Origin of the sequence: Kocuria sp. PD6 (genome assembly GCF_031844145.1) — a bacterium.
GTDB lineage: Bacteria > Actinomycetota > Actinomycetes > Actinomycetales > Micrococcaceae > Kocuria > Kocuria marina.
Genome location: NZ_JAUZUS010000007.1, coordinates 112023 through 167099, shown reverse-complemented (window position 1 = coordinate 167099; position 55077 = coordinate 112023). Strand labels below are relative to the sequence as shown.

Here is a 55077-nt window from a genome sequence, read left to right as displayed (position 1 = left end):
CAGATCCGGGTTGCCCCCGGCCAGGGACACCACCGAGGGGTCCATGGCCGTCTCGAACACCGCGCGCACCGGGGAGGGCCGGAACTCCCCCGCGCGGGACGCGAACGCGCTCATCACTGGCCCCCGTAACGGGCACCCGACATGCCGTAGGCGGGGCCGTCCGCGGACGCGCCGGCGCCCAGGCTGATGAGCGAGATCAGCTCGTAGACCACGTGGGCCGCGGCGATCCCGGTCAGTTCGGCGTGGTCGTAGGCGGGGGCGACCTCCACGACATCGCACGCGACGACATCCAGCCCGCGCAGACCGCGCAGGATCTCGAGGACCTCGCGGCTCGTGATGCCACCGGCCTCGGGCGTGCCGGTGCCGGGTGCGTGGGCGGGGTCCAGGACGTCGATGTCCAGGGAGACGTACAGCGGGCGGTCCCCCACGCGCTCGCGCAGAGCCGCGACCACGGCGTCCACGCCGGAGCGCATGACGTCCGCGGAGGAGACGATCTCGAAACCGAAGCGGGCGTCGTCGTCCAGGTCTTGGGTGCCGTAGAGGGGCCCGCGGGTGCCCACGTGCATCACGGCGTCCGTGTCGATGATGCCTTCCTCGAACGCCCGGCGGAACGGGGTGCCGTGGGTGTACTCGGCACCGAAGTAGGTGTCCCACGTGTCCAGGTGGGCGTCGAAGTGCAACAGCGCGATCGTGCCGTGGCGTGAGTGGGCGGCGCGCATGAGCGGCAACGCGATCGTGTGGTCCCCGCCGATCGCCACGACCTTGGTGGACTCCCCCATGAGCTCCTTGGCGGCGGTCTCGATGGACGCGATGGCCTCGGGGATGTCGAACGGGTTGCCCACGATGTCCCCGGCGTCCGCGACCTGCAGGTGGGCGAACGGCGAGTGGTTCTGCGCGGGGTTGTAGGGGCGCAGCAACCGGGAGGACTCGCGCACGTGATTCGGACCGAAGCGCGCACCGGAACGGTAGGAGACGCCCGAGTCGAACGGCACGCCCACCACGGCGATGTCCGTGTGCTCCACCTGATCCGTGCGGGGCAACCGCGCGAACGTGGCCGGCCCAGCCCACCGCGGTGTCAGGGCCGCGTTGACGGGGCCCACCCGTTGCTCACCCGCTGCATTGGTTTCGACGACGCGTTCCGGTTCCACTGCTGAACTCCTTACCTCCCGGGGATCACCCGGGGACGTGCACCGCGGTTCTCGGGGCATGGTTCCCACGAACACGGCACCCGCGGCGGCGTGAACCACCACCGCGGTGATACTTTTTGTGACCTGGTGCATAGAACCCTAGTGCCAACCACCCCGCCCACGAGCGCATCCGATCGCGCGCGCGGACACCCCGAGTTCTGTCGAGGAGACCCCCCGTGAACGTCCTGGTCATCGTGCTGTACCTGATCGCCATGGTGGTGATCGGGCTGTGGGCGGCACGCCGCGCCCGCACCGCCACCGATTACCGGGTGGCCGGGCGCCGGCTGGGAACGGGGTTGTACACCTCCACGATGGCCGCCGTGGTCCTGGGCGGCGCCTCCACCGTGGGCGGTGTGGGTCTCGGGTACCAGTACGGGATCTCCGGGATGTGGCTCGTGGTGGCGATCGCCGTGGGCCTGGGGGTCCTGAGTCTGTTCTTCGCCGCGCGCATCCAGTCGCTCAAGGTCTTCACCGTCTCCCAGATGCTGCAGTTGCGCTACGGCGCCAAGGGCGGGGCCACGGCGTCCTCCTTCGTGATGCTCGCGTACACGATCATGATCGCGGTGACCTCCACCGCGGCGTACGCGGCGATCTTCTCCGTCCTGTTCCCGATCTCCCGGCCGTGGGCCATCCTCCTGGGTGGCGCCGTGGTGATCGCATACTCGGTGCTCGGTGGCATGTGGTCCATCACCCTCACGGACCTCATGCAGTTCGTGTTCATGACCGTGGGGATCTTCGCGATCCTCCTGCCGTTCTCGCTGGCCGCCGGGGGTGGGTGGTCCGGGATCCGTGAGCGGCTGGACTCCTCCTTCTTCGACCTGGGCGTCATGGGTCTGCAGGGGATCATCACGCAGTTCGTGATCTACGGATTCGGCATGCTGATCGGCCAGGACATCTGGCAGCGCGTGTTCACCGCCCGCTCCCCCGGGGTCGCCCGCTGGGGCGGGGTGATCTCCGCCGGGTATGTGGCCCTGTACGGCGTGGCTGGCGCCCTGATCGGCACCGCTGCGGCCGCCGTTCTTCCCACCCTCGAGATGCCGGACGAGGCCTTCGCGACCATGGCCCAGCAGCACGTCCCCGTGGGCCTGGGTGGTGTGGTGCTCGCCGCGGGCGTCGCGGCCATGATGTCCACCGCCTCCGGGGCCACGATCGCCGCGGCCACCGTGGCGCGCGTGGACGTGGTCCCCACGCTGCGCGGCCTGTTCGGGGCGTCCGACGCCGACGTCGCCCGCTCCCGCTCCGAGGACGCCTCCGTCCTCAAGGACCGCGTCTACGTGGTGGTCGTGGGCCTGCTCATCACCGTGATGTCCATGCTGGTCAGCTCCACCGTGGTGGCCCTGACCATCGCCTACGACCTGTTGGTGGGCGGACTGCTCGTCGCGATCCTGGGTGGGCTGCTGTGGCCGCGCGCCACCGCGGCCGGCGCCATGTGGTCCATGGGGGTGGGGGTCGTCGCCACAGTGGCGGGCATGATGGTCTTCGGGGTGCTCGCCAACGCACCCATCTACATGGGGCTGATCGCCTCCGCAGTGGTGTTCGTGGCGGTGTCACTCATGAGCAGGCCCACCCCGTCCGACGTCAGTCAGGAATGGAACCGACGGATTCAGGAGTCCAAGGCATGAGCAACGAGAACACGGTCACCGCCGCCCCCGGGGGGTTCGAGAACCCGGCGGGGGCGGCGTCGTCGTACCCCGAGCGCACCACGGCCCGCGCTGTCCTGGAGACGCTGCGCGGCTACGGGATCGACACGGTCTTCGGCATCCCGGGCACGCACTCGCTCGAGTTCTACCGGCCGCTGCGCGAGCTGGGGATCCGCCCGATCACCACGCGCCACGAACAGGGCGCGTCCTACGGCGCGGACGGTTGGTCCCAGGTGCGCGGGCTGCCCGGCGTGGTCATCACGACCTCCGGACCCGGCCTGCTCAACTCGCTGTCCGGCGCGGCCACCGCGTACGCCGAGTCCCGGCCCATGATCCTGCTCTCCCCGGGGCGGCCCGTGGGACACGACTTCCGGGACATCGGCTCGCTGCACGAGACCAAGAACCCGTCCGCCGCGGTCAATGCGATCGTGGGCGTGTCCCGGCGTGTGACCTCCGCCGCCGAGGCCGTGACCATGATCCACGACGCCATGCGCGACTTCGCACACTCCCGGCCGCGGCCCATCCACATCGAGATCCCCCTGGACATCCTCGAGGCCCCCGCGGACGTCCCCGAGTCCGCGACCGCACCCCGCCCCCTGGGCGAGCCCGCGCCGGCACCGGAGGCCGACGTCGCCGCGGCCGTCGAAGCGCTCGCCGCGAGTGAGCGCCCGGTCATCCTGGCCGGCGGTGGTTCCCTGGCCGCCGGGGAGCACCTGCTCGAGCTGGCCGAACTGCTCGAGGCACCCGTGATCACCACGACCAACGGCAAGGGAGCGATCCCCGAAAAACACCGGCTCTCCCTGGGCGCGGACCTGCGGCTGAGCACGGCCCACGAGTTCCTGCGCTCGCGGGACGCCCTGCTCGTGATCGGCTCCAAGGTGGGCGAGGCCGAGCTGTGGGGCGGCGACATCACCCCGCAGGGGCCCGTCGTGCGCGTGGACATCATGCGCGACCAGATGCTGTGCAACCTCACCCCGGACGTCGAGGTCCCGGGCAACTCTGCCGCGGTGGTCCCCCAGTTGCTCGCGGGTCTGCGGGCGCGGGCCGACGCCGGGGGCCCCGGCGACGTCGCCGGCTCGGGCGACGTCGCCGGCTTGGATGCGGCGGGCGACGTCGCGCCCTCCGCGCGGACGGCACCAGACCTGCGCGAGGTCTTCGATGCGATGGACGAGGAGGGCCGCACGTGGGCCCCCGAGCTCGCCGCGCTCAACGAGATCATCATGAACGTGGTCCCGGACGACACGATCCTGGCGGGCGACTCGTCCCAGGTGACCTACATGGGATCCACCACGTTCTTCCGCGCACCCGTTCCTCACTCCCTGCTCTACATGGGGACGTACGCGACGCTGGGTTACGGCCTGCCCGCGGCGATCGGCGCCAAGCTGGCCGCGCCCGAGCGCCCGGTGGTGTGCCTCGTGGGGGACGGCGCCCTGATGTTCTCCATCCAGGAACTGATGACCGCGGTGGAACTGGGCCTGGACCTGCCCGTGATATGCGTGGACAACGGCGGCTACGGGGAGATCCGGCAGAACATGGTGGACCGCTCCATCCAGCCGCTCGGTGTGGACCTCGTGCAGCCGGACTGGGTGCGCTTGGCCGAGGGCTTCGGCGCCACTGGCCTCTCCGCGACCATGGACATCCTCGCGGACACGGTGCGCACGGCGCTGGAGACCAAGGGGACGAGTTTGGTGCACCTCAAGATCTGAGTGTGCCCGCCTGGGGCGCGGCCGGGTGAGGCGTGCGGCCGGACGGAGGCGCATGCTTCACCGGCTCGACCGTCACGTTGCCCTTTCCAGCTCCCTGGGCACTTCTAGTGGAGCGAATGCACGCAGGGCGGCAGAAATCTGCTTCGACGGAGTCAAAGCAAAGGCGCATCCAGCGCTCGCGCCGCAATCACGTGAGTCATCCGTTGGATCCAGGAGTGGGCACCCACTGGCCGTCGCGAGGCCTGAGATCTCCTAGCTGTACAGCTAGGAGATCGCCATCGTGGATGACCACGTGGTGGAGGAGACGCGCCGTCGCGTGGAGAGCGGCGAGCTCACGGACACCGGCCAGATCCATCGCGTCTACAAGAGCGACTCCCCCTGATTCTCACCACCGCAATCTAAGACCCATGACAGGAAGCACCATGACCCCTCCCAACCACACCACCTCGGCCCCGGCCGACGCCTCCGTGCAACGCCACCTCCGCAGCGCGATCGACGTGGCCGTGCGCAACGCCTCCGAGGACGGCGGCCCGTTCGGCGCCGTCGTCGTGACCGTGGACGGGCGCGAGTTCACGGCGGTCAACCGCGTCACCGCGGACAACGATCCCACCGCCCACGCCGAGGTCTCCGCGATCCGCGCCGCGTGCGCAGCCCTGGGCACGTACGACCTCAGCGGCGCAGTGCTCTACTCGAGCTGCGAACCGTGCCCCATGTGCCTGTCGTCCTCGCTGTGGGCGCGCTTGGACGCCGTGTACTTCGCCGCGGACCGCCACGACGCCGCGGACGGCGGCTTCGACGACGCCGCGTTCTACGACTTCTTCACCGCCACCCGGGCCCAGCGGGACGAACTGCTGCCCGTGCACCACGTGGGCATCGACAACTGCACCGCACCCTTCGACACATGGTCGGCCAACACCTCCCGCACCGCGTACTGACCCGAATCCATCCACTGCACCACCGCTTTCGGAGCACAACACGTGCTCACCATGTACGGCGCGATCGTTGCCGCCCCCTCATCATCGGCCAGACCGCGGGGCTGGCACCCGAACGTATCGCGCGGATGATCTCGTCCGGGCGGCGCACGCTCTGGCGATAGTCGGTGTAGTACTCGTCCAGCAGCGGGACCCGGTGATCCAGGGCGCGCTCGTGATCCGCGGCGTGTTCCTCTCCGGTGACCTCCGTGACGACCGCCTGGCCGTCGAACGCCAGGCGGGCAGCAGACACGCGTTGATGGAGGCCCACCGGGTGCGGTCGGTGCCGTCCGGGCGGGCCACGAGCACGGCGCACGCCCCGCACTCGCCCTCCGCGCAGCCTTCCTTGGCCCTGGTCAGTCCGCGTTCCGCAGGAAGTCGAGCAGTCGGGTGTGGGGGCTGACGTCGTTGAACCCACATTGCCGACCGTGGATGGTCAATTGGATCTCGCTCATGGCACTGAAGTCCTCGTGACAAGCCACCGGTCACGACGTGGAGTGTGGATCCTCAGCTGTTCCGGGAGCTCCCTGGTGTCGCACCAGTGCATTTCTTGGTTGCTCGCCCGGTGGATAGTCCGATGCAGGACCCGCCGTAGGCTTCCCTCAAGGAAACCCAGATCACATGTCGGCGCAAGGCGCGGGGTCCGCCCTCAGTCCTTGTTGATGAGCTTTCCGATCCCGCTGGCGGCGCACAACACGAACACGGTGCCGGCCAGGATCAGCAGGAAGAAGGGGATGGCCGGGGACGACAGGGTGGCCTCCGGGAACCAGGAAGCGCTCACGTAGGACACCCAGGCACACAGAATCAAGACTGCGCCACTGACGGCGAGGATGATTTCTCCCTTGAATTTCTTCATGGTCCTATCCCTTGAAATAGGGTGCGCCGAATGCCCTGACCATCCAGTAGTAATAACTGGCGGTGCCGATGCAGCGTTTGTGTTCGATGTCCGTGCTCACGTAGGTGCGTGTGCAGGTGGCATTCATGGCATTGCGGAATTCGCTGTCGCATTGCGCGCGGGAGCGGCCAGCATCGCCCTCGGCCAAGTAGCACACGTCGTGGGCGTTGCAGTCGGCGTTGAACAGGGCGTTCTGGTAGCCATGGCCGGGCACGGGGTTCGAACAGCCGTTGACCTGGGCCGAGGCGCTCATGCTCACCACCCCGGGGAAACGGTGGGGTGTCGTGGTCCGGGTCGCGTAGTCGATGTCCGCGGCGACCTGCGTCTCGCTGATGCCCGCGGCGTTGGCTGCTCGCACGATCCGGGCGTATTCGGATGCGGATATCCCCATCGATTCCGCCGTTGTCGTGGTCACCGGTTGCGCACTCGTCCTGGACACCGGCTCCGACGCGAAGGAACTCGTCACGAACAGGGCGAGGAACAGGAGGGCAAGGAGCGTGATTCCCGCTGTCCTGCGGACCATCCCACCTACGGCATCCATGTCGATTCTTTCGCGTGGGCGATGATGTGGACCCCAGCCTAGGAACCCCATGGTCCACGGACAATGGCCATCCGGCCACTTTCCCGGGGTAGCACGTGCGGTGCCCGCGAGGACCATACGATGAATCCATGAGCGAGCACGCCGGCGCAGCGCTGCCCGAGCACACCGACATCCTGATCATCGGGGCCGGCCTCAGCGGGATCGGGGCGGCCTGCAAACTCCGCCACGAACATCCCGGCAAGAGCATCACGGTGCTCGAGTCCCGCGGGAACTCCGGTGGCACGTGGGATCTCTTCCGCTACCCGGGGGTCCGCTCCGACTCGGACCTCTACACCTACGGCTACGACTTCCGCCCGTGGACCCGACAGAACCCCATCGCGGAGGGCTCCGCGATCCTGGACTACATCCGCGACACCGCTCGCGCCTCCGGGGTTGACAAGCTCATCCACTACCACCGGCGCGTCACCGCCGCGGATTGGTCCTCCGGGACCAGCCACTGGACCGTGACGGTCGAGCGCACCGCGCCACCCGAACCCCGCGCGGGGGCGGCTCCGAGCGACGTCGGCGGCGGCGCACCCGGGCACTCGGTTGATGCCCCGCGGCCCGAACCCATCGGCACCGGCGAGACCCAGCCGATCACCGCCACGTGGGTGTTCGTGGCCACCGGGTACTACGGCTACGACCGTCCCCACATCCCGGACTTCGCGGGGGTCGAGGGGTTCAGGGGCCAGCTCGTGCATCCCCAGTTCTGGCCCGAGGACCTGGACGTCCGGGGCAAGAAGGTCGCCGTGATCGGCAGCGGGGCCACCGCGGTGACCCTGCTGCCCGAGCTCGTCACGCGGGGTGCCGAGACCACGATGGTGCAGCGGACGCCGTCGTACATCCTGCCCCTACCCTCTCCCGGCGTGGCCGAGAAGGTGCTGTTCATGGCGCTCGGCAGGGCACGGGCGGCGCGAGTGCTGCGCCCGCTCATGGCCGCGGGGCAGAGAGCACTGTGGGTGGCGAGCAAGGCCGCGCCGCGCGTGGTGCGGGCGGGAATCGCGGCCGTGAACCGCCGTCGCCTCCCTGCGGACGTCTCCGTCCGGGAGCACTTCACCCCGCCGTACGACCCGTGGGACCAACGGCTGTGCGTGGCGCCCAACGGGGATTTCTTCGCCGCGTTGCACGAACCCAACGCCCATATCGTGACCGCGGGCATCGACCGTTTCGACGCGGACGGCCTCGTCCTGACGGACGGGCGGCGGGTGGCGGCGGACGTCGTCGTGAGCGCCACGGGCTTCGACCTGCTCATGTTCGGCGGCGCGCGGTTGAGCGTGGACGGGCGACCCGTGAACCTCCCCGAGCGGATCGCCTACCGCGGCGCCATGCTGAGCGACGTGCCCAACCTGGCCTTCGCGATTGGGTACACGAACGGGTCGTGGACGCTGAAGATCGGACTCGTGGTGGACTGGCTGTCCCGGTTGATCGCGCACACGGATTCCGTGGGCGCGGCGTCCGTGCGCCCGGTCGCACCCGAGGGCCTGCGCACGCGCCCGTTGCTGGACTTCGACGCCGGCTACGTCCAACGCTCCCTCGACCAGCTGCCCCGCCAGGGGGACACGGCGCCGTGGCGGATGGCCATGAACTACTTCGATGACCGGCGTCAGTTGTTGCGTAAGCCGGTCGTGGATCGATTCCTGCGGTTCGACGACGCCGCCGCTCCCGTTCCCGAGCAGCTGCCCGCCCTGCTCACGGGCCCCGGTGAGAGCGGTGAGGAACGCACGGTGCAGTTGGATGATGACCGCTTCATCTGCGTGCGCCTGGACGGGCCGTCCGACGGGGCGCCGCTCGTGTTGATCACCGGGCTCGCGTTCGACCTGGCCACGTGGCCCATGTCCTTCGTCCATGCCCTCGCGGATCGCGGGTACCGGGTGATCCGCCTGGACAACCGGGACGTGGGCCGTTCCTTCCGGGTGACCTCCACGCCCCCTTCGGCCCGCCGGTTGCTGCGCGGGCCCCTGCCGGAGGGGCAGTACTCCGTGGAGGACATGTCCGAGGACGTCGCGGACACCCTGCGGGCGCTGGGGGTCGAGCGAGCGGATGTCATGGGGTTCTCACTCGGTGGGATGATCGCCCAGTCGTTGGCGGGCCACCACCCCGAGCTGGTGCGGCGGCTCATTTCCCTGTGCTCCACCACGGGCGATCCGTCCGTGGGGACGGCCGCGACCTCCACCGCGGCGTTGCTCATGTTCCCCGGGGCGAAGACCCGGGACATGTACATCCGGGGGCGACTGGTCATGTCCCACCACCTGGCCGGTCCGGGGTTCCCCGTGGACGTGGCGTACGAACGTCAACTCGCCGCAACCCACTGGGACCGCAGCCTGGATCCGCGAGGTGAGGCTGAGGCGATGCGCCGTCAGATCGGGGCGATCCGCTCATCCGGGGACCGCACGGAGGTGCTGTCCCGGATCACCGCCCCCACGCTGGTGATCCACGGGGACAAGGACAAGATCGTGCGCCCGGACGGCGGCCCCGCCACGGCCGAGGTCATCCCCCATGCGCGCTTCGTCCGGATCCCCGGGATGGGCCACCAGGTGCACCCCATGGTGGTCCCGCGGTTGTTCGAACTGGTCATCGACCACCTGGGGGATCCGCGGGAGGGGTGAGCCTCTTCCGGCGGGGCTCCCGTGCCGAGGCGTAACTCTCAGGCCCTCCGAGGCCATGGCGTAATTTCTGGTCGCGTGGAAGCCACTTCACTCCACCCCATGTGGCCTCCGCCTGGCCACAATTCGCCGCGTGGCCTCAGCGTGCCTCACAATGTCCAGCGCTAAAGCCGTGTGGCCTCAGCGGGCCTGGGAAGTGGGCGCTGTCTCGGCCCGCTCGGCCCGCGAGGGGACGCGGCCACTGCGCAGCAGCACCACCGCGGCCACCGCTCCCACGGCGCCGGCCACCGTCAACGGCACCGTGAGCAGTGTGACGATCTCCCACAACGGCGGCACCACGGCACACACGAGTGCCACGACCACGGCGGTATTGGACAACCGGATGGGGCGGGCGCCCCACGGTGCCGTGGATGAGGACTCAAGCCGCCGCAATACCGTGGCCACCACGAGCACCACCGCCCAACACAGGACGGTCAAAGGGATCCGCAGCCACCACCAGGCGGCGGAACCGGGGACGGGGTCGTAGCCCACGGCGAAGAACCACACCGCCATGACCGCCACCACCACGGGCAGGTGCCACAGGTAGATGGTCAACGCACGAGTGCCCACCACATACACCACCGCGCGGACCACCCGGGAGTGCATGGCCCGCCGCAACAGCGGGGAGAATACCTCCAGCAGACACGCCTGAGCGAAGCCCAGCAGCACCATGCACACGGTGGGCGGATTGAGGTTGGTGAGCATGTCCGGGGCGTAGGACCCGGAGGCCACGCACACCCCGGACACGGCGTAGCATCCCGCGGCAAGCGCCACGAGCACCGGTCGACGCCGCGCCCCGAACCACCCGTCCGCCCGGAAGAAGCCGAACTGCTGGATGAGCGGCCACACGAACACCATGTTGAGCAGCCCCCACCACTGCCAGCCGGTGGTCAGGCGCAGCAGGTCCACGGCCACCGCGCACGAGAACAGGAACCAGCACCACACCCACCCCATGCGTTCGTGCAGGTCCACGAACAGCGGTGCCAATCCCTGGCAGACGAGGTAGGCCGCCAGGAACCACAACGCCATCCCCACACCGGACAGCGCGAACGTCACGAGTTCGATCCCGGCTCCCGCCACCACCGCGATCCCCGCACCGAGGGCGAGCACACACCACAGCACCGCCGCGGGTTGGATCAGCCGCAGCGTGCGTTCCCGCACGTACTCGCCCCGCGCCATTCCCCGGGCCCGACGACGCCACCACGCCCCAGCCGTGGCCGTCCCACCCACCACGAAGAACAGGGGCATGATCTGCAGGAGCCACGTGGCCCACCAGTACCAGGGCTGCTGAGTCGGGACCAGGACAGAGCGGATCTCCCCGGTGGCGGGATCCGCCGTGAGGGTGACCATGAGGATGTGACTGCACACCACGGTGATCACGCACCCCACGCGGGCGACGTCCACGGCGGGGTCGCGTTCGAAGTCCCCCGCGGGGACGGAAACGGCAGTGGGCCGCCCGAGGGCGCGGACGTCGTCGTTCATGGCACACACTGTAGGGCGCGCGAACACGGAACCCCGGGCGGGCGCGCGCATGTGGATCATCCGCGCCGCCGCGGCACCCGGATGGGACGCACCTGGCGCCTCACAAGACGCGCGCTCGTGGAGCGGACGCCGCAGCACGCACCCCGCACCACGTAGCAGGCGCCCCGCAGACCACATCCCGCAACCCGGGGGTGCGGAAAACCCCACCCCGACTCGGTGGCCAGCTCTGGTGCGGGATCCACGGGGGTGTCCGTAGCGTGGAGGCCATGAGCACCACAGCCTCGAATCCCACGCCACCGTGGGACGCCACAGAGCCCATCTCCTCGGACACCGAAAGCACCCGGCCGATGCCCTCGGCCGGTTCCTCACCCGCAGACGCTGAGACCACCCGGACCCTGCCGCCTCCCGGGCACCCGGAACCCCCGCGGGCCGCCTCCGTGGCACGCCCGGCATCGGAAGGGCCGCACATCGCTCCCCGCGAGTGGCGGACCTTCTCCTTCAAGACCCTGTTCTTCGGGACCCTGGACCTCGTGGTGGACTCGGTGCTCAACACCGTGCTGCTCGTCGTGATCCTCACGTTCCTCGCGGTGGGAGCCTCAACCGTTCCGGCGCTGGGCCTGGGCGTGCTGATCCTCGCCGCGACCGTGTACGTGATGATGGGGGCGGTGTGGCTGGAACGCAGGCGTTCGGCGTCGTCGTTCGGCCTGGACATCCGGGACCCCCAGCGCCGCCGCAGCCCGCATACCGACTGGGTGCGGGTCCCGCACCAGTGGTGGCTGGACGCGAGCGACGGGTCCCTGTGGCTCGGCATGCTCCACGTGGCGCTCACGTGCGCGCTGGGCTGGCTCATGCTGTTGCCCTTCGTGGTGGGTAGCGCGGCCCTCGTGCTGACCTTCGCGCCGTGGTTCGCCTCCGAGTCCTCGGTGCTGTGGCCCGCGCTGCAGAGCACCCCGCGCTGGACGCTCCCGATGCTGGGTGTCGCGGGCGTGCTGCTGAGCATCGTGCTCGCGGTGCTGCTCACCTTGGCTCACCGCGGTCTGTCCGCGGGGCTGTTGCGGCTGAGCGAGGCCGCGCGACTGCGCCGTGAAGCGGACGAGCTGCAGCGCCTCGCCGAGTACGAGACCGCCGCCAAGGAGTTCGCGGTACGCGGTGCGGAGACCGAGCGCTCGCGCATCGAACGCGATCTGCACGACGGCGTCCAGCCCCAGTTGGTCTCGGTCGCCATGAACCTCTCGATGGCCGGTTCGCGCATCGACACGGATCCCGCCGCGGCCAAGGAACTCGTGGCGGAGGCGCACGGCACCACCAAGGCCGCGATCACCGAGCTGCGCCGGCTCGCCCGCGGGTTCCACCCCGCCGTGCTGGAGGATCGGGGGCTCGACGCCGCTCTGTCCGCCGTCGCCGCCCAGGCACCCTTCCCCGTGGACATCTCCGTGAACGTCCCCCGGTTGCAGCCGCGCACGGAGGCGGCCATCTACTTCGCGGTCTCCGAGAGCCTCAGCAACGCGATCAAGTACTCGGGGGCGCGCTCTGCGGACGTCGCAGTGTCCATCCAGGACGGCACCGCACCGGGCACGAACATCGTGGTCGCCGGTGTGCGCGACTTCGGCCGCGGCGGCGCCCGTGTGGTCCCCGGGGGCGGGCTCTCCGGGATCCAGGACCGGATCCGCTCGGCCGGGGGCAGGTTCTTCGTGAACTCGCCCGCAGGCGGGCCCACCGAGGTCATCGTGGAGCTGCCCCTCACGGGTGTTCCTCCGACGACGACGACGCACAGCGCCCCGCGCGCGTCCGGCACCGCCTACACCCCTCACCCCGGCCACGTCGGCGGGGTCCACGCCGCGCCCGGAACCGGTCCGACCGCGCACGGTGCGGCGGGGGCGGGAACGGGCGGAGCGGCGTCGTCGTCCGCCGGGCAGCACGGACGGGGGAACTGAGATGCGCATCGTGATCGCCGAGGACGCCGTGCTGCTGCGCGCCGGACTGGTCCGCCTGCTCACGGACGCGGGGCACGAGATCGTGGCCGAGACGGATACCGCCGAGGGACTCGTGCGGGCCGTGGAGGAACACCGGCCGGACTTCGCACTCGTGGACGTACGACTGCCACCCACCTTCACCGACGAGGGGATTCGCGCCGCGGTGCTGATCCGCTCGAGCCACCCCGGCGTGGCCGTGCTGGTGCTGTCCCAGTACGTGGAGGAGCGCTACGCGTCCGAGCTCATCGCGTCCCGCCGGGAGGGGCTGGGCTACCTGCTCAAGGACCGCGTGGCGGACGTGGACCAGTTCCTGGAATCCGTGCAGACCGTGGGCTCGGGCGGGACCGTGCTGGACCCGGAGGTGCTCACCCAGATCCTGGTGCGCTCGCGGCGCCGGGAGGACATGGAACTGCTATCACCGCGCGAACGTGAGGTCCTGGCGCTCATGGCGCAGGGGCTGTCCAACGCATCCATTGCCACGAACCTCTACCTCACCGAATCGGCCGTGGAGAAACACATCGGCTCGATCTTCGCCAAGTTGGGCGTCACCTCCGAGATCGGCAACCGCAGGGTTCTGGCCGTTCTCAAGTACCTGGGCTACTCGGACCACTCTCTTTAGGACATCTCATGAGCAATCAGAATCCCTCGCATCCCACGCCCGATCCTCGGAACGACCGTCCCGTGGGGCGCGGTGAGCGCCGCGCCTGGAACACCGCGACCGCCGTGGTGGGCGGTGTGGGTGCCCTCGCCCTGCTGCTCGGCGGGGCCGGAACCGCCACCGCGGTGGCCATGACACAGGAGCGGGACGGTTCGTGGACGGCGTCGTCGGACGTGGAACGGATCCGGATCGACGCCCCCTCGGGCATGGTCAGCGTGAACACGAGCCCGACCATTGATCGTGTCCAAGTGCAGTGGCACGAATCCGGATGGTCCTTGTCCGAGCGCGGCGTCATCCCGTCCGTTCGCGACGGCGTGCTGCAGCTGGATGTGCCCGACCGGCCCTCTCAATGGGGTTCCGGCGTGCAGAGCGTCAGTATCACCGTTCCTCAGGACGGCCCGCACACCTCGCTCGACCTCAAGAGCGGCACGGGAGCGGTGCACGTGAACGGCACGTACCGGGACGTGCGGGCGAGGACCGATCTGGGGTCCATCAGCGCCACGGACGTGGAGGCCGCTGTGTTCGACGCCCACGCCACCACGGGTCAGGTGCTCCTGGACGGGGTCAGCGTGAAGAACCGGTTGGACGCGCACACCAACCAGGGCGGGGCGCTCGTGAACGTGCGGGGCACGGCTCCTCAGCGCACCTCGGTCACCGCGACCAGCGGGGTCTATGGGATCTCGATGCCCGCCGCCGACTACTGGTACCCGCAGGACAGCCAGCGCGACGTCGCGGACCCGCGGCACCCCGTGACCACGACGCCGGGATCCAACGAACGGCCGGGTGGGGCTCGTTCCTCGGGTGCGCCCACCTCTCCGGACTCTACGGGCGACGACGCCGCGCGGCCGTCCGAGGTCAGCGCGGACACGGTGTGCGCCGCAGCCCCCGAGGGCCGGCCGTGCTTGTTCGTGTCGGGTACGCCGGTGGGCGTCAATGACTACTCCTACATGTGGGAGTGGAGCCAGGGGTCGGACGAAGTGGCCCGCGAGTACGGGGAGGCGCCTCGGTCTTCCGAGCGGGCGACGGAGTCGAAACAGCCCATCGACCGTGCAACGGATGCGGCCACGGCATCCCCCACGGGATCCGCCACACCGTCCCCCGCCGACGGGAACTGAGACTCCCACTCCCGGGCGTACGGGTCCGGGAGCGGGCGCCCCGCGTCACCGCTGACCAGGTGGGCGCGGGGTTTTTCATGGACGTTTCCACGCGCCGGCGCGGTAGTGGTTGGTTACGTCCTACTGGGTTAAGGCGGCCGCCCAGGCTGCCGAGCTGCACGAGGCTCTGGCCAAGGCACAGGACGATCATCTGCCCTACGTGACGCTTGAGGGGGCACGTTGATTCCCACCGATCGGGTCGCCGAACGGACGGAGGCTGGTAATCACGCCTAGTACTCGGGTAAGCACAAGAGATTCGGCAATAGTGTCCCAGTCATCGCCGACCCCACCGGCTTCCCGCTGTGGACCTCCCCGGTAGAACCCGGCTCCACCCACGACATCACCGCAGCCCGGGCCCACTGCTTGGGCGCCCTGTACCCGGTCGCCGCCAAGGGTTTGCCAACTTTAGCCGACATGGGTTACCAAGGGGCTGGGATTGGGGTGCACGTCCCCTTCGATAGCTCCCGCCTCGGGGCCGATAACCGGCCATATGTAAAGCGGGAGGTCGCAGCGAGATCTGGAGGTCCTCTGCACTCCGCGGGCATTGGCCCCGGCATCCATGAGAGGAGTGCCGGGGCCGGGGTGGGTCAGAGGCCGGTGAAAGCGGTGAAGAAGCGGAAGAACACCGAGGCGGCCACCGCCACGTAGGTGATGGCCACCAGCGTCCAGGCCCACTCGGCGGCGAAGCGCACCAAACCCACGGGGGCGGGGATGACGCCGTGGACCAGGTTGCGCACGGTGAGCAGGATGGTCAGCGGGATCATCGCCGCCCACACGATCATGCAGTACAGGCACAGGATGTAGATGGAGAACAGCGCCTGGGACCACAACCAGATCGCGAACACCGCCCCGGCAGTGACCCCGGCCTGCAGGCCTACCCAGTACCAGCGCCCGAACCTCGCCCCGGACAGCAGCGCCATGGCGGTGGTGATGACCACGGCGAAGCCCACGATGCCGATCAGCGGGTTGGGGAAGCCGAACAGCTCCGACTGCCAGGTGCCCATCACCTGCCCGCAGGACACCCACGGGTTGATGTCACAGCTGGTGACGTGGTTGGGGTCGCGGTAGAGCTGAAGGCGTTCGAGCACCAGGATCGCCGAGGCGACCCACCCGATCACCCCGGCCACCAGCAGGATCAGGGCGAAGGGGCGGTGCCGGGCAAAGGCGGGGAGATCCGCCTCGGTCTCCGAGGGGGTGGGCTGGTGAGTTTCGGTCTGAGTCATGGTGCCGTTTCTGATGCAGGCGCCGCTACGGCGCAGGAAGGATGTCGAGGGCCGAGATGGCCGCCACGTTTTAGAGGGTTGTGCTCGGTTTGGAGGACGGGGAGGGTTGGTGGGGAGCCACTTGTCGCAACCCCCGCCAGCCGATCCACGCGGCGATCAGCAGAAGTGCCCCGCCGAGGTAGAAGACGGCACGGATGCCGAACAGGTCCGCGGCGATGCCTCCGAGCAGCAGGGAGATGAGTCGTCCGGACTGCCAGAGCATGTCGAAGGTGGCGAAGATGCGCCCGCGCAGCTTTTCGGGCACTTCGGCCTGGAGCAAGGAGTTGAAGGTGACGGCCCCGGTCGAGGTTCCCAGCCCGTAGACGAGGAGGGTGGCCATGGCCGAGGCCAGCCCGGTGATGCTCGCCAGAACGGCATCGACCAGTCCGCGGAGCACGAACGGGCCCAGGACGTAGCCGGGGCGGCGGGGGTTGTCGGTGATCTTGGACAGGATCAACGGGCCGACGGCCGCGCCGACGCCGATCGCTCCCAGGAGCAGGCCATAGTCGCTGTCTTTGAGGCCCAGGTGGTCTTTTGCCAGCACGACCAGTAGCGCCCCGGTGGCCCCGGCGGAGAGGGCGGCCAGGAACTGGGTGATGGCCAGGGCGCGCAGCAGACGGTGGGAGCCGAGCTCGGAGAGCCCTTCACGAGCATCCCGGTACCACGAGGAACGCTCCGTGCGGGCCGGGTGAGCGGGAACCTGCAGCCTCAGCAGGGCCGCAGCCGAGACGAGGTAGCTGGCGGCGTTGATCCAGAACGCCCAGTCATAGCCGAAGGCGGCGACCACGATCCCGGCCAGGGGGGCCAGCACGATCTGGGAGAGCACGGCGGCGGTCCACAGCCCGCTGTTGGCGGCCACCAGCTCTCGCTCTTTGACCAGTGCCGGCAGCACCGATTGCGCCGCGGGGTTGAAGAAGACGGCTCCGGCCGACAGTCCGATGGCGATGAGATAGACGGGGACGACGTGGCTGTCCACGAAGGGCAGGGCGAAGGCCAGACCGGCGCGGAGCAGATCGGCGGCGATCATCACCTGGACCCGCGGCAATCGGTCCACCAGGGACCCGGCCAGGGGCGCCAGCAGCAGGACGGGGAGGATCTCGGCGATCACGACCCCGGAGACCCCCAGTCCCGAGCCGGTCAGGGAGTAGACCAGCAGGACCAGGGCCACCGTGTTGAAGGCGTCCCCCCATTGGGAGATGGTGCGGGCGGTCCACAGCATCCGGTACGGGCGCTGTGTGAGCAGGGCGGGGACGGAGGTCCGTGGGGCCATGTCTCCTCTTCGTCGAAGCATCTATCGGATCGGGGGGCAGTGCCTCACGTCGCGGGCTGTTGCTGTCGGTAGCGCACTTCCGGGACGCCACAGGTGGGGGTTCCCGGCGACCGGGCTTTAATTCTGTGCTGACGGTTGGGCGCGGGTGAGCGCCTCTTCCAGGTCCGCGTCGTGGATCAGGCCGTCGAGGCGATCGATTTCGCGGCCCTGCCGCAGCAGGAGGATCGTGGGGATGGACTGGACGCCGAACCTCTCAGCGGTGGGCAGATCCACGTCGATGTCGATGCGGTAGCCGGTGAAGGCATCGAGGTGGCGTTGCACGAAGCGGTTCAGGCGCGGTTCCAGTGCCCGGCAGGGGGCGCAGGAGCCTTGCCAGAAGTCCAGCAACACCAGTCCAGGGCGGGCCAGGGCCGCCTCGAGCTGGTGGTGGCGCAGGATCGGGAACTCGCTCATGGGATTTCCTTCCCGGACGGTCGCTCCTGACCACTCAGTGCTCCCGCCGGTGGCGGCACCGCGCGGTCAGAGGCGCCTAGTCCTCGTGGTGGGTGCGTCCGACGCTGCCGATGGCTTCGAACAGCAGTGACGGACGCCCGCCGAGGCTGTTGATGAAGATGGTGGTCACGGACAGGGCCATGGCCACCATCGCCCACACCGGGTAGACCAGCCCGGTGGTGGCCGCGGGGATGCCGATGCCGTTGAACACGAAGGCCAGGGCGACGTTCTGCCGGGTGCGTCGGTAGCTGGAGCGGCTGGTGTCGCGGGCCTCGAGGATGGCGGTGAGGTCGTCGCGGACGATGACCACATCGGCCGATTCCACGGCGATGTCGGTGCCCCCGCCCATGGCGATGCCGACGTCGGCCTGCATTAGGGCCGGGGCGTCGTTGATCCCGTCCCCGACCATGGCCACCCGGGTGCCTCCGGTCTGGAGCTGGCGCACCAGCGCCGCCTTGTCCTCGGGCAGGATCCCGGCCCGCACCTCCTCGATGCCGACCTCGGCGGCCACATGGGCGGCGGCCCGGTGGTTGTCACCGGTGGCCAGCACGGGACGGATCCCGGCCTGACGCATCGCGGTGAGGGCTTCGGTGGCCTCGGGGCGGATCTCGTCGCCCAGCGCGATCACACCGGCGGGTTGGCGGTTGACGGCGACGGCGATCACGGTGCGGCCGATGTCCTCGAGTTCCTCGACGACACGGGCCAGGGGGCCGAGGGCGATGCCGCGCTCGTGGAGGAAGGCCGGTCGTCCCACCAGTACTTCCTGGCCCTCTACCCGGGCGGTCACGCCGGACCCGGTGACGGAGCGGAAATCCTGGGCTGCTGGGATGGTCAGGCCGCGTTGTGCGGCGGCGGTCACCACGGCACGGGCCAGGGGGTGCTCGGAGGGTTCCTCGGCGGCGGCGGCTAGGGCCAGCAGCTGCGCGGGGTCGTCGATGGCCTTGATCTCGTGGACGGTGGGGCGGCCCCGGGTGAGGGTGCCGGTCTTGTCCAGGACGATGGTGCGGATCTGACCGAAGGTCTGGAAGGCCTCCCCGGTGCGCATGATGATGCCGCGGTCTGCCGCTTCGCCGGCGGCGCGCACGATCGCCAGCGGGGCGGCGATGCCGACCGCGCACGGGTAGCCCATGACGAGCACGCCGATGCCGGCGAACACGGCCCGGCGCACGTCCGGCTCCCCGGCCACTGCCCAGGATCCGATGATCCACCCGGTCAGGGCCAGGGCGGAGACGATGAGCACGGTGGGGGTGTAGACGCGCAGGACCTTGTCGACCAGGTGCAGGATGCCGGGTTTCAGGGCCCGGGCGTCCTCGACGTGGCGTACGACCTGGGCGAGGAAGCTGTCGGCTCCGGTGCGGGTGACCTCCACGAGCAGGGATCCGGCGCCGTTGATGGACCCGCCGATCACCTCGTCGCCGGTGGTGCGTTCGGTGGGCACCGGTTCCCCGGTGACCAGGGACAGGTCCACCGTGGAGTGGCCCTCCAGGACCCGCCCGTCCACGGGCACCCGCTCCCCCGGGCGGATGCGCACCCGGTCCCCGGTGGCCACCTGCTCCAGCGGGATCTCCTCTTCCCGGCCGTTGCGGATGACCCGGGCGGTGTCCGGTTGCAGCTCCAGCAGTTTGCGCACCGCCTGGCTGGAACGGGTCTTCACCAGCAGGGACAGCCACTCGGAGAAGATGTGGTAGTTGGCCACCAGCACGGTCACGGCGAAGAACGGGGCGGTCGGGTAGTCCTCGAAGACCCCGGTCAACCCGATGATCCCACCGGCGATGCCGGCGAAGGCCCCGATCTCCAGCAGCACGTGCTGGTTGAGGATTCTCCGGCGGGCCGCCTGGACGGCCATGCGCAGAATGTGCGGGGCCACCCCGAAGACCACCGCCACCGCCAGGACCCCGGTGGCCCACCCGGCGGCGGTGCCGGAGATGAGCCCGGCCTCCCGCCCGGCCCACGCCAACGCACCCGGGGTGATGAGGGCCAGGGCCCCCAGTCCCGCCCGGATCTTCCCGGCCGGCAGCAGGATCGCGTAGGCGACCGGAACCATCAGCGCCACCACGGAGGCCGGGACCAGCACGGACCAGATCCCGGAGACCTCCAGGATCAGCGCGATGGCAGTGAGGCTGGCGGCCACCGCGGCGAGCAGGCGCTGACCCTCCCGGATCAGATCGGCTTCCTCCTCCTCGAACGGGCGCAGCTTACGCGGGTCGTAGAGGTCGTAGCCGATGTCGCGCAGTGTGCCCAGGATCTGCTGCGGGGCGATCACCGCCGGGTCGTAGTCGATCAACGCCTGCTCGTGGGTCAGGCTCACGGCGACCTGCTCGACCCCGGCCATCCGGCCCAGGGCCTTTTCGATCGTGCCGGTGCACAAGGAGCAGTGCAGCCCGGCGATGCGGGCCCGGATCCGGGCGTGGCCTTCCAGGTGGCTGGGTTCTTCGGCCCACAGCTGGGTGTCCTGGGCAGCGGTCTGGGTGACCATCAGGACGAGGGGGTGGTGCCGGCCACGGTGTAACCGGCCGTTTCCACCCGCTCGGCCACCGCCTGCTGGGTGGTCACCGCCGGATCGAAGCGCACCACGACTTCACCGCTGCGGTAATCGGCGGTTGCCTCGCTGACGCCCTCCAGGCGCCGCAGGGCCGTGCCCAGCCGCTGCTCGCAGTTGGCGCAGTCCATGCTTTCGACCTGCAATGTCACCGTCGTGGCCATGATGCTCACCTTCACCTTGCGTTGGGACGAATCGGTTCGGGCCGCCCCTGCCCTTTCGCAGGGAACGGGCCGTGCCCTCACGCTAAACCTTCCACTCGACTGGAAAGTCAAGGGGTGTCGGACGTCAGGCCCGCGGAAGGGGTTGACCTTCTCGCGGCGGGAAGGTCTAGGCTGAAGAGGTCCGACTCCACACCAGTGAAAGGTCCATGCCATGCCCATGATCGAGGATCAGATCAAGCAGGTCATCGCCGCCCTCAGCGACTGTCTGGCGTTGTGCAGCGCCTGCGCTCAGGGGTGCGCCGAGCAAGGGGACAAGGACCTGGCCCGGTGCATCTCGCTGTGCTCGGACTGCGCCCAGTTGTGCGCCGCCTGCATCCCGTTGCTGGCCCGCGGCAGCGAACTGGCGCCGGAACTGTGCCGGGTGTGCGCCGAGGCCTGTGACCGGTGCGCCGCAGAGTGCGACCGCACCGGCATGAGCGAATGCGCCCAGGCTTGCCGGGCGGCCGCCGAGGCCTGCCGTCAGGTGGTCTCGGCCTGAACCATTGCCTCGGAGGCCGATCCGGTTGTGTGCCGGTCGTGCTCGATCAGCTGGCACGTGCACCCCTCCTGGGGTGCGGGAAGCTGGTCGGCCTCCGAGACGATCTGCACCAGGTGCTCGCGCAACACCTGAAGCTCATGGATGCGTTGCCCGATCCCTTCCAGCTGGGATTCCAGGACGCCGCGCACATAGCCGCACGGGGCCTCGTTGCGCTCACGGATGGCCAGGATCTGCCGGATCTCCTCCAGGCTCACCCCCAGCCGCTGGGCGCTGCGGATGAACGTGAGGCGGTCGACGAAGGACTGCTCATAGTCCCGGTACCCCGAGGTGGTCCGGGCCGGTTCGGGCAACACCCCGATGGACTCGTAGTAGCGGATCGTCTTGGTGGAGACGCCGGACAGCTGAGCCAGTTCGCCGATCTTCATGGGTCCTCCTACGGAAAATGTTACAGCTGGCGGGAAGGTTCAGATCCTTCCCCCGGGGCGCCAGCGAAGGCTGTGGAACGCAGCCCTGGATTCCCGTGTCCCGCTGGAGCCGGTGGCACCGGATTCACCGGTGCGGGGTGAACCGTCGCGTCGGAGGAGCCGGGGAGGGCCCGTGCTCGGTGGTGCGATGCCCGCGCATCGAGGTCGCACACGCCACCCCGGCGACCGCGCCTTCGGCGATGGCCACCGAGACCAGTTGCATCCCAGGGGTGATGTCCCCGGCGGCGTAGACGCCGTCGACACTGGTGAGCTGAAAGCCATCCACAGCGATCTGCCCGTGGTCATCAAGCTCGCACCCCAGCTGGGCAGCGAGGCCGTTGGTGGGGTGGTGGGCGTAGGAGAAGAACACCTTCTGCGCCTCCACCACGGTCCCGTCCTCCAAGCACAGCCCATCCAGGGCCCCCGGGGCCCCGACCAGAGCCTGGGCCACCCCGTCCACGACGCCGATCCCGTGCTCGGCCAGCGTGGCGCGCTGGGCCTCGTCAAAGGCCCGGTCGGTGGTGTCGGTGACGATGCACACGGCCCCGGCCCACTCCAGCAATTCGGCGGCGTAGGCGGGCACGTGCTCCCCGGATCCCAGGACGATCACGGTGGCTCCGCGGGCGGTGTACCCGTCGCAGGCCGGGCAGTGATGCACATCGGTCCCGTAGTGCGCATCGATCCCGGAGATCTGCGGCACCTCGTCGCGGACCCCGGTGGCCAGCACCACCCGTCCGACGGTGACCTGGGCGCCGTCGATCGTGGCCAAAAACCGGCCCTCGCCGGTGCGTTCCAGGGTGCTGACCCTGGCCTCGTGGACGCTCACCTGTGGGTACTGGACCAGGTCGGCGCGGGCCTGGTCCAGCAGTGCACTGGGGCTGATCGGGTCCCGGCCCAGCAGGCCGTGCACCTGGTCCGTGAACCGGTTGCGGTACTGGCCGGCATCCACCACCAAGGTGCGGCGCTGATACCGACCCAGCCAGGTGGCAGCCGACAGTCCGGCGGCGCCGCCACCGATGATCAGGGCATCAACGTCAGCAGGAAGAGAAGTGCTCATCGGTCCTCTACGGGTCGTGGGGCAACCCGTCGATTCTCAACGTTCCAGCAGAAGGAAGGTCAACCAGTCACCACGACCACCCCCAAGGCCATGTACACCAGCTTGTGGCCTGTCCGCTTCGGGATGATCTGCGGCATGAGGAATCAGCAGCAGCTGGGCTGCTTGCCGGCCGGACCGGCGGCACCCGTCGCGGCGGGCTGGGTCTCGGTGGTGCAGCAGGTGCCGTCGCCGGCCACCGCGGACTGCTCGGGATCGGTTTGACCCTCCAGGTCAGGACGGGCATCGGCGGTGACGGTGTAGATCTCCCACGGTTCGGTGCCGGGGGCGGTGACCCAGACCTTGTCCTGGACGGCGTAGCAGCAGGTGGTCTCCTCCTCAGGGCGGGTAGCCAGCCCGGCCTCGGCCAGGCGGGCAGCGGCGGCGTTGACGATCTCGGTGGACTCGACCTCCACCCCGAGGTGATCCACCCTCGTCCCCTCCCCCGGCTCGCCCTCGAGCAGGACGAGCTTGAGCGGGGGCTCGGTGATGGCGAAGTTGGCGTAGCCGGGCCGGCGCTTGGCCGGGGCGGTGTTGAACAGCTTCGAGTAGAACGTGATGGAGGCCTCGAGGTCGGCAACACGCAGGGCGAGCTGAACTCTGGACATGACGGGCTCCTTTCCGGAAAAGACGGCCACCATGGGATATAGACCGCCGTCGATGTACTAACGTTGCCACCGGCATCGACGTGGGTCAATATTGATGCATGTCTATTTCTGGTGACGATGCCTCTGTGACGCCGACGGCCCTGGCGTGCTGCGCTCCGCTGTCGCGAGAACCGCTGGGGCGGGAGCGGGCGGAGCGGATCGCCCCGTTGTTGAAGGCCCTGGCCGATCCGGTGCGGTTGCAGCTGCTGTCGATGGTGCTCTCCCACCCCGGTGGGGAGGCGTGCGTGTGCGACCTGCTCCCGGCCTTCGAGCTGTCCCAGCCCACGATCAGCCACCATCTGAAGGTCTTGCACGAGGCCGGGTTGCTGGAGCGGGACAAGCGTGGGGTGTGGGTGTACTACCGCACCCGCCCGGAGGCGATGGAGGCCCTGGTGACCCTGTTCGCCCCCGAGGCGGCCACCGTATGAGCGGCACACCGCCGCGCATGAACGACGCGGTGAGGCCACACGTGGCGCACGGTGACACCGGGGCGGTCACCCTGGCGGGGTTGGAGGAGCGGCACTGGCCGGCCGTGCGGGAGATCTACGTCGCCGGCATCGCCACCGGCCAGGCCACCTTCGAGTCCCAGCCGCCGAGCTGGGCACGCTTCGCGGCGGGCAAGCCGCCGCGTTTGCGCCACGTGGCCGTGGACGAAGACGGAACGGTGCTGGGCTGGGTCGCCGCCTCCCCGGTCTCGGCCCGGACCGTGTACGCGGGGGTGGTGGAGGAGTCCGTCTACGTCCACCCTGCGGCGTCCGGGCGCGGTGTCGGGCGTCTCCTGCTGGAGACCCTGATCGCCTCGGCGGAGGCCGCCGGGGTGTGGACGATCGAGGCGAAGATTTTTCCGGAGAACACCGCCAGCCTGGCCCTGCACCGCAAGGTGGGCTTCGAGACGGTCGGGGTGCGCCGGCGTCTGGGGTTGATGAGTCACGGTCCCCAGGGTGGGCAGTGGCGCGATGTGCTCTTGCTGGAGCGGCGCAGCGCCACCGTCGGCATCTGAACCCCACCCCTGAAGGTTGGTGGGCCTGCCCGGGTCAGCGGGCGGGAACCGGCGCCGGGGCGGTCAGCTGCCGCTTCAGGGCGGCGGCAGTGGCCTTGGCGGTGGGGCCGACCCCGATGAGGGTGGCCGAGCCGGGCCCGGTCCAGTCCCCATAGCCGACCAGGTACAGGCCCGGCACCTTTACCGAGGCCGTGCCGTCGGTGCGGATCGTCCCATCGGCCTCGTGTACATGCAGAGGCCGCAGGTGGCGCAGGGCCGGGCGGAATCCGGTGCACCAGATCACCGCGTCCACCTCTTGCTCCTGCCCTTTGGCCCAGGTGATGCCGGTGCGGGTGAAGCGGGTGAACATCGGGGTGGGGTGCAGGAGCCTCGCGTCCCGGGCGCGCTTCACCGGGGGCACCACGACGATGTTGCCCAGTGCGGCGACCCCGCCGGGGTCCGGCTGCCCGGCCGCCAGGGCCTGGGCGCGGGCGGTGGCGATGCGGAACAGTTCGCGTCCGTCGACCTCGTCGGGCAGATACTGCGGGGCCCCGTTCAGGCACCAGGTGACCTGGCTGGTGGCGGTGAGATCAGCGGCGATCTGGGCGGCGGAGTTTGCCCCGCCGACCACGACCACCCGCTGGGCCGCATAGGGGGCGGGGCCGGTGTAGTGGGCGCTGTGCACCTGGGTTCCGCGGAAGTCGCGTTGGCCGGGGAGGGCAGGCCAGAACGGCTGGGACCAGGTGCCGGTCGCACTGACCACCGCCCGGGCGCGCCACTGCCCCTTGGTGGTCTGCAGGCGGAAGCCTTCCTCGTCGCGGTGCACCGCGCTCACGCGCACGGGCCGGTGGACGGGCAGCTCATAGCGGGTCTCGTAGTCGGTGAGGTAGTCGATCACATGGGTCGCGTCCGGGTTCTCCGCCCCGGTGGTGGGCATGAGCCTCCCGGGCAGGGAGGAGTAGCCGGCCGGGGAGAACAACCTCAGGGAGTCCCAGGTGTGCCGCCAGGCCCCGCCCGGGCTGTGCTGGTCGTCGAGGAGCACGAAGGACAGGTTCGTGCGGCGGCGCAGGAACCAGCCCACGGCCAGCCCGGCCTGTCCGGCCCCGATGATCACCACATCCACCTGATGCTCCACGGTGGTCAGCCTCCCTTGGCTCGCCCACGGGCTCGGCCCCGCCCCGCACGACACGGGAGCGGGGCCGAGCCTGAGGGGTTGGTCAGTCGCGGAGCTGGTCCCACAACGCCTGCACCCGGGCGTCGATCGCCTCGACGATCTCCCGCACGCCCTCCAGGGTCTGTTCGGAGGGGTCAGCCACCGCCCAGTCCAGGTAGCGCTTGCCCGGATACACCGGGCAGGCGTCCCCGCAGCCCATGGTGATCACGTAGTCGGCGGCACGCACCACGTCGTCGGTCAACGGTTTGGGGTAGGCCCCCGACAGGTCGATCCCACGCTCGGCCAGGGCTTCGACGACCAGAGGGTGGACCTCGGCCCCGGGCAGGGACCCAGCGGAGCGGACCTCCACCTGCTCCCCGGCGTAGTGGGCCAGCAGGGCCGCGGCGATCTGGGAGCGGCCGATGTTGTGCACGCACACGAACAGCACCTGCGCCACCGGCTTGTCGATCTTGCCCTGAGACTGGGCCAAGGCCCGCAGCCGGTCATCGGCGAAGTGCCCGGCAGTGGCCGCCAGATAGGTGCGGATCCGCGCAGTACGCGACAGCGTCGCGTAGGACTCGAAGACGTAGCGCTCCACCGTCTCCGGGGAGAAGATCCCCTCGTAGCGCTCCGCCAGGTGGGCGGCGGTGCGGGTCAGGACGTGGGTGTCGAGTTCGGAGGTGGAGGTGGACTCGGTCATGGCGACTCCTGGTTCCGTGAAGTGATGGTCAGCAACAGGACGAGCGGACGGAGACCGGGACGAGCCCGAGGGTGACCGGCTGCGGCCCCGAGCAACAGGCATCAACCAGCTCCTCAGCCACGGCCGGGGCACAGCAGCCCTGAGTCTCAGCGCCGGGGGCCGGGAGGTCGCAGGTGCCACCGAGGTCGGTGGAGCACACCCCGGTCTCGGGCAGCACCAGCTGCACGTCGTCGGCCGCGGCGCGGTCCCCGGCCAGGGCCGCGGCAATGGAGCGGACCTGCTCGTAGCCGGTGGCCATCAGGAAGGTCGGGGCCCGCCCGTAGGACTTCATGCCCACGATGTAGAAGCCCGGTTCGGGGTGTGCCAGCAGCTTCTCCCCGTGCGGAGCCACGGAGCCGCAGGAGTGGAACTCCGGATCGATCAGCGGGCCCAACTGGCGCGGGGCGTCCACGGCCGCATCCAGCTCCAGGCGCAGCTCCGCCAGCATGCCCAGGTCGGGGCGGAAGCCGGTGGCCGGCACCAGCAGATCCACGGTGAGCTCCTGGTCGCCGGCCGGGGTGGTGGCCCGCACGGTCAGGCCGTGCTCGCCAGGGGTGAAGCCGGTGATGACGAAGGAGGTGTGCACCTCGATCACCCCGGATTCCACGAGGTGGCGCAGCCGGGTGCCCAGGGCCCCGCGGGCGGCCAGCTCGTCGCGGTCCTCCCCGCCGTAGACGCCGGCGACATCAGCAGAGCGCACAGCCCAGCAGATCCGGGTGTCCGGCTCGGTCTCGGCCAGAGCACCCAGCTCGAGCAAGGTGTTGGCCGCCGAGTGTCCGGCACCGACGACCAGGACGTGACGGCCGGCGAAGCGGCCCCGGTCGCGGCCGGTGACGTCGGGCAGCGGGGCGGTGATGCGTCCCACGGCGAGGGCCTCAGCCTCGCCCGGTGCCGGCAGGCCGGCCATCCCCAGCGGGTTGGGCGTTGACCAAGTGCCAGAGGCATCAAGCACCGCCGAGGCCCGGAGGTCCGCGCACGTGCCGTCGGGGTGCTGGAGACGGACCAGGAACGGGGTGGTCTCCCGGCCAGTGGTGCGGGTCTTGTCCATCCCGGCCCGGGAGACAGCGAGCACGCGGGTGCCGGTGCGGATCCGCGGGCCCAGGGCCTGGGTGGCGGCCAGGGGTTCCAGGTACTGCTCCACCAGCTCGGCCCCGGTGGGCAGGACCTCGGGGTCCGGGGCAGCCCAGCCTTCCGTCGCCAGCAGGCGGGCGGCGGCGGCGTCGATGTTGTAGCGCCACGGGGAGAACAGGCGGGTGTGGCCCCACTCCCGGATCGCGGCCCCGACCTGGTGGCCGGCCTCGATGATCATCGGGTGCAGGCCACGTTCCACCAGGTGGGCGGCCGCGGCCAGGCCCACCGGTCCGGCGCCGATGACCACGACCGGCAGCTCCGTGATGTCCGTGGTGATTCCTGTGGTGTCAGCGGTGGCCTCAGGCATGGGTGGTCTCCTCCACAAGGGCGGTGGCGATGGAGTCGGCGTCCTCGAGGGCGGCCAGGTAGCGTTCGGCGTCCAGGGCGGCGGCGCATCCGGTGCCGGCGGCGGTGATGGCCTGGCGGTAGCGGTGGTCCACCGCGTCCCCGCAGGCGAAAACCCCGGAAAGGTTGGTGACGGTGGTGGGGGCATCCACGACGATGTAGCCGTCGCCGTCCAGCTCCAGCTGACCGGCCACCAGTTCCGTGCGCGGGAGGTGGCCGATGGCGACGAACACGCCGGTGGCGGCCAGTTCCTGGGTGGCGCCGGTGGTGGTGTTGGTCAGGGTCACCCCGGTGACCTTGTCGGTGCCGTGGATGGCGGTGACCGCGCTGTGGTAGGCGAGGTGGATCTTCTCGTTGTCCTTGGCCCGCTGAGCCATGATCCTCGAGGCCCGCAGGGCGTCGCGGCGCACGACCACGGTCACCGAGGCCGCGAAGCGGGTGAGGAAGATCGCCTCCTCCATGGCGGAGTCCCCGCCGCCAACCACGACGATGTCCTGATCGCGGAAGAAGAACCCGTCGCAGGTCGCACACCAGGACACCCCGTGACCGCTGAGCCTCTTCTCCTCGGGCAGGCCCAGTTCCTTGTAGGCGGAGCCGGTGGCCACGATGACCGCCGGGGCCCGGTAGGTCTTCCCCTCCAGGGTGGTGACCTCCTTCAGGTGACCCTTCAGATCCACGGTGGCGGCGTCGTCGTACTCGACGATCGCCCCGAAGCGTTCGGCCTGCTCGCTCAGGCCCGCCATGAGCTCCGGGCCCTGGATGCCACCGGGGAAGCCGGGGAAGTTCTCGACCTCGGTGGTGTTCATCAGCGCCCCGCCGTGGGTGACGGACCCGGCGATCACCCGCGGGGTGAGCCCGGCCCGGGCGGCGTAGATCGCGGCGGTGTAGCCGGCCGGGCCGGAACCGATGATGATCAGCTTGTCCGTCGCAGTGACCGTCGCAGTGACCGTCGCGGGGTCGGTGGTGGTGTTCGTGGTCATGGCCGCCCCGCCCTTACTTGGTGGCGGTGGTGTCGCCGGCGGGCAGCAGCTCGGAGATCAGCTGCTGGATCCGGGCCTTGATCTCATCGCGGATCGGCCGGACGGACTCCACGCCCTTGCCGGCCGGGTCCTCCAGCTTCCAGTCCTCATACCGCTTGCCCGGGAAAAACGGGCAGGCATCCCCGCAGCCCATGGTGATCACCACATCCGAGTCCTGCACGGCCTCGGTGGTGAGGATCTTGGGCGTCTGGGCGCTCATGTCGATGCCCTCCTCAGCCATGGCTTCCACGGCGGCCGGGTTCACCGCATCGGCCGGGGCGGAGCCGGCCAAGCGCACCTCGATGCGCCCGCCCGAGAGGTGGGTGAGGTAAGCGGCGGCCATCTGGGACCGGCCGGCGTTGTGCACGCACACGAACAAGACGGAGGGCTTGTCCGTGGCCTCGGCCGGGGTCGTCACGGTGGTCTCGGGGGTGGTCTCAGCAGTCATGGGGATCATCCGTTCTGTCGGAAGGGGGAAGAGGAAAGGGAGGATGGTTCAGGCGGGGTTGCCGTCGGTGAGCTCGGTGAGCAGGACCTGGACGCGGGCGTCGATGTCATCGCGGACCAGCCGCATCCGCTCCGCACCCTCGATGCCGCGGGCGGAGGGCTCGTCGGTGTGCCAGGTCTCAATGGTCCCGGTCATGCCCTCGACCGGATCCACCCGGGCCTCGTCGCCCAGCACGATCACCCGGTCCACCCGGCGCAGCAGGTCAGGGTCGATGGGCTTCGGGTGCCCGTGGGACATGTCGGCGCCGACCTCGGCGATCACCTCGGCGGAGAGGGCGTTAATCGCCTTTCCCGGCTTGGTGCCGGCGGAGTGGACCTCCACGGCACCTGCGGCGCGCTTTTCCATGAGGGCGGCGGCCATCTGCGACTTGCCGCCGTTCTTGGCGCACACGAACAGGACGGAGGGCTTCTCGGTGCTCATCGCGGGTACTCCTCAGGTAAGGGCGGAAGGTCAGCGGGTGGGGACGGTCGGGTCGTGCGGGAAGAGCTTGCGCCCGGCCCACAGGGACACGTAGACCAAGGCCACCAGGACCGGGACCTCGATCAGGGGCCCGACGACCCCGGCCAGGGCCTGCCCCGAGGTGACCCCGAAGGTGCCGATGGCCACCGCGATGGCCAGCTCGAAGTTGTTGCCGGCGGCGGTGAAGGCCACGGTGGTGGACCTCGCGTAGTTCAGCCCCAGTGCCCGGGAGGCCAGCAGGCCGATGCCGAACATGAGGAAGAAGTAGGCCAGCAGCGGCCAGGCGATGCGCACCACGTCCCAGGGGTTGGAGGTGATCGCCTCGCCCTGCAGGGCGAAGAGCAGCACGATGGTGAACAGCAGCCCGTAGAGCGCCCAGGGGCCCAGCTTCGGCAGGAAGCTGTTCTCGTACCACTCCCGGCCCTTGGCCCTCTCGCCCAGGGTGCGGGTGAGGAACCCGGCAACCAGCGGGATGCCCAGGAAGACGAGCACGGAGACGACGATGGACCACACGGAGAACTCCGCCGACGTCGTCGGCAGCCCCAGCCAGGAGGGCAGGACCTGGAGGTAGAACCAGCCCAGGGCGCCGAAGGCGATGACCTGGAAGACAGAGTTGATCGCCACCAGCACGGCGGCCGCTTCACGGTCGCCGCAGGCGAGGTCGTTCCAGATCAGCACCATGGCGATGCACCGGGCCAGCCCCACGATGATCAGCCCCGTGCGGTACTCCGGCAGGTCGGGGAGGAAGATCCAGGCCAGGGCGAACATGAGTGCGGGCCCGACGATCCAGTTCAGCACCAGGGAGGCGCCCATCAGGCGGCGGTCCCCGGCCACGCGATGGGTCTCGTCGTAGCGGACCTTGGCCAGCACCGGGTACATCATTACCAGCAGCCCGACGGCAATCGGCAGGGAGACCTCCCCGATCTTCACGGCCTCCAGGGCGGTGTTCAGGCCCGGGACGAACCGGCCCAGGGCCAGGCCGGCGATCATGGCAATGATGATCCAGGCGGGCAGCCAGCGGTCGAGGAAGGACAGGTCCTTCATCACCCCCTGGTGGACGGCGGGGGCAGTGGTGGTGTTGCTCATGGGCAGACTCAGTCCTTCGTATCGACGACGATCTATCGGAAACATTAGGGGGTCGCATCGACAGTCGTCAATGTAGAATGGGGTGATGACTCTCGCACCCGACCTTCACGCCACCACCGCCGATCAGTGCAGCCCTGGCGCACCGGATACGGAGTGCTGCTCGCTCTCGGGCGGACCCATGACCGTGGACGATGCCCAGCGGATCGCCGGGCGACTCAAGGCCCTGTCCGATCCCACGCGCCTGCGCCTGCTCTCCCATGTGGCCGCCCAAGGTTGCGGAGCGGTCTGCGTATGCGACCTGACCGCGATGGTGGGCATCAGCCAGCCCACCGTGAGCCACCACATGAAGAAGCTCGTGGACGCCGGGTTGCTGACCCGTGAACAGCACGGGAAGTGGGCCCACTACTCCGTGGTGCCCGACGCCTTCGCCGAGCTGCGGGCATTCCTGGACCTGCGCTGAGGCCCCGGTTTTAGGGCGCTCGAGCCTGTGCTCTCTCCGCCATTCCGGACACTGCATGAGGGGATGACCACGATGAACAGCACACCGCTCACCCGCCAAGCAATCCATGACGAGCTCGAGCGGGTTCGGGCTGACTTCCACGCCCTGGTGTCCATGGCGAGCCCGACGGATCTGCGCCGGCCTTCAGCCGGCACCCGCTGGACCAACGGGCAATTGCTGTTCCACATGTTCTTCGGCTACCTCGTCGTGCTGCGCCTGCTACCGCTGGTGCGCCTGATGGGTCGCCTCCCCGATACGGTCAGCCGGACCTTCGCCCGGATACTGGAGGCCGGCACCGGCCCCTTCCACGCCATCAACTACGTCAGCGACCGGGGTGCAGCCCGGGTCATTCACGGCGCGCGGCTTCTCCGGTGGTTTGACCGCACCGTCGACACCCTGCAGGCCCGGCTCGAAGCCGAGCCTGCAGGCACGCTGGCCCGCGGCATGCACATGCCGGTGCACTGGGACCCCTACTTCCATGACTGGATGAGTCTGACCGAGATCTACCACTACGGCACCCAGCACTACGAACACCACCGCCAGCAGCTCACCATCACCCCAGCATCGTGAAACCACCCCATCTCACGGGCTCGGCAATGCAGTCGGGGCACCGGCCTACACGCCATCCAATTCGACGACGAGCATCCGATCAGATGGTCGTCGGAATGAGCAGTTCGCGGATCCGCCGATAGAGGGTGGCCCTGGACATCCCGAGGTCACGGGCGACCTGGGTGGCCGGTCCCCGGCCTCGATCAGTCGAAGGGCGTTGCGGATCTGGGAATCAGTGAAGGTCTGCCTTCGCCCGCCGAGGTCCTTGCCGGCGGCCCGGCGCTTGGCCACCGAGTCGGTGATGCGCTCTCATTTGATCTCCAGCTCCATCTGGGCCAGAGCCGCCATGACGGTGAAGACCATGGACCCCATTGGGGTGTGGGTGTCCACGTCTCCCCCACCCAGATTGAGCACCCGCAGACCGGCGCCTTTGCCCCCTAGCTGATCCGCAAAAGCGAGCATGTTCTGTGTCGACCGCCCCAGACGATCCAATGTCGTGATCACTAGGGTGTCGCCGCTATCCAGGGCATCCACAGCCTTGTCGAAGGAGGGACGGGATGCGCGTCCTCCAGACACTCCATGGTCGACATAGAGATCATCGCGCCGCACGCCCACGTTCAACAGGTCAGACACTTGACGGTCGGCATCCTGCTGCCGCGTCGACACGCGCGCGTACCCAATCAACTTGCCCACGTCATCCCCTATGTGTCTCGCAACCTACGGTGAGCATCCGATTCTAGGCACATGGATAAAGCACATAGCTACGAGACACCTCGCACCGCGGAAACATGCGGGCACGAAAAAGTTCGACGAGACGTCTCGCATCCCATGGGATGTGAGACAGACATCACGCCCAATCTCGTGCCGAGGGTTTTGGATATCGTCCGGACGGCAGGGATTCAGGTACGAAGGGAGCAGCCTGGCCAGTCTGCTATTGAAGCAGGTGGTTGGTAGGGGCAGTGCATCAGAAGGTCGACCGCCAGACTGTCGGTCCATGGTCGCGCCCGAGTCTCGCAGTGCGCCAATGACCCTTGGCGGGGGATGTGCACTCGAGGCCGATCCGCTAGCAACCTCATAAAGCTGTCATCAAAAATTATGAGATAGTAGTCAAACTCATAATTCTGAGGAGCTAGACTATGACTTCCCCGATCGACTGGCCGTCCGTAAGCCATGAGGAGCGCACGTGGATCCCGAGCGCACATGCTGCATGGGGTGTAGGTGGGGAACGAGCCATCGTAGGATCCCAATACCTATCTGCGGTCGTCCCACTTATCGCAGATCGCATCCCATCACCGAGTCCCGATGTCCGCGAGGTGGCAGAGGAGGCCGAGCGCGAACTTGCTCGCTTCGATGCCGAGCTTGGGAAACGAGTTGCAGCCTTCGCTCCTGTGCTGCTGCGCTCGGAGGCAGCATCGTCGTCGCAAATTGAGAATCTTACGGCGTCGGCACGGGCAATTTTCAGCGCTGAGCTGGGTGTAAAGAAGAGTCGGAATGCTGAGGAAATTGCGGCTACTACGCAAGCTATGAGGGCTGCTCTTGACCTAGCACGAGACCTCTCAGAGGAGTCCATCAGGAAGCTGCACGCCGTACTTATGGCTCAACAGCCCCGTCATACACCAGGGCAGTGGCGAGATGAACCCGTCTGGACCGGGGTGCGCTCAGATACTCCCGTTGGAGCTTCGTATGTCGCGCCTCACCAAGAGTATATAGCGAAACTTATGGACGATCTCGTGGGTTTTGTAAACAACACAGCAGTGCCAGCGCTAACGTCTGTTGCTGTCGGGCATGCTCAGTTCGAAACCATTCACCCCTTCAGTGACGGCAACGGGCGAACAGGTCGAGCTCTAGCGCAGTCGATGCTACGTCATAGGGGAGTGACTCGGAACGTAGCTGTGCCTGTCTCTGCAGGACTCCTTGCCGACGTAGACGGATATCACTCGGCGCTTACGGCTTATCGAAGTGGCGACGTAGACCCGATAACTCTCCTGTTTGCGGACGCGTCACTGCGTGCTGTCCGCAATGCTCGTAAACTCGTGGAGGACATCGATCGCATACGAGAAAGCTGGAATCATCGTCTCAACGCACGGCGAAACTCCAACGCGTGGAAGCTTCTAGATGTCCTCGCTCAATGCCCGGTACTCAACAGTGCCGTCGCTGCTTCAGAACTCGGAGTGCAGCAGCCGAATGTATACCCACCACTTCGGGCACTTGTAGAAGCAGGTATCGCAAAATCGAAGGCCGAGCACAAGCTGGGACCATTTTGGCGTAGTGACGAGGTGCTTGCGGCGATCGACGCATTTGCCGAACGGGCTGGTCGACGCTCAGCGACCTAAGGTTGAGGTCATAAAAGTGTTGGGCCAATCACTGTCACTGTGGTCATCAGGCCAGGGGCCCATGTGGTGTCTCTGGCAAAACTCACCGGATCTCTCACTGTGGAGAGCGCAGCGTCAGAGACGTGAATGTTGTGAGACATTGCGGGTCAGTGTCGCAGTGACGTGTGATGCCTCGCCCTGGGCTTTGTGCGGGCTGGCACTCCACCTCCTGCGCTGGTCCGGTAACCCTGGTTGGCGTTGGTGGACGGAATCTTGGTACCGGCCTGCGGCCGCCGGTGGGATGGGTTGGGACGATGTGTGCGGGCGAGGGTATGGATGCTGCATTCTGTATCTCACCTCAGGCGGGCGCGGGTTGGCTTCGGAAATAGGGGTCACGCGTCGTCGTTGCACTGGCCGTTCCTGTCTTCCCTTCAACGTCATGCAGGCCTCGTTTCTCATCGACACGGCACCCATGGTGGCGGTGGCCGACCGGGTGCGACCCGACCAGGGTAGGGACTGCCCCGGGTTTCCTTGACTCCTGACTTGTGAGGATCCTTCCTCACGGTGAGGATGAAACCGTGCCCAAGCCCTACCCCGAGGAGTTCCGCCGCGACGTGGTGGCGGTAGCCCGCAAGCACGAGGCCCCGCTGTCCCAGATCGCCCGCGACTTCGGGATTTCAGAAGCCACGCTCCACAACTGGTTGCGCAAAGCCGATGTCGACGACGGCGTCCGGCCAGGGGTCACCACGGCCGAGTCGGAGGAGCTGCGGGCGCTGAGGCGGCGCAATCGACTGCTCGAGCAGGAGAACGAGATCCTGCGCCGGGCCGCGGCGTTCTTCGCCCGCGAGCTGCCCCCAAAATGAAGTTTCCGCTGGTCCTCGACCTGGCCGCCGACGGGATTCCCGTCGCGGTGACCTGCCGGATACTGGGCTTCTCCAAGCAGGCCTTCTATCAGTGGAAGGCGAACCCGGTCACCGACCGGGACTGGGACGATGCGCACCTGATCGACGCCGCCATGACCATCCACGCCGACGACCCGGCTTTCGGCTACCGGTTCATCGCCGACGAGCTGCCCGACCACGGCATCACCGCCGGGGAGAACCGCGTGCAGCGGCTGTGCTCGGCCCAGCGGCTCTTCAGCGTCCACTCCAAGAAGCGCGGGCTCAACCGCAAGCCCGGTCCACCGGTCCACGACGACCTGGTGGAGCGGAACTTCACCGCCGGCGCGCCCAACCGGCTGTGGCTCACCGATCTGACCGAGCACCGCACCGACGAGGGCAAGCTCTACCTCTGCGCGATCAAGGACGTCTACTCCAACCGGATCGTCGGGTACTCCATCGATTCCCGGATGAAGGCGTCCTTGGCGGTCACGGCCCTGCGCAGCGCGGTGGCCCGCCGCGGGACAGTGGCCGGCTGCGTGGTCCACAGCGACCGCGGCAGTCAATTTCGAGCCCGGAAATTCGTGCATGAGCTCGCCCATCACGATCTTGTGGGGTCTATGGGCAGAGTCGGGGCGTGCGCGGACAACGCCGCCATGGAGTCCTTTTTCGCCCTGCTGCAGAAGAACGTCTTGGACCGGCAGCGCTGGTCCAGCCGGGGGGACCTGCGGCTGGCGATCGTCACCTGGATCGAGAAGTCCTACCACCGCCGGCGACGGCAACGCCGTCTGGGTCGCCTCACGCCGGTCGAGTTTGAGACCATCAATCACGGCCTCAAGGCCGCCTGAAACCGATCAACCCCGAGAGTCAACGGAAGTCGGGGCAGTCCCGTAAGACGTATGAAGAGGAGCTGGATGGTGGCGCTCACCCGTATAGTCCGCTGTCCACGACCCGGTCGAAGATCTGCACTGTCACTGGCCGCCCCTCTTCCTCAGGGGAGCACTTGTAGTGGGCCGTCGCCCGCTCGTCGGCCACGCAGTACAGGTAGTCCAGCGACAAACGCACGGCGCTGTAGTAAGCGACCCCGGCCACCAAGGCTGCGGCGGTTACCGGGAGGAAGTATCGGGTGAGGAACTTCAATATGCTGAAGTACCACCGGAAGGACAGTACGTACTTGAGCCCCAAGGCGAGCCCGGAGCGCGCCCGGTGGAACAGTCGTAAGGACCAAGGCGTGTCGGGGTCCGCCGGCACGGGGTCAAGGTGATCGCTAATCACGCCCGTGAAAAACTTCGATACTAGCCAGATAAAGGGAAGACTTAGCGCCAGGCCGCCCAGCACGCTGAGCAGTATGGCCGCAGTGTACGAGAGCACCCCCACCTGTACGAGTAAACTTTCGTAGGTATCCCAGTCGATCTCAGACCGCCCGTTATCATTGAATATCATTAGGCTCCCCTTGCATGGTCGATAATGTCCTCACGGATGCGCTGGTTGGTCCCGACACCTGCAGGCGTTCACCGGGTTCGGGACTGACGCACCGATCGGTCAACGCCCCCTGTTCGTGTGGCAGTTCATTTTTTCAAGGAGGGGCATGACGCGGCGCCCTGCAGATCCGGAGTTGCCGGACACGCGAATTTCCTTGACGGTCTCAGCGCTTCTTGGACCACCAGGACGAAAGCTTCTTCAAGTGCTTCCCGACGGCCGTTGTGTAGGCGGCCTCGTATGTCTTGAGGCTGCCAAGATCAACTTGCGATGACGGAATGATCATGGCCGCGTCTTCGGCGATGGCCGGCTGCTGCCAGGCCTCTTTCATTGCGACGCCGGCGGAGGCGCGCACCTGTTCAATGAGGGCGTCGTATGCCCGTCCAACGTCATCGGACTCGGCACGCGTCCACGCCAAGTAGTAGTTGAGGTGTTCCTGGGTCTGGCGTATCTGCTCGGAAATCCGGACTCGCTCTTCCCCTGGCTTTTCGATGTTGCGGCGGCGGATTACGTAGGGGTATTCCTTGTACTCCGCATAAGCGGCAAATGCTTCTGCGAAAACGGTTCGCACCCTGGATCGTTCTTCTTCCCGACTTTTACGCCAGGCCAGAAGGATGTTGATGGTGCCGGTGAGGATTGCAGCCAGCACGGCGCTGGTCAGCAGTATCGGAAGAGTTATTGCGTCCATATAGCTGTCCTTTCTCTGTGCGGAAGTGGCATCAGTTGTCGAGGTGTCCGACTTCATCACCGGGCCAATCGCCGGTCTGGCGGTACCACTGCTCCTTGATGAGGTGAGCGGCGATATGGCCGAGCAGAGCGGATGGCCCGTTGCCGGGGCGCCAGCGTGCTTCGGGCGGGTCGTAGGGGAACCACATGCACAGGCTGTCGTCGCTGTATCGGTGCGGTGACTCGGTCGGGCCGTCGACGAACACTCGGGGCACTTCCGGGGAGCCGGGAGAGAAGTGGATCTCGATGCGGCGCGTGGGGACTCCCGTGGGGGTGATGCTGGTGGACAGCGCGAAGCCTCCCCGGTATGCGCGGCGCGGTCGTATGGCCTTGACACCGGGGTTGTCGAGTCCGAACTCGTGGAGGAATCGGATGCGATTGGCGGGGGTGGCGAACCAGGGTGGGTGGCGCCAAGTGCTGCGTGCCGTCACCGGTTTCCGCCGTAGGACCGGGTCGGCGGGATCGTTGCCGCCACCCCGCTCAGCCCGAGAGCGGCTGTCGTGACAGGCAACCGGTTGGACAAGGCTCCTGCAGCGGTCGCGAGACCTTCGGAGGCCGGGTCGTCGATGTACTTCCAGAAGATCTTCGCCAGCGCGGCACGGACCTTCTGCTCGTCGCCCTCGTTGGACATCGCTTCGGCTACCGCGTCGGCGGCCTTCCGCAGCCGGGGGCGAACCTTGTCGGCCGGCAGCAACAACTTGAGGTTCGCCGAGACTCCCGCAGGGTCGGGCGTGGCCTGACGGGACTCGAGGCGATTGGCGGCACCTTCAAAGAGAGCGTGCAGGCCGGCTGGGATTCCCATGCCGGGCTCCATAAACTCATACGCCCAGACCGACAGCATGAACGAGGAGACCCCGGGGGTGGCGTACTGCTTGTTCCATGCCTTGGCCAGCCGGATGACCTTGCGCCGGGTGGACCGGAAGGAGGCCGTTCCGGAATTAAGGAGTGCCACGTGGGCTTCGGGGTCGGAGGGTTCCCACGTGTTCTTGGTGAGGTTCGGAATCCACAGCCCGTTGCCCTCCTTCCTGGTGAGGGCGACGACGAGATCGACGGTGGGGTTCTGGTCGTTGACGGGCTCGGCGAAGGTGACCATGGGGCCGCGCTTGGAGGTGTTGATCCTCGCCTTCGGGTAGGTCTCGCGGATGATCGGCCCGATGAGCGTGCAGAGGTCTTCGACGACTTCGAGAGGGGACTCGTTGTCTCCTTCAGGCCCCAGCCGCGGATAGCACCGGCGGTCTAGGACTAGTCCGCCGTCACCGTCACTCACCGGGCCGTTCATGGTGTGTACGGCAAGGGAGCCGCTCTGGTAGGTGCGCAGCGCTCCGTAGAAGGAGCTCCCTGCGTCCCGTACCAGCGCCAGTCGTGTGCGTGCCTCGGTCAGTGCGTCATGGTCGGCGTCGATGTCTGCCCTGATCTCGGCCAGGACGTCTGCTGTGGTTCCCACTGGGGGCTCCCGTCTCTCGTTCGTGAGGGCGGGAGGTTTCCCGTCTCATCCGTGTCTGACGGGACAACGCCGGCCGTGTCCGGTAGGTCAGGACGCGCAGTCGGAGCAAGTTTCGGAGTCGCCATGGAACTGGGACGGGTGTTTGACGAGGAAGCACCGCAGACATTGCCGTTCGGCGGCTCTCGTGCATCCGCAGTGGCTTCGGGGGCAGCGGGGCTCGCCACAGGAGGGACACGTGAATTTGACGACGAAATTGGTTCCACATGTCTCGCAGTCATCCCATTTGCCAGCAGGAGATGCTGCTGCGGTGGCCTCTTGGGGAGGCGAGTGAGGCTTCCAGGAGGCGCCGTACTCGACCATCACCGCGAACAGAAGTCCGTCGCACCAGGCGATCTGGCCGTAGAGCCGGTTCGACGTGTGGCCCGTGGAGTAGTGGATTTGCGCGTCATCGCGCCCGATGATGCGGTCCGTCGGAGGTCCGGTTAGCGCCGCCGCGACCAGTGGGTTTGCGGACTGGTCCGAGCCGCGTGCAGGAGGGTAGACCGTGCCTCGGGCGGCGGCGAAGCTCACGGCTCCTTCCGCGTCGAAGACGGCGACGACACCTGGTGTCTTGAGCTCGGCGACAAGGCGAACGCAGATCGCGGCGCGGGAGGCCTGGGATCGATGGAACAAGTCCAGGGCGCTCTCGGCGGTCGGACCGCCTGGTGGCACGGCTTGGCTGACAAGCGCCGGCGGAAGGAGCACCCTGGCGGCAAAAGCATCGCAAGCGGCGTCCTCAAAGGCCTCGGAGTCCTCGGCCTCCATGAGGGTGGTTCCGAGACCGAGGTCGGTGCTCTGGATGTGATGCCCGAGTTCGTGCAACAGGGTGAATCGTTGGCGGCGCAACGACATGGATTCTGCGACCACGAGCGTCGGGGGCGTGGTTTGCCAGAGATACCCTCCGGCAACTGAGCATCCGCGGCGGGCATTGCCGGAGACGTTGCTCTCTTCGGGGACCGGCGCTATTTGTACCTCTGGCCAGGAGGTGATCTCCGAGAAGGCGTCGCTGGCTAACCGCGGAGCAGCTCCGGGCCAGCACTGGTCGAGGGCGGCAAACATGCCCTCGACCTGTTGGGGGGTCCCCTCGAACAGCTTCGGCACAACTACTCCTCTGGGTTGGTGCTCTCACTGAGGCGGCCCAGTGCGATGGTCCGCAATCGCTGTTTCCAGACATTTCTGCCCTCGCCGTGCTGGCGCGCTGCAAGTGCGAAGGCCTGGCGGGCGACGCTATGCCGTGCGTCGGCTTCGTCGGTTTTGCCCGATTGCGCTTCCGTGCGGACGAGGTGTCGCCAGCGGGGCTGCTCAAGTTCAAGAAGCAGATCGCTGGGCAGGGGTTCGGCCACCGCACTAATGGCATCGGGGGTAGAGCCAACGTGCGCGGCCAGTTGCTGAATCTCTTCGGCTGAAAGTTCTTGGCGGCCTCGGATGATGTTCATGGCCTGGCGCTGGGGAACGTCGAGCGCCTCCATCACCTGCGGCAGCGTGAAAGGCGGCTTCTCATGGTCTGTTCCTGCCTTTTCCACTTCAGAAGACAGGGGTTCGAGGTCTTCCATCCACTGGTCAAGTAGGTCTTCCATCTCGGCCCGCTTCTCAGCACTAGGCGATGTGTCTCCGTAATTGCCGTGCCCGGGGCGGGTGCCAGCAGATTGCCCGGTGACGTCAGTCATATCGGCGATCGTCCCGGGGGATCCGGGTATGTCTGCGAGAACCTCGCCGAGGGGGCGCTCCAGGGTGCGAATCGGGATCTCCCTCGTGCGCCCGAGCCAAACGGTCATCGGCAATCCAAGCTCATTGGTTGATGCGTCGAGGACGACCGACTCCTGGTCCTCCAGGCCGGGTTCGATCGTTACAGGCGCGACGACGACGGTCCGCGGGTTGGATGGCTCCCGGAGCGTGAGGAGCAGGATGGTGGCACCTGCCCATCGAGCCGCCCAAAGACGGTTGCTTCGCACCTCGTACTCGGCAGAGTCAACGTCTGAAGCCTTAGGTGCTCCGGAACGCAGAACGAGTGGCGCTGCGTTCGTCTTCGCTAGTTCCAGCAGTCGTGCCCGTGCTGCGCTGGGTGTCATATTCATGGGTTCTGTCCTCCATCGTGGAGTGACGGGACAAGTTTTGAGGCGTCCATGATCGACGGTTCCTGGGGTCGGCGTTCCGCTGCGCAGAGGGCAACAACCCGGCGCAGGACCTCAGGAGCGGTCACCTCATCGCCCGCGATCTCGATGAGCTTCGACTTCAGGGCGCGAATCCGAATGGCAGTCGCACTGCGTCCGAGACCAAGCGTTTGCGCTGCGGCTTTGGAGTCGTCGAGGACAAGCACAAGCTCACGCTCTTCCACGGACAGGCGATCAAAAGCTCCTCTGGCCAGCGAGTCGAGAAGTTGGTGCTCTTCCTGCTGCACCATCTCGCCAAGCGGAGAGAGTTCCGGTGCCGGAACTGCTTCTGCATCCACATCCTCGTCGGTGGAGACGGTAGACGGGTCCAACACGTGAGGAAACCGATGCGCGAGAACTGCGACGAGGGTGCTGATGTGCAGACTTCCTTGTGCTGCGAGAAAAAGCTCGCTGAGCAACGCTTCAAGCTCGCCTGGTTTCCCAAGCTGCGCGCGCCGCTTCCCTCCCGGCGATTCGGGGTAGAACGTCACGTGAACCCGTCGCGCGACCGTGGTCAGTGCGGCCACATCATTGCACCCCGCATCCGAGGGCCCCTCGGCGAGACCCCAATGATGTTCAGCTGGAGCACGCTCGAAGTGTGAATCACGCGCCAGCCGCTTCTCCAAGCGGTCCCGTAGCGCCCCTATAGCTGTGCTCGTGTGGAGATCGATCAGCCAATTACGCACCCACCGACGAAACATGCGTCCCAGAGCGTCATCGTCTTCTGCCTCGAGCAGTGCTGCAGCCGTAAGCGCCTTACCGCGGGCCGCGAAAAAATCGGAAACGTAGTCCTCGTGCGTCGACACTGGGTCCGAGGTCAGCGCGGGAAACCGGCGAAGTTCTTCGCGAGTGAGCTTCACCAGAAGTTCGAACGTAAGGCCGCCAAAGTGCCCAAGCGCACGGAGCTCATCGACCACATCGGTTTTTCCTGTGACTGCCACGTCGGCCTCAACTCCTCACTCATACCAGCTGGTGACCAGGCCAAGGAGTGGCAGTTCCTCGTTCCGTTCAGGTCATCCGTGGAGATCCCAGTTGAGGTGATCTCCATTCCTATGGTGGCACTTCAACTGCCATTCGTGCCATTCGAATAGACGACACAGCCTAACCAGCACTGAACCTAGGAATCCTCATGTCGTCCACGTTTGTTCAGATACGCCCGGAGGAGAGGCGCCTCGCAAGCAAATGGTCTTATAGCTCATGGGTTTCGAGGAGCACCCGTGGGTGATGGTCCGCCACGCCAATGACCATGTGCATGTGGTGGTGTGCCGGGTCAGTGACGAGGGCAAGGTGTAGCACGGCCGCAACGACCGCCGTGCGGCCCAGAGCGCGTGCACCCGGCTGGAGTTGGAGCACGGTTTGCAGACGGCGCCGCGGCGCCGTGAGGCGGGGCGGGTTAAACGCTCGGTGGTCGCGGTGCGTCAGCTGCAGGAGCAACAGGCCAAGGTGGTAGCGGCCCGCCGCACGGAGTGGGAGCAGATCCGCAAGGTCGTGGAGCTGGACACCCCAGCACCTCGGAGGCAATCCCCGAAGCCCGAGCAGCAATAGCGGGTGGTCCCGGCCCATCCCCTGGAACAGGTGCAGCACCTTCCTCGTCCCGGCTCCGACCGAGAGGACCGCGGGCGAGGCCTGTAGCTGGTCTTAGGCCGCGAAGATGCGGGAGAAGAACCCGCGGCGCGGCTCGGGCGGTGCCACAGGGGCTGCGGGTTCCGGTGACGTTTCCGGCTCTGCCGTCGGGGTGGGACGAACAGGTTCTGGAGTAGCAGGAGCCTGCGTGATGTGGGAGCTCTACCCGGTGAGCATGCGCAGCGCCATGCGCTCGGTTTCGTTGGCGATTTGGAGGGCGTCGAGAGCTCGCCGGCGTTCTTCGGCTCGTGCTTCAGCAACTTCGGCGCACCGGCGCCATTCCTGGACCTCGGTTTCCAGCTCGCGGACGCGCTCGAGCAGCCGACCGGTGCTCTCCGATGCCTCAGGGGTTTGAGCGGAAGGTGCCAAGGGACTGGTCTGGGGGCGGTATGGAAACCTTCGCCGTGGATGAGGCCTACAGCGATGAGTGCGGTCATGGGCATCTGCCACCCGGCGGAGGTGATGGTGGCCCCCGCTTCCTCCAGCTCGACGCGCCGTCAACGGAGGGTGCTGTGGAACCCCTGGCACCGGGTTCACGGCCAGCTGTTTTCCTGACCGGCCATAGGAGAGAACGAAAAGGCGCCCTCAGCTTGGGGCGCGTCCTGGCGGTAGTGAGGCCCTGGCAAATTGCCAGGGCCTCACTACCGGGTGAGCAAGATCAGGAGGCGATCATGCCGTGGGGGTCGATAATGTACTTCTCCTGCGAGCTGTTGTCGAAGTCCGCGTAGGCCTGAGGAGCCTCGTCAAGGCTGATGACCTTGGTCTGCAGCATGTCCGACAGGTACGGCATGCGGTCCCACAGGATCGCCTGCATCAACTCGTAGTTGTAATGCATGATCGGCGCCTGGCCAGCGGTGATCTTCGGGGACTTGATCCAGGCGTTGCCGAATTCAATCGGGTAGATGCCGTTCTGCTCGTCCTTGGAATCCGCCAGGGGGTCAGGCCCATAGATGCCGATGATGCCGGTGGCGCCTCCCGCGCGGGTAACGTCGATCACCTGGTTGATCGCATAGGCCGGATCCTCTTTGTCCGCGTCCTTGCCGATGCCGTGAGCTTCGGTGCCGACGTAGTCCACGGCGCAGTCGACCATCGGCTCGCCAAGGATCTTTTCGATCTGGTCCTGCAGCGGGACATCCTCGTTGAGGTCAATGGTTTCGCAACCGTTGCGCTTCATCAGGGCCAAGCGATCCTTGTCATGGTCGCCGACGATGATGCAGGACGCCCCCAGCAGGCGCGCAGCTGCGGCGCCGCAACGGCCCACGGGGCCGGCCCCCGCGATGTAGACAGTGGACCCGGGCTTGGCGCCAGCCTCCATGAGGCCGTGGAAGGCAGTCGGGAGGATGTCAGAGAGAAGCGCCAGATCGCGGATCTTCTCCATGGCCTGGTCACGGTCCGGGAACTTCAGCAGCTGGAAGTCCGCATAGGGAACAAAAAGATACTCGGCCTGTCCGCCGTCCCAGCCGCCCAGGTTGAAGCCGTAGGCAGCGGAATCGGCGTCCGGGTTGCAGGTCTGACAGACCTCGGTACGACCGTTGCGGCAGTTGCGGCAGCGGCCGCAAGCCACGTTGAAGGGAACCGAGACCAGGTCGCCTTCCTTCAGGAACTCGACGTCAGAGCCGATTTCCACGACTTCCCCGGTCATCTCATGCCCCATGACCATGCCTTCCGGGGCGGGGAAGGACCCGCGGTAGATGTGGAGGTCACTACCGCAGATGTTGGAAGCCACGATCTTCAGGACAACACCGTGGGGTGCCTTCTTGCCGTTGGGCATCTGGAGCTTCGGAAAGTCCAGATCCTCAACCTGCATGTTCTTGACGCCGCGGAAGACGACGGAACGGTTGCCTGCCATGTTCTTCACTCCTTCTTGAGTTCTCACACCGGGGCCCGGGGAGACTCGGTCCAGCCCCAGCCTTGAGGCTTCTCTCAGTAAACCATAGGCCTCGCACAACCTAAATCGGCCCCCAGGGGCGTCGTAGGGAGGGAGGCGTCCTGGACGAATCCACGTTCTGGGGGGTGGGCTTGCCCCGGCTCGTAACGGTCGTGCAAAACCACAAGGTACCGATGGGATCTCACAACCCGTGGGTTTCGAGATGATCGGCGGTTTGGCGTTGAGGGCACCTTCACCGGGCAGTTTGTGAGCGGGGCTTACGGGGGAATCAGTGAGGGACTGGATGCTGGCTTTCGCCAGGAGCTAACGACAGTGGCAAGCTGACCCTTTCGGGGGCCGACGGGCAGACCATCCCCAAGTGTGCTCCACCCTCCCCGGCCCGTAGCCTGACGGGGTGACGCCAGCTTCCCCACCACCGGCCATGGACCGCCTGCGGATCACCCGAGCGCGCATCGCGGTGTCCCTGCTGTTCCTCACCAACGGCGCGATCTTCTCCAACCTGTTGCCCCGCTTGCCCGAGATCAAGGACATGTACGACCTGTCCAACGCCCTGTACGGGTTCGCGCTAATCGCGTTCCCCATCGGAGGTGTGGTGGCGGGCCCCCTGCCAGCCCCCATCCTGCGGAGGTTCGGAACGGCGCGCGTCGCCGTGGTGGGTTCGATCCTGCTCGCCACCGCAGTGTTCGTGGCCGGATCCGTTCCCCTCGTGGCCGTGTTCTGGATCGGATTGTTCGTCGCGGGCATGCTGGACGCCCTCGTGGACACAGCGCAGAACGCGCAAGGACTGCGAGTACAACGCCTCGCCGGAACCTCCATCATCAACTCCATGCACGCCCTGTGGAGCGTGGGTGCCGTGATCGGCGGCCTCATGGGCACAGCCGCCGCAGCCATGAACCTACCCCTGCCCTGGCACTTCCTGATCAGCGGTGTCATCTTCGCGGCCGTGGCGGCCTTCGCCATGCGCTGGGCCGTCCCCGACGACCACGCGGAACACGCCGCCACCCAGGCCGAGAACGCCCCCCTGGACACCGCCGGGATGCCCAAGCTCCCGCGTAGCGCGGGAGTGGCCGCGCTCGCGCTGCTGCCGATCGCCGTCGTCGCCATGTCCGGGGTGCTCGTGGAAGACGTGGGCTCCAACTGGTCCGCCGTCTACCTGCGGGACGCCCTGGGCGCACCCGTGGGCATGGTGGGGCTCGGCTACGTCAGCCTGGTGGGCGCGCAGTTCGTGGGTCGCCTTTTGGGGGACAGGCTGATCGACGCGTTGGGCGCCGTGCTGGTCACGCGCATCGGGGGCGTACTGATCTTCGTGGGCCTGGGCGCCGTGGCGCTCGCGCCGACACCGTGGGTGGCCCTGGCTGGGTTCGCCCTCGCGGGCTTTGGCTGCGCGACCATGGTCCCCAACGCCTATGCCGCCGCGGACCGCGCCCCCGGCCTGAGACCCGGCACGGGCCTCACCCTGGTGAGCTGGTGCATGCGCATCGTGTTCGTGCTCTCGCCCCCGCTGATCGGCCTCTTCGCCGATGCCGCCGGGTTGCGGACCGCGCTGTTCGTCTTCCCGCTCATGGGCCTGTTCGCGTTCCTCTTCGCGGGCGCCCTGCGGGTGCGTGCCCGGCGTTGAAACCTCCCAGTCGGCGAAAGGTCAGTACCCGTACGATCGGAGCATGACTTCCACCGCGGGACGCACCCGCCCCGACCAAGTCCTCTCCTTCCTGCGCTCGGGCTACCTCTTCGCCTCGCGCGTACGACGTCGCACGGGCGTCTCCCCGGAGTCCGGCGCCCCGGTGAGCATGAACCTGCTGGGCAAGCGCTCGGTCCTGGTGCGCGGGGAAGAAGGGGTGGACCTCTTCTACGACACCTCCCGCATGAAGCGCCACGGTGCCATGCCCCTGTTCATCCGCGGCCCGCTCTTCGGATCGGGTGCCGTCCACGCCCTGGACGGGGACGCCCACGCCGCACGTAAGAACCAGATGGCGGACATGGCCTACGAGGACGAGCGGGTGGCCCAGTACAAGCCGTTCGTGGCCGAGGAACTCGAGATGCTCATCCGTGAATGGACCTCCCCCGGCAACGTCTACGACGGCACGGCCTTGGCCTTCGGCCGTGCGTCCTTCCGGTGGGCCGGGATCCCGTGGAGCCGCCAGGAGATGGACCGGCAGGCCCGCCGCATGAGCCGTCTGCTGGACACCTTTGGGCGCCCCGCCACGCACCCGATCTCATGGTTCGAGCGCTTCCGCCTGGATCGCACGTTCACGCAGCTGATCCACGGGGTGCGTTCGGGCACCGTGGCCGCCGACCCGGATTCGGTGCTCGCCCACATGGCGCGTCTCGTGGACGAGAACGGTGGCCCCGTGGACGAGAAGACCGCCGCGGTGGAGTTGCAGAACCTCACCCGCCCCAACGTGGCGGTGGCTCGCTTCGCGGCCTTCGCCGGGGCAGCACTCGTGGAGCACCCGGAATGGGCCGCCCGTATCCACGAGGCGTCCCAGGCACGGGGTGGTTCTCTGCTCGACATCCCGGAGGCCGTGGCCTTCGCCCAGGAGGTCCGCCGCGTCTACCCGTTCGTCCCGATGCTCCCCGCCGAGGCCACCGCGGACACTGAGATCAAGGGCTGCCCCATCCACAAGGGTCAGCGCGTGCTGATCGACATCCTGGGCACCAACAACGATCCCGCCTCGTGGGAGCGCGCCGGCACCTTCGACCCCGAACGCTTCATGGGGGTCGACGACGCGGAGGCCATCCGCACGTTCATCCCCCAGGGCGGTGCCGAGGTCCGTACGGGCCACCGCTGCCCCGGTGAGAAGATCGCGGTGACATCCCTGTCCGCGGCCGTGGTGGCACTGGCCCGCCCGAACGTGGAACTGGGCACCGACCCGGACGACCTCACGTTCTCGTGGACCCACATGCTGACCCGCCCCGCTACGGGCATGCGGGTGCGTGCCGCCCACTGATCCACCCGAGCGAACCGAAGGGCCACCCCGCGTGCGAGCGGGGTGGCCCTTCGGGTAAGCACCTCTATGTCCGGAACACCAGGGTGTCGCCCACCGCTGTGGGCGGGATCACCGGTCCACGGGTACGCACCGCCGTTACGGGCAGGAGGGGGAACCCCGATCCTCACCCGTCCTTGGCAGAGGGAGCCGGGGGCTGGTACGGCGGGGCATCGGCCACCAGCTTCTGCAGCGTGGTCAGCTCGTCCGTGGCCGCCGCGGTGAGTTTCTTGTCCGCCGGTTTCGCCGAGGCCGCCGCCACCGCGTGCTGGGTCTTATTCAGCTGCGCGGTGAACGACGGATCCGCGGCGGCCAGCTTGGAACCCGTGAGCCGCTGGGACAGCAAGGTCAACTCGGTGTTCAGTGGCGTGGCGGGTCCGAACTGCTGAGCCGGGGTCAGCACCAACTGCGTGGCCAGCAGGTGCTGCGTGCGCTGCTGCACCTGCTCCAGCGTGGTCAGCTGATCCACGCGCGCGGTGTAGGGATCCACACCGGGCACGTTTGGCTGAGGGTTGGGATCCCTGCCCGGCTCGGTGTGCCCCGGTGACTTGGGGCGCCCGGACGTCGACGGATTCGGGGTGGGCAGGGTATTCCCCGGATCACTCGGGGTGCCCGTGGGGCCACCGGACTTCGACGGGATCGGCGTAGCACTCCGAGTCGGGGAGCCGCTCGGGTCGAGCTTCTGCGTGCCCGGATCGCTCGGCTTACCCGCGAAACCACCGGACTTCGACGGGATCGGCGTAGCACTCCGAGTCGGGGAGCCGCTCGGGTCGAGCTTCTGCTTGCCCGGATCGCTCGACTTACCCGCGGAACCACCGGACTTCGACGGGATCGGCGTGGAAGTCTTGTCCCCCGACTTCTTGGCGCCGGAGTCGTGTCCTCCCGGTGTCGCCCGGCCCGGGGTCTGCTCGGACCTGCCCGGCGTGGATGCTCCGGACGGGGTCGTGTTCGGGCGCGGCGTCGTCGTCGACCCTGGCTCGTGAGCGGGCCCCCTCTTGGCAGGGGCCTTCGTGGCCGGCGCAGCCTGGGGCGCGGACTTCTTGGCGTCGTTCCCGGCCTTCTCGCCGGACGCCTGCTTCGCGGCGGCCGGTTTTCCGGAGTTCGACGACGCCGCTGCCGGCTGCGGGGTCTTCCGGCCGAGTGCCATCACGCGTTCGTGATCTGCGTCGGGAACGTCGGCCGGTGCGGGACCGGAATCGGTACCGGGTTCCGCGTGCGGATCCACGGGAGGCTGCATCGCGGCCTGGTCCTCCGCGGAATACGGCGCGCGCGACGCGGGGATGACACCCTTGCCGGTCTCCCAGTCGAAGGACTCCGGATCCGCGACCTTGCCGTGAACCCAGATCTCGAAGTGCAGGTGGGGGCCGGTGACACGCAGACCCGTCTGCCCCACGGTGCCCAGTCGTTCGGAGGCGCGCAGGGTGTCCCCCGCGCGCACCATGACGTCCTTGAGGTGGTTGTACGTGGTCTTGATGCCGTCCGCGTGCGTGACCTCCACCCGGTTGCCACCCCACACGTCCCAGAAAACCGCTGTGACGGTGCCGTCCAGGGCGGCTACCACGGGTGTGCCCTCCGGTACGGAGATGTCCGTGCCGTTGTGGAAGTCCTTCTGCTTGGTGTCCGGGGCGATCCGCCATCCGAAGCGGCCACCGTCCAGCACGACCACCGGTTGGGCCGGGGCGATGATGGTGTTGACGGGCAGCTCACCCTCGAAGGTCGCCGGAGCGCGCGTGCTCGGTGCCACGGGGGACGTGTCCCCCGCGCCGCTCCCGGAGCCGCTCGAGCCCGAACCGCTTCCGGATCCGGCAGCGCCCGCGCCTCCGGTTCCGGAGGCGCGGGGACCGGAACCCCCGGGAGCGATCTCCACCGCATTGCGGACGAACGTGCCCGGGGCGGTCACCGGAACGTCGTGGGACGCGGCGATCGCCGCCTGGTCCGGCACCACGGCGAACAGGGAGGCCTGAGCCGGCCGCGCGGCGTCGTCGTCGGGAGCGGGAACGCCCGAGCGCTGGGGGCCTTGCGCGTCGTGAGCCATGGCGGGCTGCCAGGGGGCGGTTTCGGTGCCATTGCTGAGCGCAACGCTCACGGCCACGAGCATGGAGAAGGACGTGAAGGCAGTTAGCGCCATGGACGGCTTCCTGGCCGCCGCGGCGCGTGAGCGTGAACGAGTCATGAGGCGATCGTGTCTCCCGGGATGGACTTCGGCACCGTTAGCCCGCGGCCCGATAGTCAGTACAGCCAGTGTAGGTGAACCGGTGGTGTCCATGTAGTTGCATGAAGACTAAGATCCCCGCGTGTTCAGTACTTCCCGGACCAGCCGTGCTCGACCAGCCCGCGGACGTAGGCGGCCTGCCCCACGTGCTGGGCGGCGTCGTCGATCGCGGACACGATCCGCACACCCCGTGTGACGGGCGGATCCCAGGAATCGTCGATGACCTCGTCCAGCTCGGCCTCCGAGAGTGAACGGACGTACTCGGCCGTGGTATTCGTGACGGCTTCGAGGTAGCCCAGCAGCAACTCGGGATCGTCCACGCGCACGCTCGCCACGGCCTGCGGATCGTCCCCGAATCCGAAGTCCTCACACGGGCGGTCCAGCCCGAACCTCTCGCACCACCCGCCGGAACGCCACACCTGCTCCGCTCCGCGCAGCTCCGCGACCTGGGCGTCCTGCTGCCGCGCCGCATGCCACACGAGCCAGGACATGGAGTTCAGTTCACCGCGGGGCATCTCGTTGAGGGTGTCCGCGGAAGCCCCCTCCACGGCGGCCCGCGCCGCCTCCAGGGGCCGCTGCGCGGCGTCAGTGATCAGTTCCAGTGCGCTCATGCCCGCGCCTCACTTCCTCGTGCCGACGATCCACGTCGCCCGCCCGGTCCGGTTACTTCCGATCCGACGACGCCGCTCCCTGTCACTCTACGGGCGCCCCGCCGGATCCGGGAGGGGTTCGCCGAGCAACAGGACGGTCCAGACAAGGGTCAGGAGCGGTTGCATCAGCTGCAGTTGACTCGCCCTGGCGATGCCCATCAGCGCCATGCCGCGATACCAAACCACGAATCCCAGGAACTGGGAGGCCGCCGCGATGTACAGCACCCCCGCGACACCGCGCGCGGAGAGGTGGACGGGTTCCATGGGCACAGCAACGATCGTCACGACCAGGTTCGCGGGAGCGACCAGAAGCACACCCCATGCGATCAGCTGCCAGCCGGGGATGCGGGAGGACAATCTCCCGCCCTCCGCGTAGCCCGCGGCACACACCACGAGGGCGGCCACGAGATAGAGATCCCCGATGCCGGGTGCCCCATTGCTCTGCAACAGGGCGAATCCCACGACCCCCGCCCCTCACGTGGCGGCCGCACACCAGAACGCCCACGAGGGCCGATTCCCGGTGCGCAGCGTGGAGATGACGGCGGTAGCCATGGGTAGGGCACCGATGACCACCGCGGAGTGCGAAGCGGACGTGGTCTGCAGCGCCAAAGTGGTCAGCAAGGGGAAGCGCAGGGCGCAGCCGAGTGCCACCACGGTGATCCCCACCCATTCGTGACGGGCGGGCATGGGCGGGCGGGCCCACAGGAGGGCGGTCCCGGCCAGTGCCGCTGCGATGGTGCCTCCTAGTCCGGTGGCCGTCCAGGGTTCGAACCGGCCCAGGGCGAAGACCGTGCCCGGGAAGCTCAGGGAGAAGGCGACGACGCCCAGGGACGCGAGGAGGGGGCCACTGCCCCATACGCCGTCGACCCGTCCCGGGCCCCGAATTGATACTGCTGTGGGAACAGTAGCGCTATGACAAGCTTTCATGATCGAAGTAGCAGTTCCGAGGACATCGCCCGGGAACTGACGCGGGACATCACATCACGTGCCACGAGAACGCGGCTACCGTCCCACCGGGCTCTCGTGACCCGCTTCGGCGCGAGCGCCTCCACCGTGTCCCGGGCACGCGCGCTACTCGCACAGCGCGGCCTGGTGGTCTCCCGCCCCGGGGCGGGGCTGGGGCGGGAGGACGTGTTGGTCGCGGGTCGGCGGACAGGCCGCCCTGTCCACCGCGATGCGGGCAGTGGCCGGTCCCTGGCACGATTGCAGACGGCGCTCACGCAGCGCAGGCGGCTGGCGGTCCGCACGGTCGTCGAGACCCTGGGAGCAGACGTCCTCCCCGATCACCCCCGCGGGGGTTATCACCTGTGGCTGCGCCTTCCCCGGGGCACCGACGAGAGCGAGTTCCTCTCGGCAGCCCTCGCGGGCGGCACCGCGCTGGCCCCCGGCACCTACTTCCACGCCGACCAGCCCGACGTCCCGCGCGTTCGCCTGAGCTACGCAGCAGCGCCCACGACAGCGGACCTGGTCACGGGCGTCCATTGACTCGAAGGACTCGTGCGAGGAGGACCGCTACAGCACCGCGGTTCGGTCAGTGGGTGCGGGGCATGCGACGGTCCGCGCGGAGCACGCGCACCAGGACCACGGCCACGGCCAGCACCATGAGACCGCCCACGAGCGAGCTCCACTGCATGCCGGAGGAGAAGGCGGCCGTGGCGGCGTCGACGATCGAAGCCTGCAACGGCGACTGAGCGGCCACGTCCAGGGCGCCACCCAGCGTCTCGTGCGCGGCCTGCGCGCTCGCGGGATCCAGGGTCGCGGGCAGGTTCAAGTGGGCCTGGTAGAACGCGGTGGCCACACCGCCCAGCACGGCGGTGCCGAGCACGGCGCCCACCTCGTACCCGGTTTCGGACACGGCCGACGCCGCTCCGGCCTTGCGTTCCGGCACGGACGAGACCACGAGGTCGGTGGACAGTGTGGTCGCGATACCCACACCCGCGCTCATCACGGTGAACCCGCCCAGGACCGGCAGCGCCGAGGCCTGTTGATCGGTGAAGAACACCAGGAGGAAGCCCAGGACAACGAGCAACAGACCCAGCACCACGGCGTTGCGCAATCCGATCGTGTAGGCCAGCTTCGCGGCGGTGAGCCCGGCGACGATCGCCAGCAGCAGCCCGGGGACCATGAACAGACCGGAGGTCATGGGGTCCATGCCACTGACCAGCTGCAGGTGCTGGGTGAGGAAGAACAGGAACCCGAACATCGCCACGTTGGACACCACGTTCACGGACAACCCGCCCGAGAACCGGGGGCTGCGGAAGAAGCGCAGGTCCAGCATGGGGTAGTCCTTGACCACCTGGCGGCGCGCGAACAACAACCCGGACAGCGCACCCACCGCGATGAACAGCACACCGTGCAGAACGGAGCCACCCGTGGCCATGGTCTTGATGCCGTACACGATCGGGGCCATGGTCAGGATCGCGAGCACGATGGACGCGGGGTCCACCGGTCCCGGGTGGGGGTCACGGGACTCGGGCAGCAGCAACGGGGCCGTGATCAGGAACGCGATCAGCACCGGGACAGCCAGCAAGAATACCGAGCCCCACCAGAAGTGATTGAGCAGGAAGCCCCCGGCGATGGGACCCAGGGCGGCGCCGGCGCTGAACCCGGCCGTCCAGATCGCGATGGCAAGGCTGCGCTGGCGATCGTCCTGGAACACGGTGCGCAACAGGGACAGCGTGGTGGGCAAGAGCATGGAACCGAACACGGCGATCCCCACGCGGGCGGCCAACAGCCATTCGGCGCTCGGGGCGAAGGCCGCGCCCAGGGAGACCAGGCCGAAGCCCGAGGAACCGATGATGAGCATCTTCCGCCGCCCGATCCGGTCCCCCAGGCTCCCCATGGGGATCAGCAGGGCGGCCAGGACCAGGGGGTAGATGTCCACGATCCACAGCAGCTGCGCTGCGGTGGGACGCAGCCCTGCGGAGATCGCGGGCAGGGCGAAGCTCAGGGCGGTGTTGTTCACGGAGACCAGGAGCACCGGGAACATGAGGGCGCCCAGGGCGGCCCAGCCACGGGCATCGGCCTTGCGGTGTTGATCGACCATCACGGACACGTGGAACCTCCTGGGAGAAGAGCTGCGGATTCGGGGTGTGCGAGCCGTACACGGTTGTACCGAGCTCCTTCACAGGAGCCTCTCGCCAAGTCTTTACCGTCTAGACGGTACAGTTAACATGGTTAGACTGGCAATGATTCCCCCCCCCCCCCCGTGAGGTTCACTACACCCATGCCCCGCAAACCCATGGCCCGCGAGAAACTACTCACCGCGTTCGAACACCTCGTGCTGTCGGAGGGCGAACGCGCCGCGACCCTGGACGCCGTCGCCGCCCGGGCGGGGGTGTCCAAGGGCGGGTTGCTCTACCACTTCCCCCACCGGCAAGCGCTCGTGGGCGCCGCCCTGGCCCGGTGCGAGGAGATGGCCCGCGAGGACCTGACCCGCCTCACGCAATCCCCCCGGGGTGCCGCACGGGAGTTCCTGGCCACGTCCCTCTACGAGGACAGCCCCCTGGACCGCAGCCTCATGGTGGCCTTCCGCATGGTGCAGTCCGGCGAGCCCGGCGCCCGCGAGACGTGCGAGCGCGTGACCCGGGAGTGGTACCGCGTGGTCCTCGAGGACGTGGGAGACCCGATGATCGCCACGGCCGTGCAGTGCATGGGGGACGGGCTCTACCAACGGGCGTCCATGGGTCTGCTGCCGGAGGACCCGGAGGAGAAGCAGCAGATCCTGCAGCACCTGCTGGACACCGCGGATCGGTTGACGCGGGACGCGTGACGAAGCCCCGGCCGAGCACCTCGCGGTACTCAGCCGGGGCTTTGTGGCGGGACCGTTCAGGGCACCGCCGTGGGGGAGCGAACGGGTCAGTCGACCCGCGCCAGCCCCTCCACCGGGTTGAGCTTCGTGGCCCGTCGCACCGGCAGCGCGGAGGCGATGACCGCCACCACCACCGCACCGGCCAGGATGAGCAGAAAACCACCCCACGGCACCACGGGCCGGACGGTCATCCCCTCCACGACCAGGGACATCACCCCCAGCATCCCGAAGAGCTAGCCCACCACGGTCACCGCAAGCAGGATCTCCAGGAGGTTCACGTAGCCGGCCTTCTCGAGCAAGGCTCCACCCAGCTCATCCGTGCCCACGTGCAGGATCTTCGCGACGGACTCCTCCAGCTTGGTGGCTTCCTGCACGTCGAGGCGCTGCGCGGCGTCGACCGTCGCGCTCACCCCGTACGGCAGCTCCCCGGACGTCTGGACGCCCAGGACGTCCGGGAGGGCCCGCGGCTCGGTGCTTTGCTGCTCGCTGAGGGGTCCGGCCGTCATGGCAACGGCGATGTCCACCGGACGCTCCCGGTCCAGCTGGTCCAGCAGGTTGACCCGGGCCACGTGTTGACCCGTGAGCACAGTGGCCACGAGCAGCACCCCGATCAGCAGGGCCGGGGCGCTCGTGCTCGTGCGCACCGGGTACCGGGCCGCGTTGGTCGCGGCCAGCCGTGAGGCGATCCCACCGGGCAGCACGCTGCCCGCACCGCGCACGAGCGCCGGGACGTATGCCCGCGACGTCATGACCACGCCCAGGAAAGACGCGAGTCCGCCCGCGATATCCAGCCCCGGGTTGTGGGTCAGCGCACCGAACACGAGGATCCCGGCACCGACCACGAGGATCACGGCGCCGGAGATCACGCGCAGCATCGGAATGCCGTCGGCGGAGCGGGAGCCGCGCAGACCGTCGAGTGCCGCCGCGCCGGGCCCAGGGAGGCCACAAGGGTCAGGAGCACGCCGGTGGCCAGTCCCGCGACCACGTCCCGCGGGGCCTGCCGTGTGCATCATGCGAGGGGATGAGCGGGCCACCGTGGGGCTCCCCTCAGGAGAAC

Annotated in this window: 58 protein-coding genes and 2 pseudogenes (2 of these 60 running past the window's edge); 21 read left to right on the top strand and 39 right to left on the bottom strand. The window is 68.1% G+C overall.

Features of this window, described 5'->3' with window-relative positions:
- A protein-coding gene (locus tag Q9R22_RS08740) for a PLP-dependent aminotransferase family protein (protein ID WP_131333692.1) crosses the window boundary here: on the bottom strand, positions 1-114 show its 5' portion. The gene continues 1071 nt to the left of window position 1, outside the view; only the first 114 of its 1185 coding nucleotides appear in the window; its start codon is at positions 112-114; the stop codon falls past the left edge of the window.
- Positions 114-1148, bottom strand: a complete 1035-nt coding sequence (gene speB, locus Q9R22_RS08735; RefSeq protein WP_098055286.1) for an agmatinase — start codon at positions 1146-1148, stop codon at positions 114-116. Before speB ends, Q9R22_RS08740 begins: the two co-directional genes overlap by 1 nt.
- Positions 1149-1363: 215 nt before the next feature.
- Here speB and Q9R22_RS08730 point away from each other — a divergent pair, with 215 nt between their 5' ends.
- From Q9R22_RS08730 to Q9R22_RS08720, 3 genes are all read left to right on the top strand, one after another.
- Complete coding sequence (locus Q9R22_RS08730; RefSeq protein WP_131333693.1) at positions 1364-2809, top strand: sodium:solute symporter; 1446 nt, start codon at positions 1364-1366, stop codon at positions 2807-2809.
- Entirely contained in the window at positions 2806-4533 is a 1728-nt protein-coding gene (locus Q9R22_RS08725; RefSeq protein ID WP_131333694.1) for a thiamine pyrophosphate-binding protein, read from the top strand. The genes Q9R22_RS08730 and Q9R22_RS08725 overlap by 4 nt, the downstream gene beginning before the upstream one ends.
- Positions 4534-4955: 422 nt before the next feature.
- On the top strand, positions 4956-5468 hold the full coding sequence (locus tag Q9R22_RS08720; RefSeq protein WP_131333695.1) for a nucleoside deaminase: 513 nt from the start codon (positions 4956-4958) through the stop codon (positions 5466-5468).
- A 46-nt stretch (positions 5469-5514) separates the two neighbouring features.
- Here the strand turns inward: Q9R22_RS08720 and Q9R22_RS13330 are convergent, their stop codons facing one another.
- The 3 genes from Q9R22_RS13330 to Q9R22_RS08705 all read right to left on the bottom strand — a co-directional run bounded on the left by Q9R22_RS13330 (position 5515) and on the right by Q9R22_RS08705 (position 6940).
- The gene (locus tag Q9R22_RS13330) at positions 5515-5757 is read right to left on the bottom strand and encodes a hypothetical protein (RefSeq protein WP_165489757.1); all 243 of its coding nucleotides are present in this window, start codon (positions 5755-5757) and stop codon (positions 5515-5517) included.
- A 396-nt stretch (positions 5758-6153) separates the two neighbouring features.
- Positions 6154-6360, bottom strand: a complete 207-nt coding sequence (locus Q9R22_RS08710) for a hypothetical protein (RefSeq protein WP_035964387.1) — start codon at positions 6358-6360, stop codon at positions 6154-6156.
- Between the two features lie 4 nt (positions 6361-6364).
- Entirely contained in the window at positions 6365-6940 is a 576-nt protein-coding gene (locus Q9R22_RS08705) for a hypothetical protein (protein ID WP_311254169.1), read from the bottom strand.
- Positions 6941-7068: 128 nt separating this feature from the next.
- On the opposite strand from Q9R22_RS08705, the gene Q9R22_RS08700 reads away from it, so the two are divergent.
- Positions 7069-9585, top strand: coding sequence for an alpha/beta fold hydrolase (locus Q9R22_RS08700; protein WP_207387851.1), 2517 nt, complete (start codon positions 7069-7071; stop codon positions 9583-9585).
- A 177-nt stretch (positions 9586-9762) separates the two neighbouring features.
- On the opposite strand, the gene Q9R22_RS08695 is transcribed toward Q9R22_RS08700, so the two are convergent.
- Positions 9763-11103 carry an acyltransferase gene (locus Q9R22_RS08695; protein ID WP_131333697.1) on the bottom strand — a complete coding sequence of 447 codons (1341 nt, stop codon included), beginning with the start codon at positions 11101-11103 and terminating at the stop codon, positions 9763-9765.
- 266 nt (positions 11104-11369) lie between these two features.
- On the opposite strand from Q9R22_RS08695, the gene Q9R22_RS08690 reads away from it, so the two are divergent.
- The 4 genes and pseudogenes from Q9R22_RS08690 to Q9R22_RS13325 all read left to right on the top strand — a co-directional run.
- A complete protein-coding gene (locus Q9R22_RS08690) occupies positions 11370-13037 on the top strand; it encodes a sensor histidine kinase (protein WP_311254168.1) in 1668 nt (555 codons plus the stop codon).
- 1 nt (position 13038) lies between these two features.
- Positions 13039-13695 carry a response regulator transcription factor gene (locus tag Q9R22_RS08685; protein WP_131333699.1) on the top strand — a complete coding sequence of 219 codons (657 nt, stop codon included), beginning with the start codon at positions 13039-13041 and terminating at the stop codon, positions 13693-13695.
- Between the two features lie 8 nt (positions 13696-13703).
- The gene (locus Q9R22_RS08680) at positions 13704-14849 is read left to right on the top strand and encodes a DUF4097 family beta strand repeat-containing protein (protein ID WP_131333700.1); all 1146 of its coding nucleotides are present in this window, start codon (positions 13704-13706) and stop codon (positions 14847-14849) included.
- A 285-nt stretch (positions 14850-15134) separates the two neighbouring features.
- Positions 15135-15536, top strand: a pseudogene (locus Q9R22_RS13325) (hypothetical protein); the annotation flags it as partial.
- Here Q9R22_RS13325 and Q9R22_RS08670 read toward each other — a convergent pair.
- From Q9R22_RS08670 to Q9R22_RS08650, 5 genes are all read right to left on the bottom strand, one after another.
- Complete coding sequence (locus tag Q9R22_RS08670) at positions 15476-16111, bottom strand: vitamin K epoxide reductase family protein (RefSeq protein WP_131333701.1); 636 nt, start codon at positions 16109-16111, stop codon at positions 15476-15478. The pseudogene Q9R22_RS13325 and the gene Q9R22_RS08670 overlap by 61 nt on opposite strands.
- A gap of 70 nt (positions 16112-16181) precedes the next feature.
- Positions 16182-17420 carry an MFS transporter gene (locus Q9R22_RS08665; RefSeq protein ID WP_207387852.1) on the bottom strand — a complete coding sequence of 413 codons (1239 nt, stop codon included), beginning with the start codon at positions 17418-17420 and terminating at the stop codon, positions 16182-16184.
- A gap of 117 nt (positions 17421-17537) precedes the next feature.
- Positions 17538-17873 (bottom strand): co-chaperone YbbN, encoded by a 336-nt coding sequence (locus Q9R22_RS08660; RefSeq protein WP_131333703.1) that lies wholly within the window; start codon positions 17871-17873, stop codon positions 17538-17540.
- A gap of 76 nt (positions 17874-17949) precedes the next feature.
- On the bottom strand, positions 17950-20388 hold the full coding sequence (locus tag Q9R22_RS08655; RefSeq protein WP_131333704.1) for a cation-translocating P-type ATPase: 2439 nt from the start codon (positions 20386-20388) through the stop codon (positions 17950-17952).
- The gene (locus tag Q9R22_RS08650) at positions 20388-20615 is read right to left on the bottom strand and encodes a heavy-metal-associated domain-containing protein (protein WP_165489828.1); all 228 of its coding nucleotides are present in this window, start codon (positions 20613-20615) and stop codon (positions 20388-20390) included. Before Q9R22_RS08650 ends, Q9R22_RS08655 begins: the two co-directional genes overlap by 1 nt.
- Before the next feature lie 211 nt (positions 20616-20826).
- On the opposite strand from Q9R22_RS08650, the gene Q9R22_RS08645 reads away from it, so the two are divergent.
- Positions 20827-21153: a hypothetical protein gene (locus Q9R22_RS08645; RefSeq protein WP_207387853.1), complete on the top strand. Its 327-nt coding sequence runs from the start codon at positions 20827-20829 to the stop codon at positions 21151-21153.
- Here the strand turns inward: Q9R22_RS08645 and Q9R22_RS08640 are convergent.
- The 3 genes from Q9R22_RS08640 to Q9R22_RS08630 form a co-directional block, all read right to left on the bottom strand.
- On the bottom strand, positions 21135-21578 hold the full coding sequence (locus Q9R22_RS08640; protein WP_131333706.1) for a heavy metal-responsive transcriptional regulator: 444 nt from the start codon (positions 21576-21578) through the stop codon (positions 21135-21137). The genes Q9R22_RS08645 and Q9R22_RS08640 overlap by 19 nt on opposite strands.
- A 124-nt stretch (positions 21579-21702) precedes the next feature.
- Entirely contained in the window at positions 21703-22674 is a 972-nt protein-coding gene (locus tag Q9R22_RS08635; RefSeq protein WP_131333707.1) for an NAD(P)/FAD-dependent oxidoreductase, read from the bottom strand.
- A 143-nt stretch (positions 22675-22817) separates the two neighbouring features.
- Positions 22818-23318, bottom strand: coding sequence for an ArsI/CadI family heavy metal resistance metalloenzyme (locus Q9R22_RS08630; protein WP_131333708.1), 501 nt, complete (start codon positions 23316-23318; stop codon positions 22818-22820).
- A gap of 98 nt (positions 23319-23416) precedes the next feature.
- Here Q9R22_RS08630 and Q9R22_RS08625 point away from each other — a divergent pair, with 98 nt between their 5' ends.
- On the top strand, positions 23417-23785 hold the full coding sequence (locus Q9R22_RS08625) for a metalloregulator ArsR/SmtB family transcription factor (protein ID WP_131333709.1): 369 nt from the start codon (positions 23417-23419) through the stop codon (positions 23783-23785).
- 17 nt (positions 23786-23802) lie between these two features.
- Positions 23803-24357 (top strand): GNAT family N-acetyltransferase, encoded by a 555-nt coding sequence (locus tag Q9R22_RS08620; protein ID WP_131333710.1) that lies wholly within the window; start codon positions 23803-23805, stop codon positions 24355-24357.
- A gap of 34 nt (positions 24358-24391) precedes the next feature.
- Here the strand turns inward: Q9R22_RS08620 and Q9R22_RS08615 are convergent, their stop codons facing one another.
- The 7 genes from Q9R22_RS08615 to arsB all read right to left on the bottom strand — a co-directional run bounded on the left by Q9R22_RS08615 (position 24392) and on the right by arsB (position 30776).
- A complete protein-coding gene (locus Q9R22_RS08615; protein WP_207387854.1) occupies positions 24392-25471 on the bottom strand; it encodes an ArsO family NAD(P)H-dependent flavin-containing monooxygenase in 1080 nt (359 codons plus the stop codon).
- 82 nt (positions 25472-25553) lie between these two features.
- Entirely contained in the window at positions 25554-26189 is a 636-nt protein-coding gene (locus Q9R22_RS08610; RefSeq protein ID WP_311254167.1) for an arsenate reductase ArsC, read from the bottom strand.
- A gap of 28 nt (positions 26190-26217) precedes the next feature.
- Complete coding sequence (locus Q9R22_RS08605; RefSeq protein WP_131333711.1) at positions 26218-27666, bottom strand: FAD-dependent oxidoreductase; 1449 nt, start codon at positions 27664-27666, stop codon at positions 26218-26220.
- The gene (gene trxB, locus Q9R22_RS08600; protein WP_131333712.1) at positions 27659-28684 is read right to left on the bottom strand and encodes a thioredoxin-disulfide reductase; all 1026 of its coding nucleotides are present in this window, start codon (positions 28682-28684) and stop codon (positions 27659-27661) included. The genes Q9R22_RS08605 and trxB overlap by 8 nt, the downstream gene beginning before the upstream one ends.
- A gap of 13 nt (positions 28685-28697) precedes the next feature.
- Positions 28698-29171, bottom strand: a complete 474-nt coding sequence (locus Q9R22_RS08595; RefSeq protein WP_131333713.1) for an arsenate reductase ArsC — start codon at positions 29169-29171, stop codon at positions 28698-28700.
- Between the two features lie 48 nt (positions 29172-29219).
- On the bottom strand, positions 29220-29651 hold the full coding sequence (locus Q9R22_RS08590; protein ID WP_131333714.1) for a low molecular weight phosphatase family protein: 432 nt from the start codon (positions 29649-29651) through the stop codon (positions 29220-29222).
- Between the two features lie 30 nt (positions 29652-29681).
- Complete coding sequence (arsB, locus tag Q9R22_RS08585; protein ID WP_131333715.1) at positions 29682-30776, bottom strand: ACR3 family arsenite efflux transporter; 1095 nt, start codon at positions 30774-30776, stop codon at positions 29682-29684.
- An 85-nt stretch (positions 30777-30861) separates the two neighbouring features.
- On the opposite strand from arsB, the gene Q9R22_RS08580 reads away from it, so the two are divergent.
- Positions 30862-31236, top strand: a complete 375-nt coding sequence (locus Q9R22_RS08580) for a helix-turn-helix transcriptional regulator (protein ID WP_131333716.1) — start codon at positions 30862-30864, stop codon at positions 31234-31236.
- Positions 31237-31299: 63 nt separating this feature from the next.
- Positions 31300-31845 carry a DinB family protein gene (locus tag Q9R22_RS08575; protein WP_242670516.1) on the top strand — a complete coding sequence of 182 codons (546 nt, stop codon included), beginning with the start codon at positions 31300-31302 and terminating at the stop codon, positions 31843-31845.
- 79 nt (positions 31846-31924) lie between these two features.
- On the opposite strand, the pseudogene Q9R22_RS08570 reads toward Q9R22_RS08575, so the two are convergent.
- Positions 31925-32517: pseudogene (locus tag Q9R22_RS08570) on the bottom strand (recombinase family protein).
- A 443-nt stretch (positions 32518-32960) separates the two neighbouring features.
- Here Q9R22_RS08570 and Q9R22_RS08565 point away from each other — a divergent pair.
- Both Q9R22_RS08565 and Q9R22_RS08560 read left to right on the top strand, forming a co-directional pair.
- Positions 32961-34157: a Fic family protein gene (locus Q9R22_RS08565; RefSeq protein ID WP_131333717.1), complete on the top strand. Its 1197-nt coding sequence runs from the start codon at positions 32961-32963 to the stop codon at positions 34155-34157.
- A gap of 557 nt (positions 34158-34714) precedes the next feature.
- Positions 34715-35862, top strand: a protein-coding gene (locus tag Q9R22_RS08560) for an IS3 family transposase (RefSeq protein ID WP_396415669.1) whose coding sequence is annotated in 2 segments (ribosomal slippage) — positions 34715-34988 and positions 34988-35862 — 1149 coding nt in all. Because the reading frame shifts where the segments join, the coding sequence is not laid out codon by codon here.
- A gap of 76 nt (positions 35863-35938) precedes the next feature.
- Here the strand turns inward: Q9R22_RS08560 and Q9R22_RS08555 are convergent.
- From Q9R22_RS08555 to Q9R22_RS08525, 7 genes are all read right to left on the bottom strand, one after another.
- Complete coding sequence (locus tag Q9R22_RS08555; RefSeq protein WP_131333718.1) at positions 35939-36457, bottom strand: hypothetical protein; 519 nt, start codon at positions 36455-36457, stop codon at positions 35939-35941.
- Between the two features lie 202 nt (positions 36458-36659).
- Positions 36660-37181: a hypothetical protein gene (locus Q9R22_RS08550; RefSeq protein ID WP_131333719.1), complete on the bottom strand. Its 522-nt coding sequence runs from the start codon at positions 37179-37181 to the stop codon at positions 36660-36662.
- 31 nt (positions 37182-37212) lie between these two features.
- A complete protein-coding gene (locus Q9R22_RS08545; protein WP_131333720.1) occupies positions 37213-37650 on the bottom strand; it encodes a hypothetical protein in 438 nt (145 codons plus the stop codon).
- Positions 37647-38663 (bottom strand): hypothetical protein, encoded by a 1017-nt coding sequence (locus tag Q9R22_RS08540; protein ID WP_131333721.1) that lies wholly within the window; start codon positions 38661-38663, stop codon positions 37647-37649. Before Q9R22_RS08540 ends, Q9R22_RS08545 begins: the two co-directional genes overlap by 4 nt.
- A gap of 87 nt (positions 38664-38750) precedes the next feature.
- Positions 38751-39803: an ImmA/IrrE family metallo-endopeptidase gene (locus tag Q9R22_RS08535; protein ID WP_207387855.1), complete on the bottom strand. Its 1053-nt coding sequence runs from the start codon at positions 39801-39803 to the stop codon at positions 38751-38753.
- Positions 39804-39805: 2 nt separating this feature from the next.
- Positions 39806-40777 (bottom strand): hypothetical protein, encoded by a 972-nt coding sequence (locus Q9R22_RS08530; RefSeq protein WP_131333722.1) that lies wholly within the window; start codon positions 40775-40777, stop codon positions 39806-39808.
- Positions 40774-41793 carry a hypothetical protein gene (locus tag Q9R22_RS08525; RefSeq protein WP_131333723.1) on the bottom strand — a complete coding sequence of 340 codons (1020 nt, stop codon included), beginning with the start codon at positions 41791-41793 and terminating at the stop codon, positions 40774-40776. Before Q9R22_RS08525 ends, Q9R22_RS08530 begins: the two co-directional genes overlap by 4 nt.
- 256 nt (positions 41794-42049) lie before the next feature.
- Between Q9R22_RS08525 and Q9R22_RS13320 the strand changes: the two genes are divergently transcribed.
- Together Q9R22_RS13320 and Q9R22_RS08520 are read left to right on the top strand one after the other, a co-directional pair.
- The gene (locus tag Q9R22_RS13320; RefSeq protein ID WP_396415668.1) at positions 42050-42145 is read left to right on the top strand and encodes a relaxase/mobilization nuclease domain-containing protein; all 96 of its coding nucleotides are present in this window, start codon (positions 42050-42052) and stop codon (positions 42143-42145) included.
- A gap of 63 nt (positions 42146-42208) precedes the next feature.
- Complete coding sequence (locus Q9R22_RS08520; protein WP_131333724.1) at positions 42209-42397, top strand: hypothetical protein; 189 nt, start codon at positions 42209-42211, stop codon at positions 42395-42397.
- A gap of 240 nt (positions 42398-42637) precedes the next feature.
- Here Q9R22_RS08520 and Q9R22_RS08515 read toward each other — a convergent pair whose 3' ends face one another.
- Both Q9R22_RS08515 and Q9R22_RS08510 read right to left on the bottom strand, forming a co-directional pair.
- Entirely contained in the window at positions 42638-42844 is a 207-nt protein-coding gene (locus Q9R22_RS08515; RefSeq protein WP_131333725.1) for a hypothetical protein, read from the bottom strand.
- A gap of 289 nt (positions 42845-43133) precedes the next feature.
- Positions 43134-44324: an alcohol dehydrogenase catalytic domain-containing protein gene (locus tag Q9R22_RS08510; protein ID WP_131333726.1), complete on the bottom strand. Its 1191-nt coding sequence runs from the start codon at positions 44322-44324 to the stop codon at positions 43134-43136.
- 433 nt (positions 44325-44757) lie between these two features.
- Here Q9R22_RS08510 and Q9R22_RS08505 point away from each other — a divergent pair, with 433 nt between their 5' ends.
- Positions 44758-45981 carry an MFS transporter gene (locus tag Q9R22_RS08505; RefSeq protein ID WP_311254165.1) on the top strand — a complete coding sequence of 408 codons (1224 nt, stop codon included), beginning with the start codon at positions 44758-44760 and terminating at the stop codon, positions 45979-45981.
- 43 nt (positions 45982-46024) lie between these two features.
- Positions 46025-47311 carry a cytochrome P450 gene (locus Q9R22_RS08500; protein WP_131333727.1) on the top strand — a complete coding sequence of 429 codons (1287 nt, stop codon included), beginning with the start codon at positions 46025-46027 and terminating at the stop codon, positions 47309-47311.
- Positions 47312-47474: 163 nt separating this feature from the next.
- Here Q9R22_RS08500 and Q9R22_RS08495 read toward each other — a convergent pair whose 3' ends face one another.
- From Q9R22_RS08495 to Q9R22_RS08480, 4 genes are all read right to left on the bottom strand, one after another.
- Positions 47475-49520, bottom strand: coding sequence for a M23 family metallopeptidase (locus Q9R22_RS08495; RefSeq protein WP_131333728.1), 2046 nt, complete (start codon positions 49518-49520; stop codon positions 47475-47477).
- Positions 49521-49645: 125 nt separating this feature from the next.
- A complete protein-coding gene (locus Q9R22_RS08490; protein WP_131333729.1) occupies positions 49646-50170 on the bottom strand; it encodes a mycothiol transferase in 525 nt (174 codons plus the stop codon).
- Between the two features lie 87 nt (positions 50171-50257).
- Complete coding sequence (locus Q9R22_RS08485; protein WP_207387856.1) at positions 50258-50671, bottom strand: DMT family transporter; 414 nt, start codon at positions 50669-50671, stop codon at positions 50258-50260.
- Between the two features lie 12 nt (positions 50672-50683).
- Entirely contained in the window at positions 50684-51136 is a 453-nt protein-coding gene (locus tag Q9R22_RS08480; protein ID WP_207387857.1) for an EamA family transporter, read from the bottom strand.
- Between Q9R22_RS08480 and Q9R22_RS08475 the strand changes: the two genes are divergently transcribed.
- A complete protein-coding gene (locus Q9R22_RS08475; protein WP_131333730.1) occupies positions 51122-51694 on the top strand; it encodes a GntR family transcriptional regulator in 573 nt (190 codons plus the stop codon). The two genes, Q9R22_RS08480 and Q9R22_RS08475, sit on opposite strands and share 15 nt — an antisense overlap.
- Positions 51695-51740: 46 nt before the next feature.
- Here Q9R22_RS08475 and Q9R22_RS08470 read toward each other — a convergent pair whose 3' ends face one another.
- A complete protein-coding gene (locus tag Q9R22_RS08470; RefSeq protein WP_165489862.1) occupies positions 51741-53255 on the bottom strand; it encodes an MFS transporter in 1515 nt (504 codons plus the stop codon).
- A 180-nt stretch (positions 53256-53435) separates the two neighbouring features.
- On the opposite strand from Q9R22_RS08470, the gene Q9R22_RS08465 reads away from it, so the two are divergent.
- Positions 53436-53981 carry a TetR/AcrR family transcriptional regulator gene (locus Q9R22_RS08465; RefSeq protein ID WP_131333732.1) on the top strand — a complete coding sequence of 182 codons (546 nt, stop codon included), beginning with the start codon at positions 53436-53438 and terminating at the stop codon, positions 53979-53981.
- 86 nt (positions 53982-54067) lie between these two features.
- On the opposite strand, the gene Q9R22_RS08460 is transcribed toward Q9R22_RS08465, so the two are convergent.
- The 3 genes from Q9R22_RS08460 to Q9R22_RS08450 all read right to left on the bottom strand — a co-directional run.
- Positions 54068-54232, bottom strand: a complete 165-nt coding sequence (locus Q9R22_RS08460) for an FtsX-like permease family protein (protein ID WP_311254164.1) — start codon at positions 54230-54232, stop codon at positions 54068-54070.
- Between the two features lie 21 nt (positions 54233-54253).
- Complete coding sequence (locus Q9R22_RS08455; protein ID WP_207387859.1) at positions 54254-54895, bottom strand: hypothetical protein; 642 nt, start codon at positions 54893-54895, stop codon at positions 54254-54256.
- A gap of 172 nt (positions 54896-55067) precedes the next feature.
- Positions 55068-55077: the end of a DUF3817 domain-containing protein gene (locus tag Q9R22_RS08450; RefSeq protein WP_131333733.1), read on the bottom strand. The gene runs 557 nt beyond the window's last position; only the last 10 of its 567 coding nucleotides appear in the window; the start codon falls outside the window, past its right edge — the gene reads right to left on this strand; the stop codon is at positions 55068-55070.

What these genes read in the sequence shown, in the direction of transcription:
- Q9R22_RS08725 (WP_131333694.1), top strand. Translation starts at nt 2,806, where the DNA reads ATGAGCAACGAGAACACGGTCACCGCCGCCCCCGGGGGGTTCGAGAAC.
- Q9R22_RS08720 (WP_131333695.1), top strand. Translation starts at nt 4,956, where the DNA reads ATGACCCCTCCCAACCACACCACCTCGGCCCCGGCCGACGCCTCCGTG.
- Q9R22_RS08710 (WP_035964387.1), bottom strand. Translation starts at nt 6,360, where the DNA reads ATGAAGAAATTCAAGGGAGAAATCATCCTCGCCGTCAGTGGCGCAGTC.
- Q9R22_RS08705 (WP_311254169.1), bottom strand. Translation starts at nt 6,940, where the DNA reads ATGGATGCCGTAGGTGGGATGGTCCGCAGGACAGCGGGAATCACGCTC.
- Q9R22_RS08700 (WP_207387851.1), top strand. Translation starts at nt 7,069, where the DNA reads ATGAGCGAGCACGCCGGCGCAGCGCTGCCCGAGCACACCGACATCCTG.
- Q9R22_RS08695 (WP_131333697.1), bottom strand. Translation starts at nt 11,103, where the DNA reads ATGAACGACGACGTCCGCGCCCTCGGGCGGCCCACTGCCGTTTCCGTC.
- Q9R22_RS08690 (WP_311254168.1), top strand. Translation starts at nt 11,370, where the DNA reads ATGAGCACCACAGCCTCGAATCCCACGCCACCGTGGGACGCCACAGAG.
- Q9R22_RS08685 (WP_131333699.1), top strand. Translation starts at nt 13,039, where the DNA reads ATGCGCATCGTGATCGCCGAGGACGCCGTGCTGCTGCGCGCCGGACTG.
- Q9R22_RS08680 (WP_131333700.1), top strand. Translation starts at nt 13,704, where the DNA reads ATGAGCAATCAGAATCCCTCGCATCCCACGCCCGATCCTCGGAACGAC.
- Q9R22_RS08670 (WP_131333701.1), bottom strand. Translation starts at nt 16,111, where the DNA reads ATGACTCAGACCGAAACTCACCAGCCCACCCCCTCGGAGACCGAGGCG.
- Q9R22_RS08665 (WP_207387852.1), bottom strand. Translation starts at nt 17,420, where the DNA reads ATGGCCCCACGGACCTCCGTCCCCGCCCTGCTCACACAGCGCCCGTAC.
- Q9R22_RS08660 (WP_131333703.1), bottom strand. Translation starts at nt 17,873, where the DNA reads ATGAGCGAGTTCCCGATCCTGCGCCACCACCAGCTCGAGGCGGCCCTG.
- Q9R22_RS08655 (WP_131333704.1), bottom strand. Translation starts at nt 20,388, where the DNA reads ATGGTCACCCAGACCGCTGCCCAGGACACCCAGCTGTGGGCCGAAGAA.
- Q9R22_RS08650 (WP_165489828.1), bottom strand. Translation starts at nt 20,615, where the DNA reads ATGGCCACGACGGTGACATTGCAGGTCGAAAGCATGGACTGCGCCAAC.
- Q9R22_RS08645 (WP_207387853.1), top strand. Translation starts at nt 20,827, where the DNA reads ATGCCCATGATCGAGGATCAGATCAAGCAGGTCATCGCCGCCCTCAGC.
- Q9R22_RS08640 (WP_131333706.1), bottom strand. Translation starts at nt 21,578, where the DNA reads ATGAAGATCGGCGAACTGGCTCAGCTGTCCGGCGTCTCCACCAAGACG.
- Q9R22_RS08635 (WP_131333707.1), bottom strand. Translation starts at nt 22,674, where the DNA reads ATGAGCACTTCTCTTCCTGCTGACGTTGATGCCCTGATCATCGGTGGC.
- Q9R22_RS08630 (WP_131333708.1), bottom strand. Translation starts at nt 23,318, where the DNA reads ATGTCCAGAGTTCAGCTCGCCCTGCGTGTTGCCGACCTCGAGGCCTCC.
- Q9R22_RS08625 (WP_131333709.1), top strand. Translation starts at nt 23,417, where the DNA reads ATGTCTATTTCTGGTGACGATGCCTCTGTGACGCCGACGGCCCTGGCG.
- Q9R22_RS08620 (WP_131333710.1), top strand. Translation starts at nt 23,803, where the DNA reads ATGAACGACGCGGTGAGGCCACACGTGGCGCACGGTGACACCGGGGCG.
- Q9R22_RS08610 (WP_311254167.1), bottom strand. Translation starts at nt 26,189, where the DNA reads ATGACCGAGTCCACCTCCACCTCCGAACTCGACACCCACGTCCTGACC.
- Q9R22_RS08605 (WP_131333711.1), bottom strand. Translation starts at nt 27,666, where the DNA reads ATGCCTGAGGCCACCGCTGACACCACAGGAATCACCACGGACATCACG.
- trxB (WP_131333712.1), bottom strand. Translation starts at nt 28,684, where the DNA reads ATGACCACGAACACCACCACCGACCCCGCGACGGTCACTGCGACGGTC.
- Q9R22_RS08595 (WP_131333713.1), bottom strand. Translation starts at nt 29,171, where the DNA reads ATGACTGCTGAGACCACCCCCGAGACCACCGTGACGACCCCGGCCGAG.
- Q9R22_RS08590 (WP_131333714.1), bottom strand. Translation starts at nt 29,651, where the DNA reads ATGAGCACCGAGAAGCCCTCCGTCCTGTTCGTGTGCGCCAAGAACGGC.
- arsB (WP_131333715.1), bottom strand. Translation starts at nt 30,776, where the DNA reads ATGAGCAACACCACCACTGCCCCCGCCGTCCACCAGGGGGTGATGAAG.
- Q9R22_RS08580 (WP_131333716.1), top strand. Translation starts at nt 30,862, where the DNA reads ATGACTCTCGCACCCGACCTTCACGCCACCACCGCCGATCAGTGCAGC.
- Q9R22_RS08575 (WP_242670516.1), top strand. Translation starts at nt 31,300, where the DNA reads ATGACCACGATGAACAGCACACCGCTCACCCGCCAAGCAATCCATGAC.
- Q9R22_RS08565 (WP_131333717.1), top strand. Translation starts at nt 32,961, where the DNA reads ATGACTTCCCCGATCGACTGGCCGTCCGTAAGCCATGAGGAGCGCACG.
- Q9R22_RS08555 (WP_131333718.1), bottom strand. Translation starts at nt 36,457, where the DNA reads ATGATATTCAATGATAACGGGCGGTCTGAGATCGACTGGGATACCTAC.
- Q9R22_RS08550 (WP_131333719.1), bottom strand. Translation starts at nt 37,181, where the DNA reads ATGGACGCAATAACTCTTCCGATACTGCTGACCAGCGCCGTGCTGGCT.
- Q9R22_RS08530 (WP_131333722.1), bottom strand. Translation starts at nt 40,777, where the DNA reads ATGAATATGACACCCAGCGCAGCACGGGCACGACTGCTGGAACTAGCG.
- Q9R22_RS13320 (WP_396415668.1), top strand. Translation starts at nt 42,050, where the DNA reads ATGGGTTTCGAGGAGCACCCGTGGGTGATGGTCCGCCACGCCAATGAC.
- Q9R22_RS08510 (WP_131333726.1), bottom strand. Translation starts at nt 44,324, where the DNA reads ATGGCAGGCAACCGTTCCGTCGTCTTCCGCGGCGTCAAGAACATGCAG.
- Q9R22_RS08500 (WP_131333727.1), top strand. Translation starts at nt 46,025, where the DNA reads ATGACTTCCACCGCGGGACGCACCCGCCCCGACCAAGTCCTCTCCTTC.
- Q9R22_RS08495 (WP_131333728.1), bottom strand. Translation starts at nt 49,520, where the DNA reads ATGACTCGTTCACGCTCACGCGCCGCGGCGGCCAGGAAGCCGTCCATG.
- Q9R22_RS08490 (WP_131333729.1), bottom strand. Translation starts at nt 50,170, where the DNA reads ATGAGCGCACTGGAACTGATCACTGACGCCGCGCAGCGGCCCCTGGAG.
- Q9R22_RS08475 (WP_131333730.1), top strand. Translation starts at nt 51,122, where the DNA reads ATGACAAGCTTTCATGATCGAAGTAGCAGTTCCGAGGACATCGCCCGG.
- Q9R22_RS08480 (WP_207387857.1), bottom strand. Translation starts at nt 51,136, where the DNA reads ATGAAAGCTTGTCATAGCGCTACTGTTCCCACAGCAGTATCAATTCGG.
- Q9R22_RS08470 (WP_165489862.1), bottom strand. Translation starts at nt 53,255, where the DNA reads ATGGTCGATCAACACCGCAAGGCCGATGCCCGTGGCTGGGCCGCCCTG.
- Q9R22_RS08465 (WP_131333732.1), top strand. Translation starts at nt 53,436, where the DNA reads ATGCCCCGCAAACCCATGGCCCGCGAGAAACTACTCACCGCGTTCGAA.
- Q9R22_RS08460 (WP_311254164.1), bottom strand. Translation starts at nt 54,232, where the DNA reads ATGTCCCTGGTCGTGGAGGGGATGACCGTCCGGCCCGTGGTGCCGTGG.
- Q9R22_RS08455 (WP_207387859.1), bottom strand. Translation starts at nt 54,895, where the DNA reads ATGCTGCGCGTGATCTCCGGCGCCGTGATCCTCGTGGTCGGTGCCGGG.